Raw genomic sequence first — 57,671 nt, 5'->3', positions numbered from 1 at the left:
ACCGACGTGCTGCGCGGCACCGCGTCGGCTGCGGCCACCGTCGTCCTGCCGACCGTCTCGGTGACGAAGTCGCCGCTCAACGGCTCGGGTGCGCCCGTCGACCCGCTTCCCGTGGGCACCGGGCAGACCATCACCTACCGCCTCACCGCCGCGCAGACCGCGACCAACCGGCCCCCGGCGCACGACACGGTCGTCGTCGACTGCCTGCCCGTGGGGATGACCCCTGTGACGCCGCTGCCCGCTGGCCTGACGTCGGCGGCGGGCACGGGCTCGCCGTGCGCGACCAACCGCACGCAGATCACCTGGGCGGTCGGTGACGTGCTCTCGTCGGGCTCGACCTCGATCGAGTACCAGGCCGTCATCCCGATCGACGCGGGCGGCAGCGCGTCGCTCGTGAACACCGCCACCGTGACCGCCTCGACTCTCGCCGACGGCGCGAACGACGCCACCGCCGAGCGCGTCCTGTCCGCGACGGACACCGGCACGGTGCAGCTCGCGAGCCCCACGGGCACCAAGACGAGCGACGTCAGCTGGGCCGTTCCCGGCCAGGACGTCACGTGGACCCTCGTGGCGAGACTCCCCGCGAACGCGAACTACTACGACGCCGCCGTCATCGACGTCCTGCCGGCGGGGCTCACTCCCGACCTGGCGAGCGCGACGATCACGTGCACCGGGGGTGACACCACCTGGCAGACCACGTGTGCGGGGACGCCGATCACGGGGTCCTCCGGGAGCAGCACACGCCTCGTGTGGCCGTTGGGGGACCTCGCCGCGATCGCCACCGAGCGCACCATCACGATCGAGCTCGCCTCGACGGTGGACCCGGCGGGCGCGCTGGCGGCTGGGAGCAGCGCGCCGAACGCGTTCGGCGTCGGCTGGTTCCAGACCGACGCGACGCGCACGGTGACCAGCACGACGAGCTTCGACCGAGCCCCGACGCTGGGCACCGCCTCCGTCGCCATCCGTGAGCCGCTCGTGACGGTCGCGAAGTCCGTCGACGACGCGACGGTCGAGCCGGGCCAGACCTTCACCTACACGGTCACGGCCTCGGGCTCCACCGCGACGAGCCGCGCGGTCACCGCGCACGCGGTCACGGTCGTCGACACGGTCCCGCAGGGGGTCGTCCCGCTCACCGCCTCGAACGTGCCCGCGGTCGACGGCGACACCGTCGGCGGGGGGACGTGGGACGCGAGCGCCCGGACCGTCACGTGGACCGCCCCGACGCTCGCGAGCGGCGCGTCGGTGACCTACACCTTCCCGGCGCGGCTCGCGCCCGCTGACTCGCTGACCGGTGCGGCGCTGACGAACTCGGCGCGCGCCACGTCGTGGTCGTCGCTCGCGACGGACGGACGCACGTACGGGCCGACCGTCGCCGCGACCGCCGGCGTCACGCCGCAGTTCCCGCGCGTCAACGCGACCAAGTCGCAGACGACCGCGAACCCGGTGGTCGTCGACCAGGAGGTCTCCTACGCCGTCACCCTGACGAACGCCGGGACCGCGCCCGCGGAGTCGGTCGAGGTGACCGACACCCTGCCCACCGGCTGGCAGTACGTCGCGGACAGCGCGACGATCCAGGTCGGCGCGGGCACCGCGGTCGACCTGGACGACCCGACGGGCACGAGCACGCTCGTCTGGTCGAACGTGCTGCCGACCGGCACGCGCCTCGCGGCGAGCGGCACGGCCACGCTGCGCTACCGGGCGACCCCGACGTCGGCCGCGGCCTCGTCGTCGGGCTCGGCCGTGGCGCACACCAACACCGTCGCGGTCACGCACGTGACCGATGCCGTGGGTGGCGACTCGTACGACGACGGTGACGGCACGTACCTCGGCACCGGCGGCTCGGCGACGGCGCGCCTGCACGCCGCGGACCTGTCCGTCACGAAGACCGCCTCGACGTGGGTCGCGGGCACCTCGACGAACACGTGGACCGTCACCGTCAGGAACAACGGGCCCGACCCGGCGGTCGGCGTCGTCGTGCACGACGCGATGGGGCCCCTGCCGACGGGCGTCACGTTCGTCTCGATCGCGGGCACCGGCGCGACGTGCGTCGCAGCGCCCGGGTCGACCGCCACGTCCCCGGCGCAGGACTGCACGCTCAGCGCGCCCCTGGCCTCGGGCGCGTCGGTGACCCTGACGGTGACGACGAGCGTCACGTCCGGCGTCGCGTCCGGCACCACCGCGTCGAACACGGCGACCGTGACCGCGGCGACCTACGACCCCGACCCGAGCAACGACTCCGCCACCAGCACGGCCACCGTCACGACGGTCGCCGACCTCGAGCTGGTCAAGACCGGTCCGTCGTCCGTCGACGCGGGCGCACTCGCCACGTGGGTCGTCACCGTGACCAACCGCGGCCCGTCGGTCTCGCGCGCCTCGCTCGCGACGCCCATCGTGGTGAGTGACGCCCTGCCCGCGGGCGTGAGCGTCACGAGCGTCGTCCCGAGCGGCGCGAGCTGCACCGCGCCGAGCGGCGGGACGCTGACCTGCACGCGCACGAGCGACCTCGCGAGCGGGGCGTCGTTCTCCGTCGAGGTCACGGGCCGCGTCTCGGCGTCGCTGGTGGCCGCCGACGGTCCGCTCGTCAACCAGGCCGAGGTCACCCCCGTGACCGGCCAGGGCGCGGACACGTACGACGACGAGGACTCGACGAGCACCGCGATCACGCACGCCGAGAGCCTCACGATCACCAAGACGATCGTCGGCGACCTGGTCGCCGGGTCGACCGGGACGTACGCGATCACGGTGAGCAACGCGGGACCGTCCGTCGCGCGTGGCGTCGTCGTGACCGACGACCTGCCCACCGGCCTGACCTACGCCGGGGGTGTCGACTCCGACGACGACTGGACCTGCACCGGGACCACGTCGGTGACGTGCGAGCTCGGCGACGTGCTCGGCGTGGGCGCCGCGGCGGCCTCGACCTTCACGTTCGACGTGTCGATCGCCTCGGGTCGCACCGGCGCGATCCTCAACGAGGCCGTCGTCGGTTCCGACTGGCTGGACGACCAGGACACCGACGACGTGTCCACGGGCGCCACGGTGCACGCCGACCTGGGCCTGGCCAAGACGCACCCGGACCCGACGGTCAGCGCGGGGACCGGCACGACGTTCACGCTCACCGTGACCAACCACGGCCCGTCGGACGCACCGGGCCCGATCGTCGTGACCGACGACGTCCCGGCCGGGCTGCCGCTGGACGGCGCCCCGACGCCCGACGGCGGCACGTGCACCGTCGGGACGACGAAGCCGTCGGGCGCCCAGCCGGTGACGTGCACCCTGACCGGCGGGCTGGCGAAGAACGGCACGTGGGAGATCGAGATCCCCGTGCTCGTGCCGGCGACCGCCGCTGCCGCGACGATCACCAACACCGCCACGGTCGCGGGACCCCCGACGCTCGACGAGGGCGCGGACACGCACAGCAACACCGCGAGCGACGACGTCGTGATCGTGCGCGAGGCCGACCTGTCGATCACGAAGACGGCCTCGGCCGCCACCGTCGTCGCGGGTGACGCGACGGGCGTGACGTACACGCTCGTCGTCGAGAACGCGGGACCCTCGGTCGCCGCCGCGACGACCGTGGTCGACACGCTCCCTGCGGGACTCGCGCCCGTCTCGGGGTCGTGGGCCGACGGCACCTGCACGATCACCGGGCAGGAGGTCCGCTGCGTGCTGGGTGACCTGCTCGAGTCCGACGGTCCGGTGACGATCTCGGTCGTCGCCCGGGTGCGCTCGGGCGTCGCGGACGGCGTGACGATCACCAACACCGCGACCGCGTCCTCCACGACGCCCGACGTCGACGGCTCCGGCCCGACGACGGACTCGGACGACGCCACGATCACGGTGGACACCGAGGCGACGCTGTCGATCGTCAAGACCGCCGAGGCCGCGACCGTCCGGGCCGGCGAGACCGCCGCGTTCGGGCTCGTCGTGACGAACGACGGCCCGTCCGACGTGCTCGGCCCGGTGACGGTCACGGACACGCTGCCCGCCGGCCTGACGTTCGACTCGTCGTCGACCACCGGGTCTCCCGCGTGGGTCTGCGACGACGACGACCAGGAGGTCACCTGCACGCTCGGCGACGGGACCGTCGGCCTCGCGGCGCACGCCGACGCCCCGACGCTGCGGATCGTGGCGGTCGTGTCCGCGGCGGCCGACCCGGGCACGGTGACGAACTCGGCGATCGCGTCCTCGCCGCTGTCGGGCGACTCCGACCCGGACACGGCCGACGTCGAGATCACGACGTCCGCCGACCTGGGCCTGACCAAGACGCACACGGGCACGGCCGTCGCCGGTGAGCCGTTCGCGTGGACCCTGACCGTGACCAACGGCGGCCCGTCGGACTCGCGGGCCACCGCGGCCGACCCGATCGTCGTGCGGGACACGCTGCCCGTGGGCGTCGTGCTCGACGACTCCGACCCGATCACCGGGGGCGGCTTCACGTGCGTCGCCGGCACGCCGGTGGCCGTGGGGACGGCGACGCACGAGGTGGTCGAGTGCACGCGTCCGACGACGCTGGCCGCGCTCGCGACGGCCTCGGTCACCGTCCCCGTGCTCCTCGACGCCGACCTCGACGGCACCGTGACGAACCGCGCCGTCGTGACCCCCGGCCTGACGGGCCAGCCCGCCGACGCCACGCTCGACGACGTCGCGACGGACGACGTGACCGTGACCGGCGTCGCCGACCTCGGCCTCGTCAAGGAGCTCGTCACGGACCCGGCGGACGTCGTCGCGGGCCAGACGATCACCTGGCGCGTGGCCGTCACCAACCACGGGCCGTCCACGTCCCGTGCGGACGCCACCGCACCGATCGTCGTGGTCGACGAGCTCCCGGCTGACGTGCGGGACGCCACCGCGTCCGGCCCCGGCTGGGCGTGCACGACCGACGACGGCACCGTGACGTGCGAGCGCGACAGCGACCTCCCGGTCGGCCCGGCGCCGGACCTCACGGTCACGGCGACCGTCCGCAGCAGCGCGACCGGTGACCTGGTCAACGTCGCGACCGTCCAGCCCGGCCGCACGCCGCAGGCCGCGCCGGGCGGGGGAGGCGGCGGGGCCGGGGGCACGGGCTCCGAGCCGGACACCGATGACGCGACGGTGACGCCCGGCGCGTCCGCCGACCTCGCGCTCGTCAAGAGCGTCGTGACCGCACCGGTCGCGGGCGCCACGGGCGTCTACCGCCTGCAGGTGACGAACCTCGGCCCGTCGGACGCGCGGGACGTCGTGGTGACCGACACGCTGCCGACCGGCCTGACGTTCGGGCGGTTGCTCGACTCGTCGTCGGGCGCGTGGCAGTGCTCGGGCACGACGCTCGTCGAGTGCGAGCTCGACGGTCCCCTGCCGTCCGGCGCGCTCGTGCACCTCGACCTCGAGGTCGTCGCCGACGCGTCGCTCACCGGGGACGTGGTCAACACCGCGACCGTGACGTCCTCGACGCCCGACCCGAGTCCTGCGGACAACACCGACTCGGTCTCGGCCGAGCTGGGGACGCACGCCGACCTGTCCGTCGTGAAGACGCACAGCGGTGAGGGACGCGTGGGCGGCACCCTGACGTACCACCTCGCGGTGTCGAACGCGGGTCCGTCGGCCGCGGCCGACGTGACCGTGCTCGACCAGGTGCCCGCGTCACTGCGGGTCACGGGCGTGCGGGCGGACGACTCCGTGTGGCGCTGCGTGGTGGGTGACCTCGCCGCGGACGGCACCCCCGTGCTGTGCACGACCGACTCGCTCGCGCCGGGCGTCACGGCACCTACGATCGACATCGACGTGCTGGTCGGGGCGGCTGCGTTCCCGGGCGTCGTCAACGTGGTCGAGGTGCACTCCTCGACGCCGGGTGCCGACGGGATCTCGCTGGCGACCGACGACGACGCGCTCGAGCTCGCCGCGCTCGTCGACCTGCGACTGACCAAGACGTTCGACGGGGACGTGCTGCAGGTCGGCTCGTCGGGCACCTACGTGCTCACCGTGACGAACGCCGGCCCGACCCCGGACCCCGGCCCGGTCACGGTCACGGACGTCCTGCCCGCGGGTCTGACGTTCGACACCGCGCGTGGCGCGGCGTGCGCTGCCGACGGTCAGAAGGTCACCTGCACGCTCGACGGCCTCGACGTGGGTGAGTCGCTCGACATCCGGCTGAGCGTGCTGGTGTCCTCGGCCGCCGTCGGCACCGTCACCAACACCGCGTCGGTCACGAGCGCGGCGGACGACTCCGACCCGGAGAACAACACCGGTTCGGTGACGGTGCCGGTCCACGCGAAGCCGCTCGCGGTGACCGGGACCGAGGCCGGGCTGCTCGCGCTGCTCGCCGTGCTCCTGCTGCTGGGCGGCGGCGCCGCGGTGGTGCTCGCACGACGACGCTGACCTCCGGGCCGGAGGCAGGCCGCCCCGCCTGCCTCCGGCCCGGGGCACCGCCGCGCGCGGGTACGATCGACGACGAACGACAGGGGAGCGTCAGGCCGAGGTCCCCGCGCCGAGCCCAGGGCTCGACGAGGATCCGCGGCCGGGACGCTGAGAGTGCGGGACCAACCGCAGACCCTCGAACCTGATCCGGGTGATACCGGCGTAGGGAGTCGGGAATCTCAGCTCCGTGGTCGTCGTCGACCGCGGGTCGGCGTCGCCCCGGGGCACCCCTCCTGCAGACCAAGGAGGAGCATCACCCATGGCGGGACCCACCTCGCACCGGCGCCGCACGCGCGCCCTGACCCTCAGCACCGCCCTCGGCACGGCCCTCGCGCTCGCCCTCACGGGCTGCTCCCTGACGAGCAGCGACGAGCCGAAGCCCGCGACCGACGCCACGGCCTCGCCCGACGCGGGCGCGACCACCGGCGGCACCGTCACCCTCGTCACGCACGCCTCGTTCGTGCTGTCCGACGGCCTGCTCGAGTCGTTCACCGACGAGACGGGGATCGACGTCGAGGTCGTGCAGCCCGGGGACGCGGGCGCGCTGGTCAACCAGCTCGTGCTGACCAAGGACGCGCCGCTCGGCGACGCCGTGTTCGGCATCGACAACTCGTTCGCGTCGCGCGCGATCACCGAGGGCGTCCTCGCGCCGTACACCGCGCGCGGCGACGCGGCGGCCGACGCCGCGGGCTTCGCGGTCGAGGGGGACGACGACGGCGCGCTCACGGCGATCGACTTCGGCGACGTGTGCCTCAACGTCGACACGTCGTGGTTCGCCGAGCACGAGCTCGCCGCCCCGACCTCGCTCGACGACCTGACGAAGCCGGAGTACAAGGACCTGCTCGTCGTGCCCAACGCGGTCACGTCGTCGCCCGGGTTCGCGTTCCTGCTCGCCACGGTCGGCGCGAAGGGCGCCGCGTGGCCCGAGTACTGGACCGCGCTGAAGGCCAACGGGCTCAAGGTCGCCGACGGTTGGTCGGACGCGTACTTCACCGACTTCTCCGGCGGTGGCGGCCAGGGCCCGCGCCCGGTCGTGCTCTCGTACGCGAGCTCGCCGCCCTCGACCGTGCCGGAGGGCGGCACCGAGCCGACCACCGCGGCGCTCCTCGACACGTGCTTCCGTCAGGTCGAGTACGCCGGCGTGCTCGCGGGCGCGCAGAACCCGACCGGTGCCCAGGCCCTGATCGACTTTCTGCTGTCCGACGAGGTCCAGGCCGACATCCCGGGTTCGATGTACATGTACCCGGTGAGCTCGGCGGTCGAGCTGCCCGACGAGTGGACGCGCTTCGCGCCGCTCGCCGAGAACCCGTTCGAGGTCGCGCCCGCCGAGATCGCGGCCAACCGCGACCTGTGGCTCACGACGTGGTCGGACACCGTGATCGGCTGACCGGGCTGACATGACCTCGACCCGCGCGACCTCCGTCGCCTCGACCCGACGCGTACCCCGCGGGGGCGCGCCGCTCGGCGTGCCCGGGGGCCCGTCGGGTCACAGCCCGTCGGGTCATGGCTCGTCGAGTCGTGGCGCCGGGCGCGGCGGTCGGCTGGGGCGGGGCGCGGCGTGGACGGTCGCGGTCGTCGTGCCGCTCGCGTTCCTCGTCGCGTTCTTCGCCTACCCGGTCGCGGTCATGGTGGGTCGGGGGTTCGTCGTCGACGGGCATCTCGACCTGTCGGGGTTCGCCGACGTGTTCTCGCGACCCCGCACGTGGCGGATCGTCGGGCAGACGCTCGCGCAGGCCGGGGTCGCGACCGTCCTGGCGGTGCTGCTCGGCGTGCCCGGCGCGTACGTGCTGTACCGGCACCGGTTCGCGGGGCGCGGCGTGGTTCGGGCGCTCGTGACGGTGCCGTTCGTGCTGCCCACGGTCGTGGTCGGCGTCGCGTTCCGGTCGCTGCTCGTCGAGGGCGGCCCGCTCGGCTTCCTGCACCTCGACGGGACGTTCGCGGCGATCGTCGCCGCGCTCGTGTTCTTCAACTACTCGGTCGTGGTGCGCAGCGTCGGCGGGCTGTGGGAGCGGCTCGACCCGCGCGCCGAGCAGGCGGCCCGCGCGCTCGGCGCGACCCCCTGGCGCGCGCTGCGCACCGTCACGCTCCCGGCGCTCGCGCCCGCGATCGTCTCCGCCGCGTCGCTGGTCTTCCTGTTCAGCGCGACCGCGTTCGGCACGGTGCTGGTGCTCGGTGGCCTGCGGTTCGGCACGATCGAGACCGAGATCTGGGTGCAGACCACGCAGTTCCTCGACCTGCGGGCCGCGTCGGTGCTGTCGGTCGTCCAGCTCGTCGTCGTCGCCGGTGCGCTGCTGGTCGCGGGCCGCGCGCGCGGGCGTCGTGAGCAGGCGCTGACCCTGGCCGAGCCCGACCTCGTGGTGCGCCCGCTGCGGCTGCGGCGCCGCGCCGGTGAGCCGCGCGACGACGGCCTCGCGCTGGTCCGCGGCGCGACGGCGGTCACCGCGCTCGTCGTCGTGCTGCTCGCGCTCCCGCTCGTCAACCTCGTCGTGCGCTCGCTGCGCGTGGGGGACGGCTGGGGGCTCGACCACTACGTCGCCCTGTCCACCGTGAGCGGCGGCGTGACCGTGTCGGTGTGGCAGGCCGCGGCGACCTCGCTGCGGACGGCCGTCGACGCGACGGTCCTCGCGCTCGTCGTCGGCGGGCTCGTCGCGCTCGTGGTGTCCCGGCGGCCGCGTCGGCCGGTCGCGCGGCGCGCGATCTCCGGCCTCGACGCGCTGTTCATGCTCCCGCTCGGCGTGTCCGCCGTGACCGTCGGGTTCGGGTTCCTGCTGTCCATGCACGAGCCGTTCGGCCTCGACCTCGACCTGCGCCGCTCGCCGCTCCTCGTGCCCGTCGCGCAGGCGGTCGTCGCCGTGCCGCTCGTGGTGCGTACCGTGCTGCCGGTGCTGCGCGCGATCGACCCGCGCCTGCGCGAGGCCGCCGCGACGCTCGGTGCCGCACCGGGGCGCGTGCTGCGCACCGTCGACGGTGCGCTCGCGCTGCGCGCCGGCGGGCTCGCGGTGGGGTTCGCGTTCGCGGCGTCGCTGGGCGAGTTCGGCGCGACGTCGTTCCTCGCGCGGCCCGACTCGCCCACGCTGCCCGTGGTGATCTTCCGGCTCATCGGACGCCCGGGAGCGGACTCGTACGGCCGGGCGCTCGCGGCGTCCGTGGTGCTCGCGGTGCTGACCGCGACCGTGGTGGCGCTGTGCGAGCGGCTGCGTCGCACGGGCGAAGGAGGCGAGTGGTGACGACGAGCGGGACGACACCGGGCACGACGACACCGGGCACGACGACACCGAGCACGACGACATCGGGCACGACGACATCGGGCACGACGAGCACGCGCGCAGGAGCGCCGGCGCCCCCGACGACGAGCGAGCCCGGCGGTGACGCGGCGCACGCGGCGGGCGAGGTCGGTCGGGCGGGTCTCGGAGTGCGGGACGTCGTGGTCCGGTACCCCGCGTCGCGTCGCGGTGCCGCCCCGACGACCGCCGTGGACGGGGTCAGCCTGGACGTGGCGCGCGGCGAGGTGCTCGCGCTGCTCGGGCCGTCGGGCTGCGGCAAGTCGTCGCTGCTGCGCGCGGTCGCGGGCCTGGAGCCGTTGGCCGGCGGCGACCTCACGTGGGACGGCGGATCGGTCGTCGACGTGCCGGTGCACCGCCGCGACTTCGGCCTGATGTTCCAGGACGGCCAGCTGTTCACGCACCGCGACGTCGCGGGCAACATCGCCTACGGCCTGGCCGGCCGGCCGCGCGGTCAGGTCGCCGCGCGCGTCGAGCACCTGCTCGAGCTCGTCGGGCTGCCCGGCGCCGGGGGCCGAGCCGTCGCGACGCTGTCCGGCGGTGAGCGGCAGCGCGTCGCGCTCGCGCGGGCACTGGCCCCCGCGCCCCGCCTGCTGCTGCTCGACGAGCCGCTCTCGGCCCTCGACCGCTCGCTGCGCGAGCGCCTCGCGCTGGACCTGCGCACCGCGCTGCTGGCCACGGGCACGACCGCGCTGTTCGTCACGCACGACCAGGACGAGGCGTTCGTCGTCGCCGACCGCGTCGCCGTCATGGCCTCCGGGCGGCTGCTGCAGCTCGGGACGCCCGCGGACCTGTGGCGCGCGCCGGCCGACGAGCAGGTCGCGCGGTTCCTCGGGTACGAGGCGTTCGTCGTCGCGCGCGAGGCTCCTGCGGCCCTGCGCGACGCCGTGCGCGCCCCCGCGGACGCGACGCTCGCCCTCCCGCCGGGCGCGCTCGTCGGGCCCGGCGCGTCCGCCGGGGACGCGACGCTGACGGGCATGGTGCTCGCCGTGCGCACGCGCCGGGGCAGCCCGACGCTGCACGTCGCGGTCCCCGGGATCGGCGAGGTCACCGTCGCGACGCCCGCCGTCGGCGTGCTCGACCTGCCCGCCGCGGGGGACGAGGTGCGGCTGCGCGTCGTGCGGGAGGCGGTCGTCGTCCTCGGCCGCTGACCGACCCGACGCCGGAGGTGCGCCCGACCTTGTCGCGGGCTAGCGTCCAAGCAAGGAGCACGTCGCCGAGGTCGTCAGGCAGGTGAGGCTCGTGTTGGCCCTCGATCGTCGCGAGATCGTGTCGCTCGAGATCCCGGTGGGACTCGCAAGCGTCTGGGAGCACCTGCGTGAGCCCACGCTCGTGCGTCGCTGGTACGGCTGGGACCGGCCCGGCATCGACGACGAGACGCACGCGTTCACCGACATCCCGACCGAGCGCCGCGAGGTCGACCACGACGCGACGACCCACACGCTCACCTGGCCGAACCACGACGTCCTGGCGGTGACCGCCGCCGCGCACCAGCCGCACCTCACGCGGCTGCGCATCACCCGGCGCAGCCACGAGGCGTTGCCCGTGCGGTTCGACGGCAACATGGACGAGGTCGACGAGGACTGGATCGCGAACGCGCACCAGCTGCAGTTCGCGCTCGCCAAGCAGCTCGGGCGGGACCGGCGGACGCTGAGCGTCGTCGACCTCGACGCGGGCACGCGCCGGGACCGCCTGCTCGACCGCGTCGGGATGCACGGCGTGCACGGGGTGCCCGTGGGCGGGCACCTGGAGGCGCGTCGCCCGGACGGCTCGATGCTCGGCGGCAAGGTGATCTACAAGTCCGACCACCAGTTCGGCATCGACCTGCACGCGGTCACCGACGCGCTGCTGGTGGTGCGCGAGGCGCCGATCGGGTCCCACCCGCCGCACGGCACCGTGACCGCGGTCCTGTCGGTGTACGGCGTCGACTCCGCGACGTTCGACGACGTCGCGGCGCGCTGGTCGATGTGGTGGCAGGCCGCCGGAGTCCCCGCCGCCGCCTTCCGCTGACGCACCCACGCAGCCCGCGAGCCGCGGACCGCCCGCGAGCCGCGGACCGCCCGCGAACCGCGGACCGCCCGCGAGACAGGGTTTGCTCCGGGGATGGCGCCGGATGGCCGGAGTGGGCGCTGGGTCGCGGGTGGGTGTCGCGGGGTGGGGTGTCCGGTCACCTGTCGGTGGGCGCGCGGGTGGGGATGAGCAGGTACGTCAGGACGTAGCCGACGACGAGAGCGACGTGGGCCACCCGCCCCGCGTGCGACTGCCAGGCGACGACGCCCAGACCGATGAACGCGACCACGACGCCCGCGGTCATGAGCAGGAGGCGGCGGTCGTCGCGCCGACGCATCCGGCCGACCTGCCACGCGGCGAGCGCGCCGACGACCGCTGCGACGAGCGCGAGCAGGAGCACGGGTCCACCTCCGGCGCGGGACTCTACCGGCCCCGCCCCCCGCAAACCCGAGCCGGTGCGCTGCGCTCCCGCCCCCGCTCCCTCTCCGCCCCGCTCCCTCTCCGCCCCTCCCCGCTCCCCGCCCCCTCCCCGCCCCCGCCCCCTCCCCCTCCCCGCTCCCCTCCCCGCGAGCCAGGGGTTGCTCAGGGAAAGGGGGCGGATAGCCGGAGCAGACGCTGGGTCGCGGGTTGATGGGTGTGGGTGTGGGGCGCGGCGCAGTCCGGCAGGGCGTGGCAGAGGGGTTGTCTGCGATGTATCAACGATATATCGTTACGTCGTCGTCGATGTCCGACGACCCAGATGCCAGGAGGCACCCCATGCGAGAGCACGACGACTCCGGGTGCGGGAGGCGCGACCAGCGCCCCGACCCGATCGAGAACCTCACCGGCCGCGAGCGCGGCCAACGCCGTCGGCGTCCCGAGCGCGGCCCCTGGGCGGCCGGCTGGGACGGGCCCGAGCGTGCCCGACGTGGCCCCGGCGGACCCGGTGGACCTGGTGGCCCGGGCTTCGGGCCGCGTGGCCCGTGGGGCGACGGTCCTCGCGGACCGCGCGGGTTCGGCCCGCCCTGGGGCTTCGGTGGCCCCGAGGGTCACCGCGGCCGTGGCCGCCGGGCCGGGCGCGGGGACACCCGCGCCGCGATCCTGCTGCTGCTCGCCGAGCAGCCGATGCACGGCTATCAGCTCATCCAGGAGATCGACGAGCGCACGCAGGGGCGGTGGCGGCCGAGCCCGGGCGCGATCTACCCCGCGCTCTCGGCGCTCGAGGACGAGGGCCTCGTCGCGATCGTGAGCGAGTCGGGCCGCAAGCTCGCGACGCTCACCGAGGCCGGCGGCACCTACGTCACCGAGCACGTCGGCGACCTGGGCGACCCGTGGCAGGCCTCGTCGGACGACGATGCCGAGCACCCCGGCCGTGCGCTGCACCACGCGGTCGGCGCGCTCGCGGGCGCGGCCGAGCAGGTCGCCCGGACCGGGACGGCCGCCCAGGTCGCGCGGGCCGTCGCCGCGATCGACGCGGCCCGCCGCGACCTGTACCGCCTGCTGGCCGACGAGCCGACGGACCCCCCGACCTCGGCGGACCAGCCCGCCACCGACCCGCAGCCCTGACCGGCGCGCGCGACGACGAGCGTCCGCCGACCGTGAGACCCGCTGGCTCGCGCCGACGCAGAGCGCTGACGCGCGCCGTCAGGGTGTCGTCTGTCCGTGGGCCGTGCCGAGCTTGAGCTGCCACTCGCCGGAGCACCCGGCGGGTCGGAAGCCCAGGTCGACGTTGATCGCGAGCATGTGCCCGTTCTCCTCGGCGTTCCACGTGTCGATGCGCCGGGCGTCGGGCCGCGCGGCGGCCAGGCGCTGCAGGTTCGTCGCCTTGAGCAGCATGCCGAGCCGGTGCCCGCGGTGCGCCGCGGCCACGAGCGTGTCCTCCTGGTGCACGAGGTCGCGCACCGGGGGGACCTCCATGAGCGTCGTGTACCCGACGAGCGCGCCGGACGGGACGTGCTGCGCGACGGTCGTCCAGCTCTGGATGCCGCGCTTGACGTGCTCGTCGTCGTGGTGGCGCACGCGCGCGGCGTCCCACTGGTCCTGCTCGTACTCGAGCCCGCCCATCGGCGGTGCGTCGCTCATCTCGGTGTAGAGCGCGGCCATCGCCTCGACCCACTCGTCAGGGACCGGGCCGTCCCAGCTGACCGTGCGGTAGTCGTCGCCCGCGGCCAGGGCGGCGCGCGCCCGCTGCTCCTCGACGACGGCGGGGTCGAGCGGCAGCGGCAGCACCGAACGCCGCGCGACCTGCTCGAGGTCCCAGCCGCGCTGGGTCAGGAACCGTACGCCGGCCTCGTCGAGCGGGACCCGCCCCGAACCCGTGGGTGCGGTGAGGGACTCCGGGCCCTCGGGCGGCTCGGCGCGGTGGTCGGTCTCCGCCATGAGCGTGGTGCGGCCGTTCTCGCGCGCGAGGGCGAGGCACGCGTCGAGGATCGTCGAGCCGACGCCGCGTCCGCGGTGGGCGGGCCGGACCGTGGCGCCGACGTACGCCCAGGTCAGGTTGTCCTGCTGCGGGAGCACCACGACGCCCGTGCCGAGCACGGCCTCCAGCGGGATCTCGTCGTCGGGGACGTCGGCGTGCTCGTCGTCGAGCGCGACCAGGCGGACGAACGTCTCGTACGGCTTCTCGCGCATCGCCTCGAGCATCTCGGCGGGCTCGCGCCGGTAGTCGTCGGTGCCCCAGACGGAGCGCGACACGTCGTTGCACGCGTCGACGTACGCGCGCAGCAGTGCGGCCGCCGGCTCCGTCGCCGTGGCCGTCACGGGTACCTCTCGGACGGTGGTCATGGACGTCAGCGTGCGCCCGGGTGGGTCCTGCGCGCCACGCAATTGCGGACGCCTACGCTCGGGGCATGAACTGGCTCGAGGTCATCGGCTGGACCGGCTCCGTGCTGGTCGTCGTCTCGCTCATGCAGGCCCGCGTGCTGCGCTTCCGGGTGATGAACCTGGCGGGTGCGGCGATCGCCACCGCGTACAACATCGCGATCGACGTGTGGCCGTTCGCCGCCATGAACGCGGCGATCACGATCATCGACGTCTACTGGCTCGTGCGCCTGCTGCGCGAGCGGCACGACGAGGCCGCGTACGAGGTCGTCGAGGTCGCCCCCGACGATGCCTACCTGGGCCGGGTCCTGGCGGTGCACGCGTCCGACATGGCGAAGTTCGAGCCCGGGCGTGGCGCCGTGGCCGCGGGTCCCGGCGGGGTCGCGGGCGGGGCGCCCGACGAGGCGTCGGCCGCCTTCCTCGTCGTGCGGGGCGACGAGACCGTCGGCGTGGTGCAGGTGCGCGACGAGGGCGCCGGCACGGCGCGCGTGCTCATGGACTACGTGACGCCGCGGTTCCGGGACTTCACGCCCGGGGAGTTCGTGTACCGCCGCTCCGGGGTGTTCCGCGAGCGCGGGTTCGAGCGTCTGGTCGTCGACCCCGTCCCGGCGAACCGGGACTACTTCCGGAGCGTGGGCTTCGCGCCCACCACCGACGGCACCTGGGTCCGCGAGGTCGCCGCGGCCTGACGCGGTCGGGCCGGCGGCACGCCACGACGAGAGGGCGCCGAGTCGCAGGAAGACCCTCCCTCCGTCGTCGTCCCGGCGTAGAGTTCGGATCACCGAACTTCTGATGGAGGATGACCGAATGACGCAGGCTCCCGCGGCGGCGCGCACCACGCTGCGGCGACCGGCCCGCCGCCCCCGCGGCCCGCTGCTGCTCGGGCCGGCGTTCGTCGCCGCGATCGCCTACGTCGACCCGGGGAACGTCGCCGCGAACCTCACCGCCGGGGCGCGCTACGGGTACCTGCTGCTCTGGGTGCTCGTCGCCGCCAACGCCATGGCCGTGCTGGTGCAGTACCAGTCGGCCAAGCTCGGGCTGGTCACCGGCCGGTCGCTGCCCGACGTCCTGGGGGACCGCCTGCGCCGCGGGCCGCGGCTCGCGTTCTGGGCGCAGGCCGAGCTCGTCGCCGCCGCGACCGACATCGCCGAGGTCGTCGGCGGGGCCATCGCGCTGCACCTGCTGTTCGGCGTGCCGCTGTGGCTCGGCGGCGTGATCGTCGGGCTGGTCTCGCTCGCGCTGCTCGGCACGCAGGACCGGTTCGGCCAGCGCCGGTTCGAGCACGTGATCGTCGCGCTGCTGGCCGTCATCACCGTCGGGTTCCTCGCGGGGCTCGTCGTGAGCCCGCCCGATGCGCGCGGCGTGCTGTCCGGGCTGGTCCCGCGGTTCGAGGGCAGCGACTCCGTGCTGCTCGCCGCATCGATGCTCGGCGCGACCGTCATGCCGCACGCGATCTACGTGCACTCCGCGCTCGCGCGCGACCGCCACGGGTACGCCGAAGCCGGGCCGTGGCGCGACCGCCTGCTGCGCGCGACACGCTGGGACGTGGGGCTCGCGCTCGTCGTCGCCGGCCTGGTCAACATCGGCCTGCTGCTGCTCGCGGCCTCGGGCCTGCGCGGGGTGCCGGGCACGGACTCGATCGAGGGCGCGCACGCCGCGATCACCGACGCGCTGGGCCCGGTCGTCGGCGTCGCGTTCGCGATCGGGCTGCTCGCCTCGGGGCTCGCGTCGACGTCGGTCGGCTCGTACGCCGGCGCGACGATCATGGCCGGGCTGCTGCACAAGCGGATCCCGATCCTGGCGCGCCGCTCCGCGACCATCGTCCCCGCGGTGCTGCTGCTCGCGTGGGGCGCGGACCCGACGTGGACGCTCGTCGTGTCGCAGGTCGTGCTGAGCTTCGGCATCCCGTTCGCGATGATCCCGCTGGTCAGGCTCACGCGCTCGCGCGAGGTCATGGGCGAGGCGCGGACGCGCACGCGCCTGCACGTCGTGCTCGTCGCGGTCGTCGCGCTGGTCGTCGCGCTCAACGGCGCGCTGCTCTACCTGCTGCTCGCCGGCTGACCCGAGCCTGCGTCCGGTGTGCTGTCGGCGCGGGGAGTGCCGTTCTCGGCGTCGGCGCCGACGAGTGCGGCGCGGCGCGAGCGCAGGTGCCGGAGCTCGGCGGGGCTCGTCGCCATCGCGATCGCGCGGTCGTACGCGCGGACCGCGTCGTCGACCTCGCCCGCGCGCGCCAGCAGCTCGGCGCGCACCGACGGCACGCGGTGGTGGTGCGGCAGCGCGTCGTCCAGACCCTCGAGCAGGGCGAGGCCCGCGCTCGGCCGCTCGGCCTCGGCGAGCGCGACCGCGCGCGCGAGGCGCACGACCGGCGAACCCGTCACCAGCTCGAGCTGCAGGTACAGGTCCGCGATCACCGGCCAGCGCGTCGCATCCGGCGTCGGGGCGGTCGCGTGCTCGGCGGCGACCATCGCCTGCAGCCGGTACTCGGTCGTGAGCCGGGAGTCCGTGCGCTCCGGGAGCGACTCGAGCAGCGCGACACCCTGGGCGATCTCGTCGTGGTGCCAGCGGGCCCGGTCCTGGTCCGGCAGCAGGACGAGGTCGCCCGCGTCGTCGAGGCGCGCGTCGCGGCGCGAGTGCTGCAGCAGCATGAGCGCGAGCAGCGCACGGACCACGGCTTGGCCCGGGAGCAGCTCGTCGAGCGTGCGGGCGAGCCGGATCGCCTCGTTCCCCAGGTCGACGCGCAGCCCGTCCGCGCCGGGCTGGTAGGCGGAGGTGAACATCAGGTACACGACCGTGGCCACCACGTCGAGGCGGTCCGCGAGTGCCTCCGGAGCGGGCGTCTCGAACGGGATGTCGGACGACGCGAGCCGCTTCTTCGCGCGCGTGATCCGCGCCGCCATCGTCGTCTCCTGCACGAGCTGCAGCCGCGCGATCTCGCTCGTCGGCAGGCCGACGACGAACCGCAACGTCAGCGCGACGCGGTCGTCGGCCGCGATCGCGGGGTGACAGCACGCGAACACGAGACGCAGCTGCTCGTCCGCGACGTGCCCGCCCGGGTCGACGGCGACCGCTGCGGCGGCCAGCGCGCGCATCTCGTCGTCGACGGCCATCAGGGGCTCCTTGCGTCGGTGCACGGCCTCGCTGCGGAGGCGGTCGAGCACGCGTCGGCGCGCGGCGGTGAGCAGCCACGCGCCCGGGTTGGTGGGCACGCCCGACGAGCGCCACGTGCGGGCTGCGGCCTCGAACGCGTCGGCGGCGGCGTCCTCCGCGAGGTCGGGGCGGCGGTACTGCGCGACGAGCAGCGCGACCACGCGCGACCAGCTCGACCGCCACGCCTCGTCGAGCGCCGCGCGGACCGGGTCGTCGTGCTCGTCGGTCATGCCGGGCTCGTCGTCGGGCCGTCCATCCCACGTCCTTCCCTCGTCGGTCTCACTCTGCCCGCACCGGTGGCGGCCGTCGAGGGGATGACGCGCGCGGCCGACGCCACTCGACAGGTCGACGCCCGACAGGTCGACACCCGACAGGTCGGCGCGCCGAGGCGCGGCGCCCTCTCAGGACGCCGCGCCTCAGTGCCGGGCAGTGCTGCCCGGTCGGCTGCTCGGTCGGCTGCTCAGTCGCCGGAGCCTGGAGTCCCCTCGCCGACCGACTCCTCGGGCGACTCGTCGGAGGTCGGGGCGCCCTCGGCTGCCTCGTCGAGCGTGAGCTCGAGCGTCCCGGTGTCGATCTCGGGGGACTGCCCGACCGTGCCGTCGGCGAGCGTCGGCACGACCTGCGCGACGAGCTCCTGCGTCGGCCACCACGCGGCCCACACCCCGCCCGCGACGCTCGCCTGCACGACGCTGCCGTCGCTGAGGTGCACGTCGACGGACGTCACATCCGCCCCGACGCGCCCGATGCCGTACCCCCACGGCTCGTCGGAGCCGACCCCCTCGATCCCACCCGTGGCGTAGGTCGCCCCGTCGGCCGTGGGCGTCGCGTCCGGCCCCACGACACCGACGCTCAGCTGGGTGTCGGGCGCCGTCTCGGCGGTGCCGGGGTTCTGGGCACCGACGTCCCACGACGTGACCGCGTCGCCTCCGGCCCCGGACAGCACCATCGACACCCGCGTGCGCGGTCCGATCAGGCACGACTGCAGCCCGGCCCCGGAGCTGAGCACGGTGAACGTCGTCTCGCCGCGGCGGTCGGCGAGGACCGCCTTCGCGTCGGCGAGGTTCGTCGGAGCGTCCGGCCCGGTGCCCGCGACACCGGTGCGCAGCGCCAGGCACTGCTCACCGGCGGCCGCGGTGTCGGCCGCGTCGAGCTGCGCGGGCACCGCCGTCCAGCCCGCGAACGCGGCCGTGTCCGTCGGGTTGGGGAGCACGAGCGTGACGACCGCAGCGGCCGCAGCGGCAGCGCCGACGAGGCCGAGCCGCGCCGCGCCCCTGCGGCGGCGCGGCGCGAGGTCGACGACGGTCGTCGGGGCGGTGCCCGCGTCGATGCGGGCGTGCAGCAGGTCGTGAGCGGCGGCGAGGCCGTCGGGGTCGATCGTGCGGTCGGGCCGCAGGTCCGTGAGGTTCAGCGGGGCCATCGGTCAGCCTTCCTGGGAGACGAGGGTCAGGGCGGCGCGCGCCTCGGGTGCGCCGGGCTCGGCGGCGACCGCCGCGTCGAGCCGTCGGCGCGCACGGTGCAGACGCACCTTGAACGCGGTGGTCGAGCAGCCGGCCACGGCGGCCGCCTGCGCGGGCAGCAACCCGTCCCACGCGACGAGCAGGAGGGCCTCCCGCTCGATCGGGGTCAGGGCCGCCAGGGCTCGCAGCAACGCGTCGCGTTCGAGGACGACCTCGTCCGGTGCGGACGAGTCAGGGGCCACGACGGCGTGCAGGCGAGCGAGCTCGTCTGACAGCACGCGAGCGCGGTGGCGCGAACGGTGGTGGGACGCGACGGTGTTGCGGGCGACGACGAGCAGCCAGGGCAGCGGCTCGCCGGGGACGTCGACCAGCCGACGCCACGCGACCAGGAACGTCTCGGCGACGATCTCGGGCGCCTCGTCGCGGGCGACGTGACGCAGCGCGTAGGCCTGGATCCGCGGCGCGTACCGGTCCCACAGCTCGGAGAACCGCTGCGCGTCGCTCGGCTGGTCTGTGCTCACACCCAGAAGTGTCCGCGGCGACCCGGGGGTTACGTCAGGCGCTCGTCGACCTCGTCGCGCCCCTGGGCGGTGCCCTCGCCCAGGCCCTCGCCCGGGCCCCCGTCCGGGCCCCCGTGCAGGTCGCCCCCGTCCGCGTCGCCCCCGTCCGCGTCGCCCACGTCCAGGGGCTGCTCCTGCTCGTCGGTGTGCGCGACGTGCCGCAGCTGACGCCAGATCACGACGACGAACACGGCCGAGCCGGCGAACGCGAACCAGAACGGCGCCGTCACGCCGTAGTGCTGCGCGAGGGCGCCGCCGACCGCCGACCCGATCACCAGCCCGCCGAAGACCCCGACGAGGTTCACCGACCCGACCCGGCCCTGCAAGGCGGTCGGCACGGCGCGCTGACGCACCGTCACGCTCGTCGTGCCCCACACGAACGCGTGCGCGCCGAAGACGAAGAACACGCCCATCGCGACCCACGCGGTCGTCGTCAGCGCGAGCGCCAGGTGCGTGAGGGTCTCGATGATGAGGCCGATCCGCATGAGGTTCGCGAGCGTGACCCGCCGCGTGAGCCACCCGTACGTCGCGGTCCCGACGAGCCCGCCGACCGCCTGGACGGTGGTGATGACGCCGAACCCGACCGCGCCCAGCCCGAGGCGTTGCTGCGCGTAGAGCACGAGCACCGACCACGCGGCGCCGAACGTCACGTTGAAGATGAAGATCGTCAGCACGAGCGTGCGCACGGCGGGGTGCCGCCAGGTCCAGCGCACGCCCTCGGCGATGTCCGCGCGGATGTGGCTGCGCTCGTGCCGCTGCAGCCCGTGCGGGGGCAGGCGCAGCCGCGAGACCAGCACCGCACCCGCCAGGACGAGCACACCGTACGTCGCGAACGGAGTCGCCTGACCCACCGCGAACATCGCCGCGCCGATCGGTGGGGCGATCATCTGGTTGATCGTGAGGAAGCCCGCCTGGATCCGCTGGTTGGCGGCGGCGAGGTCGTCGCGTGCGACGAGCATCGGCACGAGCGTGCTCGACGCGTTGTCCGCGAACGTCTCGGCGGTCCCGAGCAGGAACAGCGCCGCGAGCACCAGGGCGATGGGCGCGGCGTCGAGCACCACCGCGGTCGCCAGCATCCCGACGACGAGCGCGCGCACCACGTCGACCGTGATGACGAGCCGGCGGCGGTCGAGCCGGTCCGTCAGCGCGCCGGCCCACAGCCCGAACACCAGCGGCGGCAACCACTGCACGGTCGCCGCGAGCGCGACGAGGAACGCGTCGTGGGTGCGGGAGGCCACGAGCAGGGGGCCGGCCGCGAGCACCAGCCCGTCGGCGAGGTTCGTCGTCCAGGAGGACGCGAGCACCCACCGGAAGCCGGTGCCGAGCCGGCGCGGCGCGAGCAGCTCGATCGGGTGAAGCACCGGGTGACGATACCCGGACGGGGGACCGAGGGCCCTGGTCAATTGTCCAGAGTGTGGGACGATGAGGGGTGCCGGCGACCCCGGCGCCACTCCAGCTGAGTCCCACGAGGAGCACGTCGTGTCCGCCGTCACCCTGTCCCCCGCCCGCCCCGCCTCCCCCGCTCTCGGCATGCGACTGCGCCGGTTCGTGGAGAGGGTCCGCTGGACCCCCGCGCCGCGCTTCGAGGGGTCGCCCGCGCGCCGCCTGGCGTACGTCGGGTACCTGGTCGGCAGCATGGTGGCGTGGGTCCTGGTCGGCCTGGGCGTCTCCGCCCTCCTGGGCGCTCTCCTCTCCTGACCCTCGGAGCACTGCTCCTGAGCTCCGCGCGCGCACTGCACGCGGGTGCATGCGCGCCGCCCCCGGTTCGCGGGTTCGGCGTAGCGGTTCGTCGTGCCCGCGCCGGGTCGTCGCTTCGGGCCGACGAACCGGTGTCCGAGCAACGAACAGCCGCTCCCTAGTGCCGTGGGTGGCTCAGCGCGTGCGCGTGACCAGGGCGCGCCGAGTGCGCACGGTGGGCCGTGCCGGGTCGGTGTTGTCGACGACGAACGTGGCTCGACTCGCCGGCTCGCATCGCGCGAGGTAGATCCGCTGGCCCTCGACGTAGCGACGGTTGGCCTCGTCGCCCGGATCGGCCGGGCAGCCGTCGCGGACCGCCATCCGCGCGAACGTCTCAGCGAAGGGCACGTCAAGGAACACCGAGACGTCCCAGACGCCGGCGAGCTCGTCGCGGTGCAGGAAGATCCCGTCGACGACGAGGACGGCGTCCGCCGGCGCGACGCGCTGCGGCTCGTCGACGACCTCGTCGGACGCGACGTCCCGGATCGCCGCGCGGTACCGCCGCTCCCCGCCCGGAGCGAGCGGCCGCAGCACCTCACGGCGGAACGCGTCGTAGTCGTAGGAGTCGAGGAAGAATCCCTCGGGCGAGCGCGCCCCGCGCCGGTACCGCTCCACGCGCGGCCGGTGGAACCCGTCCACGGACACCCGCACCACCGGGTGCCCGTCCTCGCGGAGCGCGTCCCCGAGCGCGTCGGCGAACACCGTCTTCCCGGCGCCGTCCACTCCGTCCACGCCGACGAACGTGACGTGCCCGGCCCGCCGAGCACCACTGATCGCCGTGCCCACCGCCGCCAAGACATCGTGCCTGCTCATGACGGGCACGCTAGCGGCCGGCCCCCGCCGTCTCGGGCTTCGCGCTCCGCTGTTCGTTGCTCGCGCACCGCTTCGTCGGTCCGAGGCGACGAAGTGATGCGCGGGCGACGAAGCGCCGGGTGGTCGGGGAGGGGCAGCGCGATCACCGCGGCGCCGGCAGGAGGTCCTGGCGGAGCCGCGCGTGTGCGAGCTCGCCGGCAGGGACGTAGGGCTGGGCACGCGCGACGACCGAGCGCAGCGAGTCTGCCTTCGTCACGTGGACGCTGTGCCACCCCGCCTCCGCGATCGCGTCCCGGCGGACCTTCTCCTCGAGCAGGCGCGCGCGCTCGTCGCCCGCGTACTTGCCCAGCCCGTCGTACTCGACGAGCAGCCTCCACCGCGGCCACCCGAGGTCGGCCCAGAACGTGCCGCGCGCGGTCTCGACCCGCACCTGGGTCTCGGGCGGCGGCCAGCCGGCGACGGCGAACGCGAACCGCGCCCACGTCTCTCGTGCCGACTCCGCGCCCTCGTCGGCGAGCTCGAGCAGGGCGCGTGCGCGAGCCGTGCCGTTGCCGCGAGCCTGCTCGGCGATCGCGACGACCGAGTCACGTGGCAGCCCTGCATGCAGAGCGCTGTCCGCGACGACCAACGCGGCGAGCGGCGTCGCCGTCCTGAGGCAGTCCCACGTGGTCGACGCGAGGTCGGTGACCGGCAGGCCGGCCAGCACGACGACGCGCGCGTGCGCGGGAATGCCGAGGTGGCGGGCGACCAGCGGGTCGTTGCTCCCGCCGCCGCGATGCTCGTGACGCACGTGCGTGACCTGAGGGACGTCCCAGAGCGCGAGCCCGTGGAGCAGCGCGGCGGTCTCGTGGCTGAACGCGTGCGCCGAGCTGATCCTTGCGTGCACACCGACTGCTCTGGCGATGGCCATGGCCCGGGCGGAGGTCCCGTTCCGCACGTAGGCGCCTCGGGTCGCGGGGATCCATGCGCCGGTCCGCACGCGTGCGGCGGCGAGCTCGCGGGGGACGTCGCGCGCGAGGTGCACGGCGGGGAGCTCGAGCGTGCGGGGGGCCGGTCCAGAGCCGGGACGACGAGGCATGGGGCCGGACGCTGCCACCGTCGGACCGCCGTCGTTGCGCACCCGGGCCCGGGCTGTGCACGAGCTCCGCGACAGCAGGGGCTGGGGTCGGCTCGTCGTCGCCCCGCCTCGCACCACAGCTGGGCGGAGTCGACGGCGAGCCCCAGCCCTGGAGCTCAGGGCCATGCGATCCACCCGGCTTGCCTGTGCCGGTTCGTTGGTCGGATGTCGGTTCGTTGGTGGGGAGCGACGAACCGGTGCGGAGTCGACGAAGCGAGGTGGCGGGTCGACGAAGCGACTGGTGGAGCCGACGAACCGGGGTGGTGGAGGGGTCAGGGGGCGGTGGGGGCTGTCGTGAGCCAGGTGTCGAAGGCCTCGTACGTGCGGGGGCGGCCCAGGAACGACTCGACCAGGTCCGCCGCGTCGCGGCTGCCGCCGGGGGCGAGGATCTGGTCGCGGTAGCGGCGCCCGACCTGCTCGTTCATCAGGTCGTCGCCGAAGGCCGTCAGCAGGTCCTTCGCGATGACCAGGCTCCAGAGGTAGGTGTAGTACGCCGGGCCGTAGCCCTCGAGGTGCCCGAAGCCGGTCACCTGGTGGGTGTCGGGCAGCGGGGCGAACGGGCCGAAGTGCTCGTCGACCTGCGCGGTGAACGCGTCGAGGTCCTCGGGCGGTGTGGCGTGCAGGCCGTAGGACAGCGCGGTGAAGTTGAGCTGGCGCCGGGTCCATGAGCCGCGGCCGAACTCGTCGGCCCGGCGCATCTTGGCGACGAGCGACGCGGGGATCGCCTCGCCCGCGTCGTCGGTCGCGAACGAGCCCAGCACGCCCGCGTCCCACGCCCACTCCTCGAGGAGCTGCGACGGGGCCTCGACGAAGTCCCACTCGGTCGCGACGCCCGAGAACTCGGCGTACCGCTGGTGCCCCCCGACGATCTCGTGGACCAGGTGGCCGAACTCGTGGAAGAAGGTGCACACGTCGTCGTGCTCCATGCTCCCGGTGGGGAAGTTGCACACGAGCACGCCCTCGGGCAGCCGGACGCCGGCGATGCCCGGCACGAGCGAGAACTGCGCGGCGTGGTTGAACTTGCCCGCGCGCGGGTGCATGTCCAGGTAGAACCGGCCGATCCGCTCGCCGTCGGACGCGACGTCGTAGACCTCGACGGACGGGTCCCAGACCGGCGCGGTCACCGACGTGAACGTGAGGCCGAGCAGGCGCCCGATCGTCGACATCACGCCGTCGCGGACCTTGTCGTAGCGGAAGTAGCGGCGGACCTCCTGCGCGTCGACGTCGTACTGCTCGAGGCGGACCACCTGGTCGTAGTACAGGCTGTCGGCGGGGGTGACCGCGGTGGCCGAGGGGTCGTCGCGCCGGAAGCGCTCGAGGAGCACGGCGACGTCGCGCGCGGCGGGCTCGGCGGTGAGCGCGTCGAGCCGCTCGATGAGCTCGCCGATCGCCGCGCCCGAGCCGATCATCTTGACCTCGGCGTCGTAGGACGGCCAGTCCGGGTAGCCGAGCAGGTGCGCGCGCTCCTCGCGCAGCGCCAGCAGCTCGGCCAGCACCGCGCTGTTCTGCGGGTACGCGATGCGCAGGTACTCGCTCGTGAGGGCGCGGCGCACGGTCGCGTCGTGCGCGTAGGTGCGCACGGGGATCAGGTCGGGGTACTCGGTGGTCAGGGTGACGAGGCCCTCGTCGTCGGCGGGGTGCGACGCGAGGAAGTCCTCGGGGAGGCCGGCGAGCTGCTCGGGGCGCACGCGGATCGACCGCGCGCCCTCACGGATGTTGCGGGAGAACTCGAGCCCGAGCTCGGTGCAGCGCTGGGCCAGCGCGCGCAGGCGGTCGCGCTCGGCGGCGGTCCGGTCGACCCCCGCGCGGCGGAAGTCGCGCAGCACGTGCTCGTGCAGGCGCTGGGCGTCCGCGTCGAGACCCGCGGGGTCGGTCGCGCTGAACGCCTCCCAGAGCTCGCGGTCGAGCCCGCGCTCGGTCGCGAGGTCCTCGGCGGCCTGGGCGCGCTCCTCGGCGCCCTCGCGGAGCGTCGCCGACGGGTGGACCTCGGCGAGCAGGTGCGCCGCGGCGGACGCCTGGCCGAGCGCGACGTCGGACGCGTTCCACAGCTCGAGGACCTCGGCGGCGCTGCGCGTGGTGCCGTCCTTGAGCGTCGCGAGGTGCGTGCGCGCCTCGTCGAGCGCGGCGTCGATCGTCGTGGTCAGGAAGTCCGTCCACCCGGCGTCGTCTGCGGGCAGCGTGAGGGGCTCGAGCGTCATGCGCCGCAACCTACCCGCGCGCACCCACGCGTGGCCCGCGCATTCGCGCCGGCGGAGCCCGCGATTTTCCACGGCCCGTTCCGGGTGGCGCGCGTCACACCCGTCGCTACTGTCGTGCCATGGCGGACACCCAGCAGCCCGGCTTGGACGGACCCGCGTCTGACGTGCTCTTACGCGCCGGAAGGTTCTTCACGCGCTGGGACGAGACCGACGACGGTCGCGCCGTCTTCCGCGAGGGCGGACGACGCGGCGACGTGTTCTACCGCGACCGCTGGCGGCACGACAAGGTGGTCAGGTCCACGCACGGCGTGAACTGCACCGGCTCGTGCTCGTGGAAGGTCTACGTCAAGGACGGGATCATCACGTGGGAGGCGCAGCAGACGGACTACCCGTCGGCGGGCCCCGACCGTCCCGAGTACGAACCCCGAGGCTGCCCGCGCGGCGCCGCGTTCTCCTGGTACACGTACTCGCCGACGAGGGTGCGCTACCCGTACGCGCGCGGCGTGCTCGTCGAGATGTACCGCGAGGCGAAGGCGCGCCTGAAGGACCCCGTGCTCGCATGGGCCGACATCACCGGCGACCCGGTCCGCCGGCGGCGCTACCAGCAGGCGCGCGGCAAGGGCGGCCTGGTCCGCGTCACGTGGGACGAGGCCGTCGAGATGGTCGCGGCCGCGCACGTGCACACGATCAAGACGTACGGCCCGGACCGGTGCGCGGGCTTCTCGCCCATCCCGGCGATGTCGATGGTGTCGCACGCGGTGGGCACGCGGTTCATCCAGCTCATCGGCGGCGTCATGACCAGCTTCTACGACTGGTACGCCGACCTGCCGGTCGCGTCCCCGCAGATGTTCGGGGACCAGACGGACGTCCCGGAGTCGGGCGACTGGTGGGACGCGACCTACCTGATGATGTGGGGCTCGAACGTCCCCGTGACCCGCACGCCCGACGCGCACTGGATGGCGGAGGTCCGCTACCGCGGCACCAAGGTCGTCACGGTCTCGCCGGACTACGCGGACAACACGAAGTTCGCCGACGAGTGGCTGCCCGCGGCGGCCGGGACCGACGGTGCGCTCGCGATGGGCATGGGCCACGTGGTGCTCAAGGAGTACCTGGTCGAGCGTGAGGTCCCGTTCTTCCGCGACTACGTGCGCCAGTACACCGACCTGCCGTTCCTGGTGACGCTCGAGGAGCGCGACGGCGCGTACGTCCCGGGCCGGTTCCTGCGGGCGGAGGACCTCTCGGACCAGGACCTGTCCGACGAGGGTGCGGCGGCCGACCCGGTGACAGCTCCCGACGGTGAGGCCGCCGCGTGGAAGACCGTGCTCCTGGACTCCGCGACCGGCCGGCCGGTCGTGCCGAACGGGTCGTTGGGCTTCCGCTACACCGACTCGGGCGAGGGCCGGTGGAACCTGGACCTCGAGGGCGTCGTCCCTGCGCTGAGCATCCGCGACGCGCGCTCGTCGTCGGCCGCGGCGTCGTCGGACGCAGGCTCGACGGACCCGACGACCGAGGCCGTCGAGGTGCTGCTGCCGCGGTTCGACGACCCCGGCGGCACGGGCGCGGTGCAGCGCCGCGGCGTGCCGGTCACGCGCGTCAACGGGCACCTGGTGACGACGGTCTTCGACCTGACGCTCGCGCACTACGGCGTGGGCCGCGACGGCCTGCCGGGCCAGTGGCCGACGGGCTACGACGACGCGACGCAGGGCTGCACGCCCGCGTGGCAGGAGCAGCACACGTCGGTCCCGGCGGACGCGTGCACGCGCATCGCGCGCGAGTTCGCGACCAACGCGGAGAAGTCCGAGGGTCGCTCGATGATCATCATGGGCGCGGGCATCTGCCAGTGGTTCCACGGCGACGCGACGTACCGCGCGATCCTCGCGCTGCTCGCGTTCACCGGGTGCTTCGGGCGCAACGGCGGCGGCTGGGCGCACTACGTCGGTCAGGAGAAGTGCCGTCCGCTGACGGGCTGGATCTCGCTCGCGAACGCGCTCGACTGGTCGCGGCCGCCGCGCACGATGACGGGCACGTCGTACTGGTACATGCACACGGACCAGTGGCGGTTCGACGGCTACCAGGCCGACGAGCTCGCGTGGCCCCTGGCCGACGGGCACCTCAAGGACCTGCACACCGCCGACACGATCGCGACGTCCGCGCGCCGCGGCTGGATGCCGTTCTACCCGCAGTTCGACGCGAACCCCCTGGACCTCGCCGACGAGGCGAAGGCCGCGGCGCAGGACGGCTCCGCGCCGGACCCGGCGTCGCACGTCGCGGGCCGGCTCAAGGACGGCAGCCTGCGGTTCGCGGTCGAGGACGTCGACGCGCCCGAGAACTGGCCGCGGACGCTCGTGCTGTGGCGCTCGAACCTGCTGGGCTCGAGCGCGAAGGGCGACGAGTACTTCCTGAAGTACCTGCTCGGGACGCACTCGAACGTGCAGGCGCCCGAGCCGACGGCCCGGCCCAGCGACGTGACGTGGCGTGACGACATCCCCGAGGGCAAGCTCGACCTGCTGGTCAGCGCGGACTTCCGGATGACGTCGACGACGATGCTGTCCGACGTCGTGCTGCCGGCCGCCACCTGGTACGAGAAGCACGACCTGTCCTCGACGGACATGCACCCGTTCGTGCACGCGTTCTCCCCCGCGATCGACCCGCCGTGGGAGGCGCGCAGCGACTTCGACGCGTTCCACCTGGTCGCGCAGCGGTTCTCGGAGCTGGCGCGCACGCACCTGGGGGTGCGCAACGACCTGGTGAGCGTGCCGATGCAGCACGACACCCCGGGCGAGATGCCGCGCGACGGCGGGGCGGGCGGCGACTGGCGGCACGGCGACGCACCGGCGGTGCCGGGCGTGACGATGCCGCTGCTGCAGGTCGTGGAGCGCGACTACACCGCGATCGCCGACAAGCTCGGCTCGCTGGGCCCCCTCGCGTCGACGCTGGGCTTCACGGTGAAGAACGTGACGTACCGGCTGGAGCACGAGGTCGAGCGGCTCGGCAAGCTCAACGGCGTGATGCTGGGCGGCGCCGGTGACGGCCGTCCCGCGCTGGACACCGACGTGAAGATGGCCGAGGCGATCCTGGCCCTGTCCGGCACGACGAACGGCGAGCTCGCGACGCAGGGCTTCCGCACGCTCGAGCGCCGCGTCGGCAAGGAGCTGCACGACCTCGCGGAGGGCTCGGAGGAGAAGCGGATCACCTTCCCGGACACGCAGGCGCGGCCGGTGCCGGTGATCACGTCCCCCGAGTGGTCCGGCTCGGAGACGGGCGGGCGGCGGTACGCGCCGTTCACGGTCAACGTCGAGCGGCTCAAGCCGTGGCACACGCTGACCGGGCGCATGCACCTGTTCCTCGACCACGGCTGGATGAAGGACCTGGGCGAGGCGCTGCCGATCTACCGCCCGCCGCTGGACCTGCACCGTCTGCTGGGTGAGCCCGAGCTGGGCCCGGACGGCGCCAAGCAGGTCACGGTCCGCTACCTGACGCCGCACAACAAGTGGTCGATCCACTCGGAGTACCAGGACAACCTCCTGATGCTGTCGCTGTCGCGCGGCGGCCCGACGTGCTGGATGTCGCCCGCGGACGCCGCGGCGATCGGGGCCAAGGACAACGAGTGGATCGAGTGCTCCAACGCGAACGGGATCTTCGTCGCGCGGGCCGTGGTCTCGCACCGCATGCCCGAGGGCGTCGTGTTCGTGCACCACGCGCAGGAGCGCACGATCGACGTCCCGAAGACGGAGAAGACCCGCCGACGAGGCGGCATCCACAACTCGGTGACGCGTCTGCTGGTCAAGCCGACGCACCTGATCGGCGGGTACGCGCAGCTGTCGTACGCGTTCAACTACCTCGGCCCGACGGGCAACCAGCGCGACATCGTCGCGACGATCCGCCGTCGGTCGCAGGACGTCGAGTACTGAGGCGGGGGACGACATGCGTGTGATGGCCCAGGTCGCCATGGTGATGAACCTCGACAAGTGCATCGGGTGCCACACCTGCTCGGTGACGTGCAAGCAGGCGTGGACGAACCGCGCGGGCGTCGAGTACGTGTGGTTCAACAACGTCGAGACGCGCCCCGGGCAGGGGTACCCGCGGCGGTACGAGGACCAGGAGCAGTGGCACGGCGGGTGGACGCTGAACCGCAAGGGGCGCCTGACGCTGCGCACGGGCAGCCGGGCCAAGCGGCTCCTGTCGATCTTCGCGAGCCCGGTCCAGCCCGAGCTCGAGGACTACTACGAGCCATGGACGTACGACTACGAGACGCTCGTCGAGGCACCCCTGGGTGACGACTTCCCGGTGGCCCGCCCGAAGTCGCTCATCACGGGTGAGGACACGAAGGTCACGTGGTCGGCCAACTGGGACGACAACCTGGGCGGCACGTCCGAGCTGGGGCACCTGGACCCGATCGTCGAGAAGGTCCGCCGCGAGTCCGAGGACAAGATCCGCTTCGAGCTCGAGAAGACCTTCATGTTCTACCTGCCGCGGATCTGCGAGCACTGCCTGAACCCGTCGTGCATGGCGTCGTGCCCGTCGGGCGCGATCTACAAGCGCGCCGAGGACGGGATCGTCCTGGTGGACCAGGACCGGTGCCGCGGCTGGCGGCAGTGCATCACCGGCTGCCCGTACAAGAAGATCTACTTCAACCACAAGACCGGCAAGGCCGAGAAGTGCACGTTCTGCTACCCGCGCCTCGAGGTCGGCCTGCCGACCGTGTGCGCCGAGACGTGCGTGGGTCGCCTGCGGTACATCGGGGTGTTCCTCTACGACGCCGACCGTGTCACCGAGGCTGCGTCCGTGCCCGACGAGAAGGACCTCTACGAGGCCCAGCTCGACCTCATGCTCGACCCGCAGGACCCGGCGGTGCTCGCCGCGGCACGCGAGCAGGGCATCCCGGCGGACTGGATCGACGCGGCCCGGCGCAGCCCGGTGTACGCGCTGGCCAAGACCTACCGCGTCGCGCTCCCGCTGCACCCCGAGTACCGCACGATGCCGATGGTCTGGTACGTCCCGCCGCTGTCCCCGGTGGTCGACCTGCTGCGTGACCAGGGGCACGACGCCGAGGACCACGGCAACCTGTTCGGCGCGATCGACGCGCTGCGCATCCCCGTCGAGTACCTCGCGGAGCTGTTCACCGCGGGCGACACCGAGATCGTCACGGGCGTGCTCAAGCGCCTGGCCGCCATGCGCACGTACCTGCGCGGCATCACGATGGGCGACGGCGCCGACGAGGCCGTGGCGCAGTCCGTGGGCATGACCGGTCAGGCCATGTACGCGATGTACCGGCTGCTCGCGATCGCCAAGTACGCGGACCGCTACGTCATCCCCAAGGCCCACGAGGAGCGCGGGCACGAGCTCGAGGAGCTCGGCTGCTCGCTCGACTACGACGAGGGCCCGGGCATGTACGAGTCCGCGGCGTTCGGCGAGGCGTCCGGCCGGCCCGTCCCCGTGGCCGTCGAGACGTTCCACGCGCTGCGCCAGCGGCAGACGTCGGAGGGGATCTCGCCGTCCGAGGAGATGCGCGGGCGGGTGAACCTCCTGAACTGGGACGGCGTCGGGACGCCGCCCGGGCTGTTCCCGGCGCACGACGCACCGGACGCCCGGACGTCCGCGCAGCAGGACGAGGGGGAGAAGTGAGGCGGCTGCGTCCGGACCGTCGTCGGACGAGCACGTCGTCGGACGCCCGCACGACGAGCCCGTCGTCGCGGCCGGCGAGCCCGTCCTCGTCGCGCCCGCCGAGCGCGACGGCGACGACGCGCGTCGTGCACCAGGCGGCGTCGTGGTGCCTGGGCTACCCCGACGAGGCGCTCGTCGAACGGCTCCCGCTGCTCGCGGCCGCGGTCGACGAGCTGCCTGCGGGCCGCGCGCGGGAGGGCCTGCGCACGTTCCTCGACCACGCCGCGGCGACGCCGCTCGACGTCCTGCAGACCGACTACGTGCACCTGTTCGACCTGTCGCGCAAGCAGGCGCTGTACCTGTCGTACTGGACCGACGGCGACACCCGCCGGCGCGGGGAGGTGCTCGCGGCGTTCAAGGAGCGGTACCGCGCGAGCGGGTTCCTGGTGGACACCCACGGCGAGCTGCCGGACCACCTGCCGCTCGTGCTGGAGTACTCGGCGCTCGCGGACCCCGACGACGGCGCGGCGCTGCTGCAGGAGTACCGCGCGAGCCTCGAGCTCACGCGGTTCGCCCTGATCGAGTCGTCGCCGCCGTACGCGGGCGTGCTCGAGGCGGTCTGCGCGACGCTGCCCGGCGAGTCGCCCAAGGACAAGGCTGCCGTGCACGCCATGGCCGCCGCGGGCCCGCCGAGCGAGTCCGTCGGCCTCGACTCGGCCGACCCACGCCTGCTGCCGCTCGCCGGCTACGGAACCGCCGGCTACGGAACCTTCGACGGGAGTGCCTGATGGACGTCGTGCTGTGGGGGGTGCTGCCGTACCTCGTCGTCGTGACGTTCGTCGGCGGCCTCGTCTGGCGGTACCGCTACGACCAGTTCGGCTGGACCACGCGCTCGTCGCAGCTGTACGAGTCGAAGCTGCTGCGGATCGGGTCGCCGCTGTTCCACTTCGGGCTGCTGTTCGTGATCGTCGGGCACGTCGTCGGGCTGCTGATCCCGGAGTCCTGGACGGACGCCGTGGGCATCACCGAGGGGATGTACCACGCGGGCGCGCTCGGCATCGGCACGATCGCGGGCATCGGCACGCTCGCCGGGATCGTCATCCTCATCGTGCGCCGCCGCCGCACGGGACCGGTCTTCATGGCGACGACGAAGAACGACAAGCTCATGTACGCCGTGCTGACCACAGCGATCGTCACCGGGCTCGCGACGACCGTGATCGCGTTCAGCCAGGGCCACGACTCGCACAACTACCGCGAGTCCGTCTCGCCATGGTTCCGGTCGCTGTTCACGCTGCGGCCCGACGTGGACGCCATGGCCGCGGCGCCGCTCCAGTTCCACCTGCACGTGCTGCTCGGGCTGGGCCTGATCACGCTGTTCCCGTTCAGCCGGCTCGTGCACGCGTTCACCGCACCCCTGCACTACCTGTTCCGCCCGTACGTCGTCTACCGCAGCCGCGACCGCCGGCCGACCCCGGGAGCCTCCGCGCCGCGGCGCGGCTGGGACCCCGTCGGCACGCGCGACCGCGACCGCTGACGGCCTTCATCCACCGTTCCTGCAGGGGAGAACCATGAGCGCCTCGACGACGAGCGCACCGGCCACGACGGGGCGCGCCCTGAACCTGGCCCTGGCCACCTGGACGTTCGCCATCACGTTCTGGGCCTGGAACCTGATCGGGCCGCTGGCCGTGCGCTACACGGACGAGCTGTCCCTGTCCGCGCCCCAGAAGTCGCTGCTCATCGCGACGCCCGTGCTGGTCGGGGCCGTGGGCCGGGTCCCGGTCGGAGCACTGACCGACCGGTTCGGCGGTCGGCGCATGCTCGCGGTCCTGAACGTCCTCTCGGTGGTGCCGGTGCTGCTCGTCGCCTGGGCCGGGACCCAGGCGTCGTACCCGCTGCTCCTGGTGTTCGCGTTCTTCCTCGGCATCGCCGGCACGTCCTTCGCGGCGGGCATCCCGTTCGTCAACGCCTGGTACGAGCCGGCCCGACGAGGGTTCGCGACCGGCATGTTCGGCATCGGCATGGGTGGCACCGCGCTGTCGTCGTTCTTCACCCCCCGGTTCGTCAGCTGGTTCGGGTACGTCCCCGCACACCTGATCATCGCGGCGGCTCTCGCGGTCACCGGTGTCGTCGTCTGGCTGCTGGCCCGCGACGCGTCGGCCTGGAAGCCGAGCACGCAGGCGGTCCTGCCGAAGCTCAAGGCCGCCGCCAAGCTCACGGTCACCTGGCAGATGTCGTTCCTGTACGCGGTGACGTTCGGCGGCTTCGTCGCCTTCTCGACCTACCTGCCCACGTACCTCAAGGACGTGTACGACTTCGACCTGGCCGGTGCCGGCACGCGCACCGCGGGCTTCGCGATCGCCGCGGTGATCGCCCGCCCCATCGGTGGCGTGCTGTCCGACCGGACCCACCCCAAGGTCGTCGTGCTGGTCTCGCTCGCGGGGGCCGCGGTCGCGGCGGTCCTCATGGCGCTCAAGCCCCAGCCCGAGATCCCCGCGGGCATCGTGTTCGTCGCGATGGCGTTCTTCCTGGGCCTCGGGGCCGGTGGCGTGTTCGCGTGGGTGGCCCGGCGGGCACCCGCCGATCGCGTCGGCGCGGTGTCGGGCGTCGTCGGGGCGGCGGGCGGCCTCGGCGGCTACTTCCCGGCGCTCGTCCTGGGTGCGACGTACAACGAGGTCACGCACTCGTACACGGTCGGCCTGGCCCTGCTGGTGGTCACGGCGACGATCGCGCTGCTCTACACGCTGTGGCGCCTCCCGCGCGAGGACAGCACCCGCTCCACGCACGCCTGAGGGGCTCCCGCGTCACGTCGTCGGATCAGTGCCAGATCGTGAGCTCTCGCTGACGACCTTGCGGCTTGACGACCTTGCGCCGGAGCTGGGTCAGGGGTGGCTCGGGGACTCGTGGGCGGCGTGGGCGGCCGGCTCGATCTGGAACGTCGAGTGCTCGACGGAGACGTCGAAGTGGTGCGCGACGCACTCCTGCAGCGTGTCGAGGATGCGCGGCACGTGACCCGTCTGGAAGCAGCCCTGGTCGACCACCACGTGCGCGGACAGCACGGGCAGGCCGGTCGCGATCAGCGACGCGTGCAGGTCGTGCACGTCGACGACGTGCTCCACGCCGAGCAGGTGCTCGCGCACGTCGTCCAGGTCGAGGCCCGGGGGCGTGGTCTCCAGGAGCACCGACGTGGCCTCGCGCAGGATCTTCAGCGCCCGGGGCAGGATCAGCGCGCCGATCAGCAGACCCGCGACCGCGTCGGCCTGCTGCCACCCTGTCGTCTCGATGACGACGGCCGCGACGATCACGCCCACCGAGCCCAGCGCGTCGTTGACCACCTCGAGGAACGCCGCGCGCAGGTTCATGCTCGAGGAGCGCCCGCCGGCGAGCACCGCGAGCGCGACGACGTTCCCCACGAGGCCGATCAGGCCGAACACGACGAGCTCGCGCGCGGGGACGTCCGGTGGCTCGAACAGCCGCTGCACGCCCTCGACCAGCACGTACACGCCCACGGCGAGCAGCACCGCCGACTGCGCGAGCGCCGCGAGCACCTCCGCACGCCGGAACCCCCACGTGCGCCGCGCGGTCGGGGGGCGACTCGCGAGCGTCGCGGCGACGAGCGCGATCGCGAGGCCGGCCGCGTCGGTGAGCATGTGCGCGGTGTCGACGAGCAGCGCGAGCGAACCCGTCAGCAGCGCCCCGACGGCCTGCGCGACCAGGATCGTGGCGGTGATCCCGAACGCGACCGCCAGCCGCGTGCGGTTCGCCGAGTCCGGCCCGTGGCCGTGGTGGTGGTCGTGGCTCATCGCGGTCCGTCCGTCGCGCCGGTCGCGCCCGGCACGCCCGTCGGGCCCGTCACGCCTGCACCACGCGCGCGAGCTGGTCGAGCGCGGCGACCGGGTCAGGGCCCACCGGCGTCAGGCCCACCGACGTGGCACCGACCGTCCCGAGCGCGGCCAGCCGCGCACGGACCTGCTCCGGTGTGCCCGCGAGCGCGAGCTCGGCGACCCACTCGTCGGGCAGCGCCGCCGCGAACGCGTGCGCGTCGGCGCTCGACGCCCGCAGGCGCGCGAGGTCGTCGGCGAACGGCAGCCCGACGAGGTGCGGCGCCCAGTCCGGTTCGCCGATCCACATCAGCCCGGGGCGCGCGGCGGCCAGCGCGGCCGACTCGTCGTCGTCGACCGCCGCGACGCCGTACGCCACCACGCGGTGCGGCCCGGGCGCCGCGATCTGCGCGAGCGCACCGCTCACGTACTGCGGTGTCGTCGGCTCGGCGAGGATCGTGCCGTCCGCGACCCGGCCCGCGACCGCGAGCGACCGCGGCCCGCGCACGCCCAGCAGCACCTCCGGGACCACGTCGGGCACGGACGACTTCTCGAGGGCGACGCCGGTCACGCCGAGCTCGTCGTCGTGCACCGTGCCGCCCCGCAGGAGCGTGCGCAGCGCCTGCGTGTACGCGCCGAGGAACGTCAGCGGGCGGTCCGGCCAGGCGCCCACCGCTCGCATCCAGCCCGGCATGCCGTGGCCGATCCCGAACGTCACGCGCCCCGGGAACAGCTGCGCGAGCGTCGCCGCCTCCATCGCCGCGAACGCCACGTTGCGCACCGCCGCCGGCAGGATCCCGATGCCGACGTGCACCCGGTCGGTCGCCGCGAGCACCGCCGCCGCCTGCGCCACACCGCCGCGGAAGCCCAGGTCCTCCACGACCCACAGCTCGTCGAACCCGAGCGCGTCCGCGCGGCGGGCGAACGGCAGCACCTGGTCCGCGGGCAGGTCACGGGGCAGCAGGACACCGACGGCAGGCGTGGTCATGGCGCCAGTCTGCCTCCTCTCGGGAGGACCACATCACCCACGTCGTGGCGCGAGAGCCCACCCGCCGACCCCACCGAGCAGCACGAGACCCAGCCCGCCGAGCAGCATCCCCGCGACGCGCTCGTCGGGCGCCGCGGCTTGCTCGCCGCCGGCCATCGCACCTGTGTCGACCGACTCGAACCGCGCGGTCGCCAGCCCGTCCCCGACCTGTTCGACCGGCTGCTGCGCGCCCTGGTCGTACCAGCCGTCGTCGTACAGGTACCCGTCGTCGTACCCGTACCCGTCGTCGTACCCGTACACGTCGTCGTACCCGTACCCGTCGTCGTACCCGTCGTCTTCGTCGGACCAGGAGGCCGGACCCATCGGGGAGGTGGTGACGACGAGTCGGCTCGTGCTGGCCGTGCTGGTCGTGCTGGCGGCGCCGGAGAGCAGCAGCGCGCCCAGCGCGGCCAGCAGCGCGCCGACCACCGCGACGATGACGAGCACGCGGTGCCTGCGCCACAGCGCCGATGTCGCTCGACCGACCTGCACCACCGCACGACGGGCGCCCGGGTGCCGGCCCAGCGCCCAGCCGGCGACCGCGCCGATCGTCCCGGTGCCCAGCGCGACGAGCACGATCCCGATCACGAACCCGGCGGACGGGCCCTCCACGGCGATCCCGACCATGGATCCGGTCCCGTAGGCGAACCACTCGCCCTGCCGGTAGCCGACCCGCGATGGCCAGCCCGCAGCGACGAGGTACGCCCCGAGCAGGACGAGCACCGCACCGACGACTGCCACGACCAGGGGCGCTCGGCGGTCGCGCGGCGAGGCCGGGAGCTCTGAGGGCACCCGCGCATCATGGCATCCGACGGTGCCCGGTGTGGCCGGAATCGCGCGCATCGTCCGGCTCGCGGCGGTGCGTCGTCGTCGGCGCACCGTGGCACGATCGGCGGGTGCCGGAGCCTGTGCTGATCGAGGGGGGTGACCTCGGGTGCGCGCGGCTGCTCGTGCTGCTGCGCGCGCGGGTCGCCGAGCTCGAGGTGGGGACTGTCGTGCACCTGTCCACGTCCGACCCGATCGCGCCGATCGACCTGCCGGTGTGGTGCCGCATGACCGGCCACGAGTACCTGGGCACCGTCGCCGGGACCGAGGTGCCGACCTACGCGGTGCGCGTCGTCGCGGCGCCCACGGCGACCGACCCGGCCAACCCCTGGCGCCGCGCCGCGCCGCAGGACTAGGCGACGACGAGCTCGGTCCCGTCGGGCGCGTTGTCGGCCATCGCGACGCTGCGGATCGCCGGGTCGTCGTAGGTGTTCCAGTAGTACGTCGTCGTCCTCGACGAGAACAGCCCGGTGTAGATGGTCGTCTCGAACTCGCCCGAGCCCATGGCCGCGCAGCCGTCCACCATCGCGACCTGCTGCAACGTGTGGAAGGCGCGGCTGACGTTCTCCTCCTCGCTCGTCTTGTCCGGGTAGTGCGCATTCACGTAGGCGGCACGCACGAACCGGGACGTCGAGTAGTAGTCGCCGGGGATCCCTCGCATGTGGGATCCCGAGCCGAACGGGCTCAGGTGCGCCCGGCCGAGCACGCTCGGCTCGGGGAAGTCGGGTGAGACGTTGAGGTAGTTGCGCAGGTTCTCGTGGTGCCACGCGAAGCCGGGCTGGTTCGCGAGGACGTCGACGTCGTCGTCGAACAGCTGCACGCCCTCGCTCGTGCTCTCCACGACGATCGCGCGCGTCGCGTCGCCGACGATCCAGTGCAGCAGCGAGCTCGGGTACTTCTCGTTGATCGGACGGTCGACCACGACGACGTGCTCGAGCGCGGCCTCGACCTCGTCGACGGAGGTGAACTGCGAGGCGACCCAGAGCGGGAGCTCGAACGCGGCGACGTTGGTCGCACCCTCCACGGGTCCGTCCGCGTACGTCGCGTACCCCGGGAAGTTGAGACCGGCCACGGCCAGGCCTGCGTCGTTCCCGCAGTCGAAGTACAGCGGAGTGTCGTCCTCGACGATGCCCATCCCGATCACGGCGTGCTGGATGCCGGGCACGGCGCCGAACGGCGACCGCGTCGCGTAGCCCGTCGGTGTCACCACCACCCGCTCGCCGTACCCGGTGGTCCAGTCCAGGTTGCGCGCCAGGTAGAGGTGGGTGCCGTCCGAGAACCTGATGCTCGTGCACATGCCGATGCCTCCGATGCCGTGGAGCTGGCCCCTTCGTCGAGCATGCCCCCTGGCGCCACGAGGGGCACGTCGTGGCGGGACCGCCGGCGGTCGCCGACGTCACGGTCGAGTGGTTCTACGCTGAGCCAGCAGACGGCTACCGCAGGGCGCGCCCGGGTCGCCGCGAGGTGTGCGCACCCGGCCGATGCGTCCTGCCCGACCGTGACGACCGTGGGCAGGCGGCCGTCCACGACGAAGGAGGCTCCCGTGACCAGATCGGCGCCGCAGCCGGCCGTCGAGCGCATCGTCGAACCCGTCGCGCACGCACTGGTCGTCGGCGTCGTGCCCGGGCAGCCCGAGCTCGTCGTCCGTACCGCCGCGCGCTGGGCGCTCGCCGTGGGCGGGACGCTGCACCTCGCGTACGTCGACACGGGGCGGTACGTCGTCGAGGAGCACCCGGACGGGACCGTCCGGCACGCGCCGGTCGACCCGGACGGGGTCGACGACACGTGGGACACGGTCGAGGCCGACCTGCGCGCGTGGGTCGAGGAGCTCCTGGGCCCGACGAGCGCGCCGACGCGCATCCCGACGAGCTCCCCGACGAGCGCGGCGTCTGCGGCAGTGCCGTGGGTGCTGCACTACCTCGCGGGCCGGCCCGACCGTGCGCTGACCCACCTGGCGCGCGCGGTGGACGCCGCCGCGATCGTCGTCGGCACGCGCGCACCCGGGCCGGGGTCGAAGCTGCGCGAGCTCGTCGACGGCTCGGTCGCGGTCCACCTCGCGCACCACCAGCACCGCCCGGTGCTGACCGTCCCGCTCGACGTCGTCGACTGGACCGCCACGAGGTCGCCGTGGTGAGTCGGCGCGAGCACCTGAGGCTCGTCGGGCTCGTGTTCGTCGGCGGGGCCCTCGGGACGGCGCTGCGGGCGGGGCTCGAGGGCGCGTTCGCGCAGCCGACGGGCTGGCCGTGGGCGACGTTCGGGATCAACCTCGTCGGCTCGTTCGTGCTCGGTCTCCTGCTCGAGCGCCTCGTGCGCGGCGGTCCCGACGAGGGCTGGCGGCGGTCCGTGCGCCTCGGCTGCGGCACCGGGGTGCTCGGCGGGTTCACGACGTACAGCACGTTCGTGCTCGAGGTCGAGCGCCTCGTCTCCGACGGTGAGACGACGATCGCGGTGGCGTACCCGCTGGTCAGCGTGGTGCTCGGGCTCGTGCTCGCGGTCGCCGGGATGGTCGTCGCGGCGCGGTTCACGGGTCCCCGGCGGCGACCGACGACGCACGAGCGGCCCGCCGCGTGATCGCGCTGCTCGTCGCGCTCGCGGGCGGACTCGGTGCGGTCGCGCGGTTCGAGGTCGACACGCTCGTCGCGCGGCACAACCGCTGGACCGTGCCCGCGGGGACGCTCGTCATCAACGTGACGTCGTGCGTGCTGCTCGGGATGGTCGTCGGGTGGGTCGCGGGGCACCCGGCGGCGGGCGACCTCAAGGACGTGCTCGGCGTCGGGTTCCTCGGGGGGTACTCGACGTTCTCGACAGCGAGCGTCGAGGGCGCGCGGCTGCTGCGCGCCGGTCGCACGCGCGCCGCGGTGGTGCACGCGGGCGGCATGCTCGTCGCGAGCCTCGCGGCGGCCTGGCTGGGCCTGGCGATCACGTCCTGACGCCGCACCGCCGGGCACGGCAACCGGCGTGCGTGTCGTCGGTAGGCCGGGCGGGTGGCTGCCGCGCGGCGCCGCGCGGACGTGGCGGACCCTGCGGCTAGGTTGTGCGCGTGGTTCCCGACGGCTCGCGCGACGACGTCGCGGCCCTCATCGCCGCCAGGACTCCGATCGTCGTGCTGGAGACGGCCGACGAGGCCGCGGCGCTCGACCTCGTCGTGCGGTCCGCGCTGCGCGTCGCGGGCGGGGGCGGCGGGCGGCCCGTGCTGCGGTGGAGCGTCACCGACGGCCTGCGCAGGCTCGACGTCGACCTCGGCGGCGCGCAGCGGCACAACACGGACGCGTCGACGGTGCTGCGCACGATCGTCGAGAGCGCTGTCCCCGCCGTCTACATCCTGCTCGACCTGCACCCGTGGTTCGAGGACCCCGTCGTCGTGCGGCTCCTCAAGGACGCCGCGCAGGCCCCGCACGCCAACCGGAGCACGGTCGTCCTGGTGTCGCGCTCCGTCGAGCTGCCGCACGAGCTCGAGCACCTCGCGGTGCACGTCCCGGTGGCGTTCCCGTCGGTCGCCGAGCGCGCCGCGATCGTCGACGACACCATCGCGCAGTTTGCCGCGACGTCCGGGCAGCTCCCGCACGTCGACCCCCAGGCCCGGGACCTGCTGGTCCGACGGCTCGCTGGGCTGTCCCGCAGCGACGTCGCGCGGCTCGCGCGCGGGGCGGTCGTCGACGACGGCGCGATCACCGTGCGCGACGTGCCCGTGGTCGAGCGGGCGCGGTTCGACGCGCTCGCGGCCGACGGCGTGCTGTCCTACGAGTACGCGACGGTCGGGCCGGGCGACGTGGTCGGGCTCGACCGCATGATGCAGTGGATCGCGCTGCGGCGGCCCGCGCTCGACGGCAGCGCACCGCACCTCGAGGCGCCGCGCGGCGTGCTCCTGCTCGGCGTGCAGGGCTGCGGCAAGTCGCTCGCCGCCCGCGCCGCCGCGTCCGTCCTGGGCGTCCCGCTGCTGCGGCTCGACCTCGCGGGCGTGCACGACAAGTACGTGGGCGAGTCCGAGCGGCGCCTGCGCGACGCGCTGGCCGCGGCCGACGCGCTCGCGCCCTGCGTTCTGTGGATCGACGAGATCGAGAAGGCCGTCGCCTCGTCCGACGGTGACGGCGGCTCCGCGCGGCGCGTGCTCGGCACGTTCCTCACCTGGCTCGCCGACCGACGTTCGTCGGTGTTCGTCGCGGCCACCGCGAACGAGATCGCGGCCCTGCCGCCCGAGCTCGTGCGCAAGGGACGGTTCGACGAGATTTTCTTCGTCGACCTGCCCGACGAGGCCGCGCGCGCCGCGCTCCTGCGCCTGCACGCCGCGCGCCGTGGTCTGGTGCTGCGCGACGACGAGCTCGCACCGCTCGTCGCCGCGTCCGCCGCGTTCTCCGGCGCCGAGATCGAGCAGGGCGTCGTGTCCGCGACCTACGCCGCGCACGCGAAGGCCGTGCCGCTCGACGCGTCCGCGGTGCTGGCCGAGCTGCGCACCACCCGGCCGCTCGCCGTCGTCATGGCCGAGCGCGTCGCGCAGCTGCGCGCGTGGGCGTCGGCGCGGGCCGTCCCCGCGCGCTGACCGCCACGGGCAGTACCCTCGGGCACCTACTGGACAAGGGGGGGCAGACGTGAGGACCGACGTGTGGCTGGCGGACCTGCAGGAACAGGCTCGACGACGGCTCGAGGACGCCGCGGAGCTGCAGAGCAGGGTCGCGCAGGTGCGGGCGACCGCCTCCGACCGTTCGGGCACCGTGACGGTCACCGTCGACGCGACCGGTCACCTGCTCGACGTGCAGTACGCGAGCGTCGGGGACCTCACGCCCGAGCGGCTGCGGACCGCGACGCTCGAGGCCGTCGCCGCCGCGCGCGCAGCCGGTGACGCGCAGCTCGTGCGCGCCACCGAGGGTCTGGTCGGAGCGGAGTCGCTGCAGGACATGGTCCGCGGCCGGGTCCCGGAGGAGACCCGCACGGCGCTCGAGAGCGAGCTCGCCAGGTACCGCGACGACGCCGGTCGGGACGCCGTCCGATGAACGGGTTCGAGGTCGCCTACGACGCGCTCGCGCACGGTGCGCGCGGTCACGACGCGCTCGCCGCCGAGACCCGGTCCGCGCAGCGTGCGCTCGCCGGTGCCCGACTGCCCGAGGGTGCGCTCGGCAAGCTGCCGCAGTCGCAGGAGATCGCCGCGACTTTCGCCGGGCAGTACACGGCCGTCGAGACCGGGCTCGACGGGCTGGTGCGGGCGTTCGAGCAGATCGGCACGGGCCTGGGCCTGACGATCGAGACGTACCGCGACGGCGACACCGCCGTGGCGGACGCCTTCCGGGTGGGTGAGCGCTGATGTCGGCGGGTGCCGCGGTCTCGGCGTGGGACAAGGTGTCCGGGTGGATGGGCGGGCTCTCGGGCGCGATCGACGCGATCATGAAGCCGCTCGTCGACCCGCTGACCGAGATGTTCGACTCGGTGACGGGCGACTCGCAGGAGGTCCGGTCCGTCGCCGAGCGGTGGCGCTCGCTGTCGCGGACGGTCGAGGCGCTCGAGCGGCACCACCGCGAGGTCATCGCGCCGGTCGCCGCGTCCTGGGACGGCGAGGCCGCGGACGCGTTCTCGGCGCTGATGCGGGAGCTGGACGAGGAGATCCGGCAGCTCGCCGACGGCGCAGGCCAGACGGCGGACTTCCTCGACGACGCGGCCATGGAGGTCGAGCTCGCCGAGGAGCTGGTCGCGGGGATCATCCGCGAGCTCATCGAGTGGGCTCTGCTGACGCTCGCGGTGAACGCCGCGCTGGCGATCGTCACGGTCGGCGCGTCGGCGGTCGCGGGCGCGGTCGCGGCGGCAGCGGAGGCAGCCGTCGCCTACTCGCGGATCGCTGCGGTGCTCACCAAGGTCGCGTTGGCGTTGCAGCGCATCGCGACGCTGCTCAAGGCCGTCAAGGCGATGCGGTTCTTCTCCATGGAGGGTCTGCTCTTCAAGACCATCCTGGTCAAGGGCATGCTGCTCAAGCCGGTGGTCCGCGCGGGCACGGGCCTGACCGGCAACCCGCTCCAGGTCACGGGTGACACCCTGCGGGACCTGGCTGCGATCGCCGCGGACGAGGTCGACGACGTGCTCGACGGGAACACCGACGTGCAGACGCCCTGGCGCGAGGCGATCAACCCCGGTGCGCGCGGGGTCGCCCCGATCGTCGGCTCGCCCGTCGGGCGGGGCGTGTCGGACGTCGCCGACCGCCTGGACGACCTGATCCCGGCTCCGCCCGGCGGCTGAGCGTCAGCGGCGACCGCGCAGCTGACGCATGCCCTTGATGCCACCCTTGACGAGCACGACGACGGCGAGCACCCCGAAGAGCACCGCGCCGATCAGCGCGCCGACGAGCCACCCCACGCCCGAGGCCGACCCGAGTGCGGCGCCACCGCCGACGAGCGCCACGAGGACGACGAGCGTGACCACGCCGTACAGCAGGTCCTCGAGGAACCCCACCGCGGTGTCCTTGGTGCCCTGGCGCAGCTCGGCTGCCAACGACTCACGGGAGGGGGCGGGGGTGATGCGCGGCTCCTGCGGCTCGGTCATGCGCCGAGCATGTCACGAACATCCGGTGCCGGGGGCGCTGCGTGGTCGTCGCGCTGCCTGCGCAGGAGCACACCCTCGCCGCCGAGGAACGTGATGCCCGCGAACGACGAGCCGCGGGCCTCCTCGACGAACGCGTGCGCTGCGTGCAGGTCGAGCGAGGGCAGGTTGGTCGCGTTGACGATCGAGCGCAGCACCGGGCTGCGGACCGAGGTCGCCGCGACCACGGCCGCAAGCAGGCGGTCGCCCGCGCCTCGTCTGCGCCATGCGGGGTCGACGGTCAACGACGACACGTACCAGCCGTCCGGGGCGTCGTCGTGGCCACTCATGCGGGACGCCGACGACCAGCCGACGACCTCGTCGCCTACGCCACGGTCCGTCTCGGCGGCGCGGCACGCGACGACCACCACGCGCTCGTCGTCGCGCACCCAGGCGCTCAGCCGGTCCTCGAGCCCGACGAGCCGATCCCCGCGGGTCCGTGCGACGCGAGCGATCCCGTCCACGTCACCCGGCAGGGCGGCACGCAGGACGAGCGTCGCGTCGCGCATGCCGTGGCGGCCCGGTAGGTATTCGGCGAAGTGGCTCACCCGAGCACGCTAGGCCCCACGAGACAGGACGCGGCGCCCGACGAGGCAGGACGCGGCGCCCGACGAGGCGGGACGGCCGCTGCCGACGAAGCAGGACCCCCGCAGGACCCGCCGCAGGACGGCGCCTGGACCAGCCGCGACCAGGTCTGCCTCGCGGCAGCGAGCGCCCGTACGGACGCACAATGGACGCTGCTGCGGACGCGTGCGTCGAGCGGGCAGGCTGGAGCCCCGCCCGGCGCGATCCGGCCACCTGACCCGGCCGACACCCACCGCGACCCGGCACCGTGCACGACCTGGACGACCGACACACGAGGCCCGCCATGACCACGACCGCAGGACAGCTCACGCAGCTCACCGCCGGCACGCTCGTGCCGTTCGGCGGGGACCGGTTCACGACCGTCGACGCCGCGCTCGCGGCCGCGTTCCAGCCGGGTGACCGGTTGTACGTCGTGCACGACGACGGTGCGCTCCTGCACGTCCCCGCCGCGGTCTCGGACGCCGTCACGACGAGCGTGAGCGCGGCGGTCGAGGCGGCGCAGGCGATGCGCAGCGTCCCGGCCGCGCAGGTCGCCGCGTTCTACCGCGCGTTCGCCGACGGGCTCGTCGCCGCGTGGGACGCGATCGCGCAGGCCAACGCCGAGGACGTGACGCGCGCCGAGGCGCTCGGCCGCTCGACCACGCGCCTGCGCATCGACGCCGACGTGCGCGACCAGATGGCCGACGGCCTGCGCGGCTGGGCGGACCTCGTCGAGAAGGCCGCGAGCGACGACGCCCCCGCGCCGCGCGTGACGCACGCCGACTGGCACGTGGACGTGGTCACGGCACCGCTGGGCGTCATCGGGTTCGTCTTCGAGGGCCGGCCCAACGTGCTCGCCGACGCCGCGGGCGTGCTCGCGACCGGCAACACCGCCGTGCTGCGGATCGGCGGCGACGCGCTCGGCACCGCCACCGCGATCGTCGAGCACGCGCTGGCGCCCGCGCTGCGGGGGGCCGGGCTGCCCGACGGCGCGATCAGCCTGGTGACGAGCCGTGAGCGCTCGGCAGGTTGGGCGCTCTTCTCCGACCGTCGCCTGTCGCTCGCGGTCGTGCGCGGCTCGGGCGCCGCGGTCGCGCAGCTCGCGGCGGTCGCGCGCCAGGCGGGCACGCCGGTGAGCGCGCACGGCACGGGCGGCGCCTGGCTCGTCGCCGACGAGTCCGCGGACACCGCGCGCTTCGCCTCCGTGGTGCGGCACTCGCTGGACCGCAAGGTCTGCAACACGCTCAACGTCGCGGCGATCCCGCGCTCGCGGGCCGCCGAGCTGGTCCCCGTGCTGCTGGCCGCCGCCGACGAGGCCGCCGCCGCACGCGGGACGGTCGCGCGCGTGCACGTCGTCGCGGGCAGCGAGCAGTGGCTGCCCGCGGGTGAGCTCGAGCGCACGATCGACGTGCACCGGGCCGAGGGTGTCGTCGCGGAGCCGCGGGCGAGCGTGCTCGCGTCCGACGAGCTGGGCCGCGAGTGGGAGTGGGAGAACACCCCTGAGCTCAGCGTGGTCGTCGTCGAGGACGTCGCGGAGGCCGTCGCGCTGTTCAACGCGTACTCGCCGCGGTTCGTCGCGTCGCTCGTCGGGACCGACGCCGCCGCGTGGGACGCGTTCCTCGGCGCGGTCGACGCACCGTTCGTCGGCGACGGGTTCACGCGGTGGGTCGACGGGCAGTACGCGCTCGACCAGCCCGAGCTGGGCCTGTCGAACTGGGAGCACGGCCGCCTGCTCGGCCGCGCGGGCGTGCTGACGGGCGCCGACCTGACGACCCGTCGCCTCGTCGCGCGCACGGCCACCGACCAGCACCGCTGACCACGAGCCCGGCGAGGGCGCTATTCGCGTTGACCGCGGCGCGGTCGCGTGACGATCGTCGGGCGCATGACCACTGCGCAGGACGCGACGTCAGACCCTGGGCCGGGCTCTGCGCCGGACCGTGCACCGGACCGCGCACCTGACCACGCACCGGACCCCGTCGCCGACGGCTGGGACGACGAGGCGGCGGCCTCCTACGACACTCCCGGCCAGGGCATGTTCGCGCCCGAGCTGCTCGACGCGACGGTCGATCGTCTCGCGCAGCTCGCCGACGGCGGCCGCGCGCTCGAGCTCGCGATCGGGACCGGGCGGGTCGCCGTGCCACTCGCGCGGCGCGGCGTGCCCGTGGCGGGCATCGACTACTCCCCGGCGATGGTCGCCAGGCTGCGCGCCAAGCTCGACCACGGCGCGCTGCCGGTCGTCGTCGGGGACATGACGAGCGTGCGGGTCCCGGGTCCGTTCTCGCTGGTCTACGTCGTCTACAACTCCCTGTCGAACCTGCTCACGCAGGACGCGCAGGTCGCGTGCTTCCGCAACGCGGCGGCGCACCTCGCGCCGGGTGGGCGGTTCGTCGTGGAGCTGTGGGTGCCCGAGCTGCGCGCGCTCCCGCCGGGGAAGGGCGCCACGGTGTTCGGGACCGCGCCGGGCTATCTCGGCGTCGACACGTACGACTGCCTCGACCAGCAGGTCGTCTCGCACCACGTGTGGTTCGGCGACGAGCACGCCCAGCCCGCCAGGCAGGCGCGGATCGGCACGAGCCGCCACCGGTACGTGTGGCCGGCGGAGCTCGACCTCATGGGCCAGCTCGCGGGGTTCACGCTGGAGAGCCGGCACGCGGACTGGTCGGGCGCGCCGTTCACCGCCGAGTCGCCCTCGCACGTCTCGGTGTACCGCCTCGTCCGCTGACCGGCTCGTGCCCGGTGCCCCGCCGCGCGTCGGCCGGCGGGCGGCCCTCACTCGCCCGTGAGGCCGTCGATCGACTCGCGGATGAGGTCGGCGTGACCGTTGTGGCGCGCGTACTCCTCGACCAGGTGCACGAGGATCCAGCGCAGGGAGATCTCCGCGTCGGTCTGCCGGTCGCGGCGGGCTGCGACCGCGTCGAGCCCGCGCGTGCGCAGCACCGGTCCGACGAGCTCGTCGGACCGGTCCACCGCCGCCAGGTACCGCCGCCGCAGCTCGTCGGGCGCCAGCGTCGCCGCGACCGTCCACTCCCAGTCCTGGTCGGCGGCCCAGTCGACCGACGCCCAGGGCTCCGCCGGCGGGTTGCCGTGCAGCACCACGCTGCACCAGATGTCCTCGACGTAGGCGAGGTGGTGGAGCAGCCCGCCGAGCGTCATGGTCGACGGCTCGAGCCTCGTGGCGAGCTGGGCCGCGTCCAGGCCGTCCGCCTTGGTCAGCAGCGTGCGGCGGTGGAAGTCGACGAAGCCCAGCAGGATCGCGGCTTCGTCGCCCGTTGTCGGCGGGTCGGTGCGCTCGGTCGTGATCATCCGCCGAGGGTAGGGCTCCGCGCCGACATCGGGAGGTCGCTGGACGACCTGGCGGGCACGGCCAAGGCCAGGAGGGCCGACCGGGCGCGGCTGAGTGGCGGGGACCGACCGGGCACGGCCTACCGCCACAGCGCGGGCTGCGGTCGCGATGTGGAATTGGGGTAGCGGCACGATCGCCCGATGCGGGAGCGTTCCCATCAACGGTCGACGACGACGCACGGGGAGCCATGGGACAGGTCGGGACGGGTCCAGGATCAGCAGCGGGTACGAGCTCCGGCTCGGACGGTGGAGCGGCGCGCACGCCGTGGCGGTTCGCGCGGGAGCGCTGGTCGCAGCGCCGGTTCGCCGCGCGTCAGCTGGGCGAGCTGCGGCCGTACGCCGGCCGCGGGCTCGTCGCGGGGACCGTCGCGGTGCACCTGGTCGCGGGGCTGGCACCCGTCGCGTTCATGCTGGGCACGGGGCTCGCGCTGCGCGACCTCGGCAGCGACGCGGCCGTCGGGTGGCTCGCGCTCGCCGCGGGCGCGTTCCTCGTCCAGCAGCTCGTCGCGCCCGTGCAGCTCGTGCTCTCGCGCCGGGTGCAGCGTCGTGTCGACGCGGCGTGCATCGAGCGGCTCGCGTCGTTCTCGCTGCGGGGCGCGTCACTCGCCGGGCTCGAGCGGCCTGAGGTCGCGGACCGGCTGAGCCAGGCTGACGAGGCGTTCGAGCAGTGGACCCTCACGCCCGGGGCTGCGGTCGAGGGCGCGCTCGCGCTCACCGCGCGCTACACGCAGCTCGTCGGCTCGCTCGTCGTCCTGACGTGGGCCGCCGGACCGTGGGCGGCGCTCGCGGGTGCGCTCGTCGCGCTCGTCGCGCGTCTCGGCCAGACCGAGGCGTTCCACCGGTGGGGCGACGTGGTGCGCTCGCTCGCGCCCCTGCGGCGCCGCGCGAACTACGTGCGTGAGCTCGCGACCGGCACACGCGCCGCGAAGGAGATCCGCACGCTCGGGCTCGTCGACTGGCTCGACGAGCGGTACGTCGCCGAGAACCGCGCGGTCCTCGACACGCTGTGGACGCGCCGCCGGGCCGTGTACGGCGCGCCGTTCCTCGTCTACACGCTGGCCGCGCTCGCCGGGTCGGTGGTCGCCCTGCTCGTCGTGGCGCGCGCGGACGTGGACGTCGCGGCGGTCAGCGTCGCGGTCCAGGCCCTCATCCTGTGCGGGCGGTTCGGGGTGATCTTCCCCGAGTCGGACGTGAAGCTGGTCTACGGCCGCAGCGCGTGGCAGGCGCTGCTCGAGCTCGAGGACATCGCGCGCCGCACCGGGCCCGCACCGGCCGCCGCCCGGCCGGGCACCACGCTCGCGCCGCAGCGCACGGTCGCGCTCGACGACGTGCGGTTCGGGTACACCCCGGACCGAGCCGTGCTCGACGGCCTCGACCTCGAGCTGCCCGTCGGCACGTCGACCGCCCTGATCGGCGTCAACGGCGCGGGCAAGACGACCCTCGTCAAGCTGCTCACCGGCATGTACACCCCGATCGCGGGTGCGGTACGGGTCGACGGCACGGACCTGCGCACGCTCGACGTCGACGCCTGGCAGGCCGCGTTCGCCATCACGTTCCAGGACTACCTGCGCTACGAGCTGCCGCTGCGCGAGAACGTCGCGATGGCCGCGATCGCGCACCGCGACGACGACGAGGGCATCCGCGCCGAGCTCGAACGCGTCGGGCTCGGGTCGTTGCTCGCCGAGCTGCCCGACGGTCTGGACACGCCGCTCACGCGCGCGCTGCCCGGCGGTCGGGACCTGTCCGGCGGGCAGTGGCAGCGCCTCGCGCTGGCCCGGTCCTTGTTCGCGGTGCGGCACGGTGCGTCCGTGCTCGTCCTCGACGAGCCGACCGCGCAGCTCGACGCGCGCGGCGAGGCCGAGTTCTACGACACGTTCCTCGAGCTCACGCGCGGTGTCACGAGCCTGGTCATCTCCCACCGGTTCTCCACGGTCCGGCGGGCCGACCGGATCGTCGTCCTCGACGGCGGTCGCGTCACGGAGGCGGGGACGCACGACGAGCTCGTCGCGGCTGGTGGGCAGTATGCGCGCATGTTCGACGTGCAGGCGCGACGCTTCGCCGACGAACGCGCCACCGACGAACGCGTCACCGACGAACGCGTCACCGACGAACGCGTCACCGACGAACGCGTCACCGACGAACAACTCGCCGCCGGGGACCCGGGCGACGACGAGGGTGCGACCGCCGGCGCGGGCGCCACGGGAGGTGTGCGATGAGGGACGTGGCGTTCTGCCTGCGCAGGCTGCTGGGCATCGCGTGGCGCCTGGACCGTCGCCGCTTCGTCGTCGGCGCGGGCCTGCTGCTGCTCGGTGCGATCGCGACGCCCGTCGTCGCGATCGGCGCCGGGCGGCTCGTCGACCAGGTGGTCGCCGGGGACGTCTCCGGGGCGAGCGCGTGGGCGCTCGTCGTGGCCGTCGCGCTCACCGGTGACCTGATGCTCGGCCACTTCGCGCACCTCTACTACTTCGAGCTCGCGGAGCAGACCGAGGAGCACTTCAACCGCGAGCTGCTGCGGCTCGTCAACGGCGGCGACCACCTGGACCGCACCGACGACCCCGCGTTCGCGGACCGCGCCGACCTGCTCCGCCAGGACGTCATGCAGATGCGCGCGACGGTCCAGACGGGCCTGCAGCTCGGCGCGACCGCCGTGCAGGTGCTGCTCACGGCCGTGGTGCTCGCGACGGTCTCGCCGTGGCTGCTCGTCCTCGCGGCGTTCGCGGTGGCGCCCGTGGTGCTCGGCCGCCGCGCGGAGTCCGGGCTGCAGCAGGTCCGCGAGGAGCAGGCGGCGACGACCCGCTCGATCCGCTCGCTGCGCCGGCTCGCCACGAGCCCCGCGTCCCAGAAGGAGATCCGGCTCGGCGGCGGCACCGACTTCCTCCTCGCACGGCAGCGTGCGCTGCTCGACACCTACGACGACGCGATGGGTCGCGCCGACACGCGCTACGCCCTCCTGCGGGCGGCTGGGCAGCTCGTGTTCGGCGTCGCGTACGTCGCCGCGGTGCTCGGGGCGTTCTGGCTCGCCCGCGAGGGGCGCGCGAGCGTCGGCCAGGTGGTCCTGACGATCACGCTCGCCACCCAGCTCTCGGTGCAGATGTCCGCGGGGATCGAGATGCTCGGGTCGGTGCACCGCGCCGCCGCGGGGCTGCGTCGGTTCCTCGCGCTCGAGTTCGAGGTCGCCGCCGAGCGGCACGTCCCTGCGGCCGCCGTGCCGTCCACCAGCACGCTCGGAGGAACGGCCGCCGGCGCGCCCGCGGACCACGCGGCGGACTCGCGCACCGACCTCCCCGCTGATCTGTCCGACGGCATCCGCCTGGAGGGCGTCACCTTCCGCTACCCGGGCACGGACGCCACCGTGCTCGACGCGGTCGACCTGCACCTGCCCGCCGGGACGTCGGTCGCGCTCGTCGGTGAGAACGGCGCCGGCAAGTCGACGCTGCTCAAGCTGCTGGCCGGCCTCTACCGGCCCACGGCGGGCCGGGTGCTCGTCGGCGGCGCGGACCTGGCGACAGTCGTGCCGTCGCGGTGGCGCGAACGCACAGCGGCGCTCTACCAGGACTTCGCGCGCGTCGAGCTCACGTTGCAGCACAGCGTGGGGATCGGCCGGCTCGCGGACGTGGACGACGAGGCCGCGGTGGCCCGTGCCGTGGGCCGAGCGGACGTCGGCGAGCTCGCGGACGCGCTCGCACCGCAGGACGTCGTCGGGACCGGGTACGCGCCCGGGCGCGACCTGTCCGGCGGTCAGTGGCAGAGCCTGGGCTTCGCGCGCACGCTCATGCGCGAGGACCCCGAGCTGCTGGTCCTCGACGAGCCTGCGTCCGCGCTGGACGCGCTCGCCGAGCAGCGCCTCGTCGACGCGTACCAGGCCACGGCGGCGCAGGTCGCCGCGACCGTCGGCGGGGTCACGGTGTTCGTCACGCACCGGCTGTCGACGGTCCGGCTCGCCGACCGGATCGTCGTGCTGGATGCCGGGCGCGTGGTCGAGCACGGCACGCACGCCGAGCTCGTCGCGGCCGACGGTCCTTACGCGGGCCTGTGGGCGCTGCAGTCCCGCGCGTACGCGAGCTCGTGACCGTCAGGCAGGACGATGACCGTCAAGCAGGACGAGCTCGTCAGTGGTGGCGCAGGGCGTCGACGAGCTGGGACTTGGTCATGCTCGAGCGGCCGTCGATCTCGAGCTCGGACGCACGCTTGCGCAGGTCCTTGACCGTCCAGTCGTCGTACGAGCCCGACTCGCCGCCCTTCTTGCCGACCGCCGAGCGGCCACGCGCGGCGGCCGCGTTCGCGATGCGCGCCGACTTCTCCTTGCTGTTGCCCTCGTCGCGGAGCGTCTCGTAGAGCTCCTTGTCCTTCACGCTCGGACCGGGATCGCGTCGTTCAGGCACGGTGCGCCTCCTCGTCGTCGGGCCTGCCCTGGGCCTCCTGCCGAGGCTAGGCACGGATCCGACGAGGGTGCATCCCGAACGGCGCGCGGGTCAGGGGCGCAGGAGGACCTTCGTGGCGCGGCGCTCGTCCATCGCGGCGTACGCCTCGGCGACCTCGGCCAGCGGGAGCTCCAGGTCGAACACGACGCCCGGCTGCAGGCGGCCGTCGAGCACCTCCGGCAGCAGCTCCTCGATGTAGTTGCGCACGGACGCCACGCCGCCGCGCACCCCGACGTTCGTGTCGAACATCGTCCGCACCGGCAGCTCCGGACCGCCCGCGGGTACGCCGACGAACCCGACCTGCCCGCCCGGCCGCGCCGAGCGCAGCGCCTGGTCCATCGACTCCTTGGTGCCGACGCACTCGAGCACCACGTCCGGGCCGATCCCGCCGAACATCTCCTTGAGCCGCGCGACGCCCTCGTCGCCGCGCTCCGGCACGACGTCCGTCGCGCCGAGCCTGCGCGCGAGCTCCTGACGGGTCTCGTGCCGGGACATCGCGACGACCCGCGAGGCCCCCAGACGCTTCGCGGCGAGCACCGCGCACAGACCCACGGCGCCGTCACCGACGACCGCGACGGTCGAGCCCTCACGCACACCGCCCTGCAGCGCCGCGTGGTGGCCCGTGCCCATCACGTCGGACAGCGTCAGCAGGTGGGGGATCAGCTCGTCGGACGGCTGCCCGGGGACGACGACGAGCGTGCCGTCGGCCAGCGGTGCGCGCACACGCTCGCCCTGCCCGCCGTCGGCCGAGCTCCCGGTCCCGTCGTGGCTGCCCCACCAGCCGCCGTGCAGGCACGACGTGCTCACGCCGTTGCGGCAGTTCTCGCACGTGCTGTCGCACACGTAGAACGGGGCGATGACGAAGTCGCCGACCTGCAGCGTCGTGACCTGCGCGCCGATCTCCTCGACGACGCCGACGTACTCGTGACCCATGCGCACCGGCTCGGGGACGTCCTCGATGCCCCGGTAGCGCCACAGGTCCGAGCCGCACACGCACGCGGCGACGACGCGCACGACCGCGTCCGTCGGGTGCTGGATCACCGGGTCGGGAACCTCCTCGATCCGGACGTCCCGGGCCCCGTGGATCACCGTCGCGCGCATGGTCGTTCTCTCCTGTCGTCGTGCTCGGTCTGTTCCGTGAGCTCGGCCTGTTCCCTGAGCTCGGCCTGTTCCGTGAGCTCGGCCTGTTCCGTGAGCTTGGTCTGCTCCCGTGAGCTCCATCAGCTCCGTCACCGTGTCCAATCTACGAGACCAGACCCGGGACCCCGGGCACCGGGCGGTCGCTGCGTCGCGCGCGTGGGCCTCGCCCGCAGGACGGGGCGCGGCCGTCGTGCCGGGCAAGGGGCCGATGTCGGCCACGCACGACGAGGGCCGCGGTGCCTGGTGGCTGCCGCGGCCCTCGTCGTTCTGTCGTGCCTCGTCGTCCCGTGGTGCGATCAGGACCCCTGCTCGATCAGGTCGTCCGGTTGATCATCTCGGGGTGCAGGACGCACCGGGTGTCGACGAGTTACCTCCTGAGTAGAACGTGACCCCGAAGCTCGAGCTGCCGCTCGACGTGAAGGTGTTGCCGCTGCGCGTCGCGTTCCAGGAGTTCTGGATCGACTGACCCGAGCCCGGGTTCACGGTCACGGACCAGTTCGACGCACCGGAGACCGTGTACGTCACGTTGAACCGGTCGGACCACGACTCGGCCCGCGTCGCGGTGACGGTGCAGCTGCCACCGGTGTTCCCGCCGGTGTTGCCACCCGTGTTGCCGCCCGTGTTCCCACCGGTGTTACCGCCCGTGTTCCCACCCGTGGACGGTGCGACGGCACGTCCGGTGCTCGGCGAGATCGTGCCGGTGCACAGGTTGCGCGACTTGAGGTCCTGCAGGATGCCCGGCAGGGCCTGGACGGTCGCCGCCGGCCAGTCGTGCATGAGGATGATCTGGCCGTTCTGCAGCTGGCTGGCGGCCTGACGGATCTGCGACGAGCTCGCGTTGTTCCAGTCCTGCGAGTCGACGTCCCAGATGATCTCCCGCAGCCCGAGCGCGCTCTCGACCGACTTCAGCGTCGAGTTCGTCTCGCCGTACGGCGGCCGGAAGAGCTGGGGCGTGACGCCCGCCGTCTGCTGGATCGCCTGCTGGGTGCGGCTGAGCTGCGACTGGACGTCGTTGTAGCTCATGTTGATCAGGTGCGGGTGGTCCCAGGAGTGGTTCCCGATCGTCAGGCCCGCGTTCTTGTACGCCTGCATGAGCGAGGCGTTGTTCTGCGCGTTCTGGCCGGTCGGGAAGACCGTCGCGGTGGCGCCGTTGCCCGTGAGGGTGTTGATGAGCTGGGTCGAGGTGCCGGAGTTCGGGCCGTCGTCGAACGTCAGCCCGACGTAGCCCGCGGTGCAGGTCCACCCGTTGCCGCCACCGGTGTTCCCACCGGTGTTCCCACCCGTGTTACCGCCGGTGTTCCCTCCCGTGTTGCCGCCCGTGTTGCCTCCGGTCGAGCCGGACGCCGTGCAGCTCGCTGACGGGATCGACGTGTTCCCGCCCGAGTAGTACGTGACGCCGAAGCTCTGGTTGCCGTTCGAGGTGAACGTGTTCCCGTTGCGGGTGGCGTTCCAGGAGTTCTGGATCGACTGACCCGAGCCCGGGTTGACGGTCACGGACCAGCTCGACGCGCCCGAGACCGTGTACGTGACGTTGAACCGGTCGGACCACGACTCGGCGGCGGTCGCGGTCACCGTGCAGCCGTTCGAGCCGGTGTTCCCACCGGTGTTGCCACCCGTGTTCCCGCCGGTGTTGCCGCCCGTGTTCCCACCCGACGAGCCCTCGGACACGGTGACGTTCGACGAGCCCGAGGACTGGTACCCCTCGGTCGCGAGGATCTGGTAGTCGTGCGAGCCCAGGTTCATGCCCTTGGACGCCCACGCGTCGAAGTGGTTGCCGGCCGTGATGGTGCCGCCCGTGCGCTTCTGCTGCCGCACCGACCAGTACTGGTAGAACGTCGACGTGCCCTCGATCGACGGCTGGTTGACGCGCTGCGTCCGGTAGATGTCATAGGTGCCGCCGTCCGAGTTGACGGTCCCCATGAACGTCCCGGTGGGGCGGTACGTGCCCCAGTTGTCGACGATGTAGTACTCGATCAGCGGACCCCGGGTCCACCCGTACAACGTGAGGTACGCGTTGCCCGACGGGTTGAACTGGCCCGAGTAGGACACCGCGCGTCGGGTGCCGGTCTGCCAGCCCTTGCCGGCGACGAAGTTGCCGGTGTTGGACCACTGGGTCGAGTAGTTGCCGCCCGAGCCGAGGTCCATCGAGACGGTGCCCTGCGAGTCGGTCCAGAACGAGTAGTAGTACCCGTTGTTCGTGCCGGTCGAGTTCGACGAGATCGCCGAGGCGGGCGTCGCCATCGCCACACCGGTGGCGGCGAAGACAGCGGCTGTCCCCATGGCCAGCCAGGCGCGCAGCGTTCGACGACCATGTCGCCGCCCGCGCAGAGAGAAACTTTCGGACACTGGTGCACTCCTTGGTGCGGGTTCGGCCGCGCTCCGCCACCCCGCACGGGGACGAAGCACGGGCCCGGCGGATCGCCGGGCTGCCACGGTCTTCGCCCAGGTCCACACGTGGGGACGGGGTGTAAACCGTTATCGAGAGAGTCTGCGCGCGGGGCGGGTGCCTCCGGAACGGCGACCGACGAGTGCGAACCGATTAGCGGGGCATGGAACCGGTTGCGCGTCCACTCTGTCGAAAGTTGCGGCCCGTCCAGGTGGCGCGGCGGTGGCCGAAGACGGCGACGGCTCGCAGTCGCGGTGGCGCTCGACGTGGCTCGCCGTGGCGGTCTGCTGTGAGCGGAACGGCGGTGCGCGCGGTGGTGGCGCGGTTAGCGTCGGCTCATGGGAGCGGAGACGACGCGAGTGCTGCACGGTGTGCCATCGCCGCGGGCGAACGCCTGGCGACGCCCGCTGCGGTGGCGGGACGCACTCGGCGCAGTGCTGCGTGAGCGGCGCCTGGACGCCGGGCTCCGGCTCTCCGACGTGTCCGCGCGGGCCGGTGTCTCCACCCAGTACCTGTCCGAGATCGAGCGCGGCCGCAAGGAGCCCTCGTCGGAGGTGCTCGCCGCGGTGACCACCGCGCTCGACCTGTCGCTGGCCGACCTGGCACTGCGCGTCGCCGACCTGCTGGCACCCCGCGCGGGCACGACGACCGCGCCCCGACCCGTGGTCGTCCTGGACCTCACGTCGTCGCGAGGCGCGACCAGCGCCGCCGCGACCGTGCGCTCGGCTCCCGCGGCGTCGCGGGCCGTCACGCTGCTCGCCGCCTGAGCGCCCGGCCGACTGCCCTGAGCCGGCGTGGCCCGAGTCGGGCTGGCAGGAGCCGGGCTGGCCGGAGTCGGGCTGGGAGGAGCCGGACTGGCGGGAGTCGGTCGGCCTGCGTCGGGTTGGTGGGAGGCGGTCGGTCGGGTCGGGCTGGTGGGGTCGGGTGGTCAGCGCGGGTGCGGGCGCTCAGGCGGCGGTGCGGCGCAGGGCGTCGCGGTCGATGACCTGGTCGGCCAGGCCGTACTCGACCGCCTGGTGCGCGGTGAGGACGAGCGCGCGATCCGTGTCCCGGCGCAACGTCTCGACCGACCGGCCCGTGTGCCGCGCGAGCACCTCCTCGAGCTCCGACCGCACGCGGACGATCTCGTCGGCCGCGAGGATCAGGTCCGGCACGTCGCCGCGGGCCTGCGTCCCGGGCTGGTGGAGCACGACGCGCGCGTGCGCCAGCATCGACCGCTGCCCGGCGGCGCCGCCTGCGAACAGCACCGCGGCGTCCGCGGCGGCCCGGCCCACGCACGTCGTCGTGACCACGGGCCGCACGTACTGCATCGCGTCGTAGATCGCGAGCATCGCGGACGGCGACCCGCCCGGCGAGTTCACGTACAGGTCGATCCGGCCGTCGGGGTCTGCCGACTCCAGGTGCAGGAGCTGCGCGACGACGACGTTCGCGACCTCGTCGTCGATCGGCGAACCGAGGTACACGATGCGGTCCGCCAGCAGCCACGAGTACACGTCGAGCGAGCGCTCGCCGCCGGGGACCTTCTGCGTGACGTAGGGGATGATCACCGCGCACCCCCGGGTACCGCGCCGAAGCCCGTGGGGGTGCCGAACCACGGCAGCACCTGCGCCACGTCGTCGACCACGCGGTCCACGAACCCGTACGCGAGCGCCTCGCCGGCCGTGAACCAGCGGTCGCGCTGCGAGTCCTCGGTCACGCGCTCGATGGGCTGGCCCGTGTCGGCGGCGATGAGCCCCAGGACCGTGTCGCGCGTGTGGCGCAGGTCGTCGGCCTGCAGCTCGACGTCCACGGCGCTCCCGCCGATCCCCGCCGACCCCTGGTGCAGCAGCACCCGTGCGTGCGGCAGTGCGGCCCGCTTGCCGCGAGCGCCCGACGACAGCAGGAACTGGCCCGCGCTCGCGGCCCACCCGATCGCGACCGTCGCCACGTCGCACGGCACCAGGTCCATGACGTCGCGGATCGCGAGCATCGCGGGGACCGAGCCGCCGGGAGAGTTGATCAGCAGCGTGATGTCGCGGTGCGGGTCCTCGGCCGCGAGCACCAGGAGCGCTGAGCACAGGCGGTTGCCCAGCGGCTCGTCGAGCGCGGTGCCCATGAGCAGCACCCGCTGGTGCAGGAGGCGTTGCGCCAGCACCTCGTCGTACTCGGTCTTCGTCGTCATCTCGCTCATGCCGCCACGGTGGCAGCCGGACGGGCGACCGCGGCACTCGTCCTGCTCGCGGCAGATCTGCCCACGGCGGCACGCCTCGGCGCCGGCTACGGTGTCCGGCCCCGACGACCATCCCCGGCGGCCGCCCCGACGACGGGCCGCGGCGACCAGCCCGACGACGGGCGGCGACAACCAGCCCGACGACGGGCGGCGTCGACGGGCCGCGGTGACCGACTCCTGCGACCGATCTCTGCGACCGACCTCTGCGACCGGCCCGGCGTCGACGGGCCGCGGTGACCGACTCCTGCGACCGATCTCTGCGACC

At 73.9% G+C, this 57,671-nt stretch carries 48 protein-coding genes and 1 riboswitch (1 of these 49 running past the window's edge); of the genes, 27 read left to right on the top strand and 21 right to left on the bottom strand.

The window, feature by feature from the left end:
• The 5 genes from CGE01nite_RS09430 to CGE01nite_RS09405 all read left to right on the top strand — a co-directional run.
• Positions 1-6,354: the 3' portion of a DUF7933 domain-containing protein gene (locus CGE01nite_RS09430; protein ID WP_141370509.1), read on the top strand. It extends 3,063 nt beyond the left edge of the window; 6,354 of the gene's 9,417 nt are visible here — the last part of the coding sequence; its start codon lies off the left edge, out of view; its stop codon occupies positions 6,352-6,354.
• A 71-nt stretch (positions 6,355-6,425) separates the two neighbouring features.
• A riboswitch (TPP riboswitch) is annotated at positions 6,426-6,579 on the top strand.
• 73 nt (positions 6,580-6,652) lie between these two features.
• Positions 6,653-7,780, top strand: a complete 1,128-nt coding sequence (locus tag CGE01nite_RS09425) for a thiamine ABC transporter substrate-binding protein (protein WP_141370507.1) — start codon at positions 6,653-6,655, stop codon at positions 7,778-7,780.
• 10 nt (positions 7,781-7,790) lie between these two features.
• Entirely contained in the window at positions 7,791-9,620 is a 1,830-nt protein-coding gene (locus CGE01nite_RS09420) for an ABC transporter permease (RefSeq protein ID WP_141370505.1), read from the top strand.
• 185 nt (positions 9,621-9,805) lie between these two features.
• Complete coding sequence (locus CGE01nite_RS09410; protein ID WP_141370527.1) at positions 9,806-10,825, top strand: ABC transporter ATP-binding protein; 1,020 nt, start codon at positions 9,806-9,808, stop codon at positions 10,823-10,825.
• An 82-nt stretch (positions 10,826-10,907) separates the two neighbouring features.
• On the top strand, positions 10,908-11,684 hold the full coding sequence (locus CGE01nite_RS09405) for a hypothetical protein (protein ID WP_255318489.1): 777 nt from the start codon (positions 10,908-10,910) through the stop codon (positions 11,682-11,684).
• Between the two features lie 157 nt (positions 11,685-11,841).
• On the opposite strand, the gene CGE01nite_RS09400 is transcribed toward CGE01nite_RS09405, so the two are convergent.
• Complete coding sequence (locus CGE01nite_RS09400; RefSeq protein WP_141370504.1) at positions 11,842-12,084, bottom strand: hypothetical protein; 243 nt, start codon at positions 12,082-12,084, stop codon at positions 11,842-11,844.
• Between the two features lie 356 nt (positions 12,085-12,440).
• On the opposite strand from CGE01nite_RS09400, the gene CGE01nite_RS09390 reads away from it, so the two are divergent.
• Positions 12,441-13,229 (top strand): PadR family transcriptional regulator, encoded by a 789-nt coding sequence (locus CGE01nite_RS09390; RefSeq protein ID WP_048344456.1) that lies wholly within the window; start codon positions 12,441-12,443, stop codon positions 13,227-13,229.
• Between the two features lie 78 nt (positions 13,230-13,307).
• On the opposite strand, the gene CGE01nite_RS09385 is transcribed toward CGE01nite_RS09390, so the two are convergent.
• Positions 13,308-14,447 (bottom strand): GNAT family N-acetyltransferase, encoded by a 1,140-nt coding sequence (locus tag CGE01nite_RS09385; RefSeq protein ID WP_141370501.1) that lies wholly within the window; start codon positions 14,445-14,447, stop codon positions 13,308-13,310.
• Between the two features lie 65 nt (positions 14,448-14,512).
• Here CGE01nite_RS09385 and CGE01nite_RS09380 point away from each other — a divergent pair, with 65 nt between their 5' ends.
• Positions 14,513-15,172 carry a hypothetical protein gene (locus CGE01nite_RS09380; RefSeq protein WP_048344458.1) on the top strand — a complete coding sequence of 220 codons (660 nt, stop codon included), beginning with the start codon at positions 14,513-14,515 and terminating at the stop codon, positions 15,170-15,172.
• Between the two features lie 118 nt (positions 15,173-15,290).
• On the top strand, positions 15,291-16,544 hold the full coding sequence (locus tag CGE01nite_RS09375; protein ID WP_048344459.1) for an Nramp family divalent metal transporter: 1,254 nt from the start codon (positions 15,291-15,293) through the stop codon (positions 16,542-16,544).
• Here the strand turns inward: CGE01nite_RS09375 and CGE01nite_RS09370 are convergent.
• From CGE01nite_RS09370 to CGE01nite_RS09355, 4 genes are all read right to left on the bottom strand, one after another.
• Entirely contained in the window at positions 16,523-17,860 is a 1,338-nt protein-coding gene (locus CGE01nite_RS09370) for an RNA polymerase sigma factor (RefSeq protein WP_141370500.1), read from the bottom strand. The two genes, CGE01nite_RS09375 and CGE01nite_RS09370, sit on opposite strands and share 22 nt — an antisense overlap.
• 230 nt (positions 17,861-18,090) lie before the next feature.
• Entirely contained in the window at positions 18,091-19,047 is a 957-nt protein-coding gene (locus tag CGE01nite_RS09365; RefSeq protein ID WP_141370498.1) for a hypothetical protein, read from the bottom strand.
• A 3-nt stretch (positions 19,048-19,050) separates the two neighbouring features.
• Positions 19,051-19,608: an RNA polymerase sigma factor gene (locus tag CGE01nite_RS09360; RefSeq protein ID WP_141370496.1), complete on the bottom strand. Its 558-nt coding sequence runs from the start codon at positions 19,606-19,608 to the stop codon at positions 19,051-19,053.
• A 29-nt stretch (positions 19,609-19,637) separates the two neighbouring features.
• Positions 19,638-21,008, bottom strand: coding sequence for an MFS transporter (locus CGE01nite_RS09355; protein ID WP_141370494.1), 1,371 nt, complete (start codon positions 21,006-21,008; stop codon positions 19,638-19,640).
• Positions 21,009-21,126: 118 nt separating this feature from the next.
• Between CGE01nite_RS09355 and CGE01nite_RS09350 the strand changes: the two genes are divergently transcribed.
• Positions 21,127-21,345 carry a hypothetical protein gene (locus CGE01nite_RS09350; RefSeq protein ID WP_048344503.1) on the top strand — a complete coding sequence of 73 codons (219 nt, stop codon included), beginning with the start codon at positions 21,127-21,129 and terminating at the stop codon, positions 21,343-21,345.
• Positions 21,346-21,519: 174 nt separating this feature from the next.
• Here the strand turns inward: CGE01nite_RS09350 and CGE01nite_RS09345 are convergent, their stop codons facing one another.
• From CGE01nite_RS09345 to CGE01nite_RS09335, 3 genes are all read right to left on the bottom strand, one after another.
• Positions 21,520-22,197, bottom strand: a complete 678-nt coding sequence (locus CGE01nite_RS09345; protein ID WP_229747599.1) for a nucleoside/nucleotide kinase family protein — start codon at positions 22,195-22,197, stop codon at positions 21,520-21,522.
• 142 nt (positions 22,198-22,339) lie between these two features.
• Positions 22,340-23,275, bottom strand: a complete 936-nt coding sequence (locus CGE01nite_RS09340; protein ID WP_141370492.1) for a hypothetical protein — start codon at positions 23,273-23,275, stop codon at positions 22,340-22,342.
• Positions 23,276-23,586: 311 nt separating this feature from the next.
• Complete coding sequence (locus tag CGE01nite_RS09335) at positions 23,587-25,512, bottom strand: M3 family metallopeptidase (protein WP_141370490.1); 1,926 nt, start codon at positions 25,510-25,512, stop codon at positions 23,587-23,589.
• Positions 25,513-25,631: 119 nt separating this feature from the next.
• Between CGE01nite_RS09335 and CGE01nite_RS09330 the strand changes: the two genes are divergently transcribed.
• Genes CGE01nite_RS09330 through CGE01nite_RS09310 form a run of 5 tightly spaced genes read left to right on the top strand, consistent with a single transcriptional unit; the run spans position 25,632 to position 33,905 of the window.
• The gene (locus tag CGE01nite_RS09330; protein ID WP_048344464.1) at positions 25,632-29,423 is read left to right on the top strand and encodes a nitrate reductase subunit alpha; all 3,792 of its coding nucleotides are present in this window, start codon (positions 25,632-25,634) and stop codon (positions 29,421-29,423) included.
• Between the two features lie 13 nt (positions 29,424-29,436).
• Positions 29,437-31,137: a nitrate reductase subunit beta gene (narH, locus tag CGE01nite_RS09325; RefSeq protein ID WP_141370488.1), complete on the top strand. Its 1,701-nt coding sequence runs from the start codon at positions 29,437-29,439 to the stop codon at positions 31,135-31,137.
• On the top strand, positions 31,134-31,904 hold the full coding sequence (gene narJ / locus CGE01nite_RS09320) for a nitrate reductase molybdenum cofactor assembly chaperone (protein ID WP_371857580.1): 771 nt from the start codon (positions 31,134-31,136) through the stop codon (positions 31,902-31,904). The genes narH and narJ overlap by 4 nt, the downstream gene beginning before the upstream one ends.
• Positions 31,904-32,650 (top strand): respiratory nitrate reductase subunit gamma, encoded by a 747-nt coding sequence (narI, locus tag CGE01nite_RS09315; RefSeq protein WP_048344465.1) that lies wholly within the window; start codon positions 31,904-31,906, stop codon positions 32,648-32,650. The genes narJ and narI overlap by 1 nt, the downstream gene beginning before the upstream one ends.
• Before the next feature lie 34 nt (positions 32,651-32,684).
• Positions 32,685-33,905 (top strand): MFS transporter, encoded by a 1,221-nt coding sequence (locus CGE01nite_RS09310; RefSeq protein WP_048344466.1) that lies wholly within the window; start codon positions 32,685-32,687, stop codon positions 33,903-33,905.
• Between the two features lie 90 nt (positions 33,906-33,995).
• Here CGE01nite_RS09310 and CGE01nite_RS09305 read toward each other — a convergent pair whose 3' ends face one another.
• From CGE01nite_RS09305 to CGE01nite_RS09295, 3 genes are read right to left on the bottom strand one after another with little or no spacing between them, the layout of a single operon-like run.
• A complete protein-coding gene (locus tag CGE01nite_RS09305; protein ID WP_141370486.1) occupies positions 33,996-34,916 on the bottom strand; it encodes a cation diffusion facilitator family transporter in 921 nt (306 codons plus the stop codon).
• Between the two features lie 49 nt (positions 34,917-34,965).
• A complete protein-coding gene (locus CGE01nite_RS09300) occupies positions 34,966-35,922 on the bottom strand; it encodes an LLM class flavin-dependent oxidoreductase (protein WP_141370484.1) in 957 nt (318 codons plus the stop codon).
• 33 nt (positions 35,923-35,955) lie between these two features.
• Positions 35,956-36,753 carry a hypothetical protein gene (locus CGE01nite_RS09295; RefSeq protein WP_141370482.1) on the bottom strand — a complete coding sequence of 266 codons (798 nt, stop codon included), beginning with the start codon at positions 36,751-36,753 and terminating at the stop codon, positions 35,956-35,958.
• A 104-nt stretch (positions 36,754-36,857) separates the two neighbouring features.
• On the opposite strand from CGE01nite_RS09295, the gene CGE01nite_RS09290 reads away from it, so the two are divergent.
• Positions 36,858-37,142, top strand: a complete 285-nt coding sequence (locus CGE01nite_RS09290) for a sulfurtransferase TusA family protein (RefSeq protein ID WP_141370480.1) — start codon at positions 36,858-36,860, stop codon at positions 37,140-37,142.
• Here CGE01nite_RS09290 and bsh read toward each other — a convergent pair.
• Entirely contained in the window at positions 37,139-38,083 is a 945-nt protein-coding gene (bsh, locus tag CGE01nite_RS09285) for a choloylglycine hydrolase (RefSeq protein ID WP_141370478.1), read from the bottom strand. The two genes, CGE01nite_RS09290 and bsh, sit on opposite strands and share 4 nt — an antisense overlap.
• A gap of 246 nt (positions 38,084-38,329) precedes the next feature.
• On the opposite strand from bsh, the gene CGE01nite_RS09280 reads away from it, so the two are divergent.
• The 7 genes from CGE01nite_RS09280 (at position 38,330) to CGE01nite_RS09250 (ending at position 43,005) form a co-directional block, all read left to right on the top strand.
• Positions 38,330-38,920, top strand: a complete 591-nt coding sequence (locus CGE01nite_RS09280; RefSeq protein WP_229747598.1) for a universal stress protein — start codon at positions 38,330-38,332, stop codon at positions 38,918-38,920.
• Entirely contained in the window at positions 38,917-39,357 is a 441-nt protein-coding gene (locus CGE01nite_RS09275) for a fluoride efflux transporter FluC (protein WP_231583970.1), read from the top strand. The genes CGE01nite_RS09280 and CGE01nite_RS09275 overlap by 4 nt, the downstream gene beginning before the upstream one ends.
• Entirely contained in the window at positions 39,354-39,716 is a 363-nt protein-coding gene (locus CGE01nite_RS09270; protein ID WP_141370474.1) for a fluoride efflux transporter FluC, read from the top strand. Before CGE01nite_RS09275 ends, CGE01nite_RS09270 begins: the two co-directional genes overlap by 4 nt.
• 110 nt (positions 39,717-39,826) lie before the next feature.
• The gene (locus CGE01nite_RS09265) at positions 39,827-41,323 is read left to right on the top strand and encodes an AAA family ATPase (RefSeq protein WP_141370472.1); all 1,497 of its coding nucleotides are present in this window, start codon (positions 39,827-39,829) and stop codon (positions 41,321-41,323) included.
• Positions 41,324-41,372: 49 nt separating this feature from the next.
• Positions 41,373-41,774 carry a YbaB/EbfC family nucleoid-associated protein gene (locus CGE01nite_RS09260; protein WP_141370470.1) on the top strand — a complete coding sequence of 134 codons (402 nt, stop codon included), beginning with the start codon at positions 41,373-41,375 and terminating at the stop codon, positions 41,772-41,774.
• The gene (locus CGE01nite_RS09255) at positions 41,771-42,082 is read left to right on the top strand and encodes a hypothetical protein (RefSeq protein ID WP_141370468.1); all 312 of its coding nucleotides are present in this window, start codon (positions 41,771-41,773) and stop codon (positions 42,080-42,082) included. The genes CGE01nite_RS09260 and CGE01nite_RS09255 overlap by 4 nt, the downstream gene beginning before the upstream one ends.
• The gene (locus tag CGE01nite_RS09250; protein ID WP_141370465.1) at positions 42,082-43,005 is read left to right on the top strand and encodes a WXG100 family type VII secretion target; all 924 of its coding nucleotides are present in this window, start codon (positions 42,082-42,084) and stop codon (positions 43,003-43,005) included. The genes CGE01nite_RS09255 and CGE01nite_RS09250 overlap by 1 nt, the downstream gene beginning before the upstream one ends.
• Before the next feature lie 3 nt (positions 43,006-43,008).
• Here the strand turns inward: CGE01nite_RS09250 and CGE01nite_RS09245 are convergent, their stop codons facing one another.
• On the bottom strand, positions 43,009-43,308 hold the full coding sequence (locus CGE01nite_RS09245; protein WP_141370464.1) for a hypothetical protein: 300 nt from the start codon (positions 43,306-43,308) through the stop codon (positions 43,009-43,011).
• The gene (locus CGE01nite_RS09240) at positions 43,305-43,892 is read right to left on the bottom strand and encodes a GNAT family N-acetyltransferase (protein WP_141370462.1); all 588 of its coding nucleotides are present in this window, start codon (positions 43,890-43,892) and stop codon (positions 43,305-43,307) included. The genes CGE01nite_RS09245 and CGE01nite_RS09240 overlap by 4 nt, the downstream gene beginning before the upstream one ends.
• A gap of 320 nt (positions 43,893-44,212) precedes the next feature.
• Here CGE01nite_RS09240 and CGE01nite_RS09235 point away from each other — a divergent pair, with 320 nt between their 5' ends.
• Entirely contained in the window at positions 44,213-45,724 is a 1,512-nt protein-coding gene (locus tag CGE01nite_RS09235) for an aldehyde dehydrogenase family protein (RefSeq protein WP_141370460.1), read from the top strand.
• A gap of 66 nt (positions 45,725-45,790) precedes the next feature.
• Positions 45,791-46,630, top strand: coding sequence for a class I SAM-dependent DNA methyltransferase (locus tag CGE01nite_RS09230; RefSeq protein ID WP_141370458.1), 840 nt, complete (start codon positions 45,791-45,793; stop codon positions 46,628-46,630).
• 47 nt (positions 46,631-46,677) lie between these two features.
• Here CGE01nite_RS09230 and CGE01nite_RS09225 read toward each other — a convergent pair whose 3' ends face one another.
• Positions 46,678-47,211 carry a DinB family protein gene (locus CGE01nite_RS09225; protein WP_141370456.1) on the bottom strand — a complete coding sequence of 178 codons (534 nt, stop codon included), beginning with the start codon at positions 47,209-47,211 and terminating at the stop codon, positions 46,678-46,680.
• A gap of 227 nt (positions 47,212-47,438) precedes the next feature.
• On the opposite strand from CGE01nite_RS09225, the gene CGE01nite_RS09220 reads away from it, so the two are divergent.
• Both CGE01nite_RS09220 and CGE01nite_RS09215 read left to right on the top strand, forming a co-directional pair.
• Positions 47,439-49,466, top strand: a complete 2,028-nt coding sequence (locus CGE01nite_RS09220; protein WP_141370454.1) for an ABC transporter ATP-binding protein — start codon at positions 47,439-47,441, stop codon at positions 49,464-49,466.
• The gene (locus tag CGE01nite_RS09215; protein ID WP_141370452.1) at positions 49,463-51,319 is read left to right on the top strand and encodes an ABC transporter ATP-binding protein; all 1,857 of its coding nucleotides are present in this window, start codon (positions 49,463-49,465) and stop codon (positions 51,317-51,319) included. Before CGE01nite_RS09220 ends, CGE01nite_RS09215 begins: the two co-directional genes overlap by 4 nt.
• Positions 51,320-51,359: 40 nt before the next feature.
• Here the strand turns inward: CGE01nite_RS09215 and CGE01nite_RS09210 are convergent, their stop codons facing one another.
• The 3 genes from CGE01nite_RS09210 to CGE01nite_RS17465 form a co-directional block, all read right to left on the bottom strand.
• Positions 51,360-51,632 carry a DUF7218 family protein gene (locus tag CGE01nite_RS09210; RefSeq protein ID WP_048344479.1) on the bottom strand — a complete coding sequence of 91 codons (273 nt, stop codon included), beginning with the start codon at positions 51,630-51,632 and terminating at the stop codon, positions 51,360-51,362.
• Positions 51,633-51,722: 90 nt separating this feature from the next.
• Entirely contained in the window at positions 51,723-52,772 is a 1,050-nt protein-coding gene (locus CGE01nite_RS09205; protein WP_048344480.1) for a zinc-dependent alcohol dehydrogenase family protein, read from the bottom strand.
• A 369-nt stretch (positions 52,773-53,141) separates the two neighbouring features.
• The gene (locus tag CGE01nite_RS17465; protein WP_304364756.1) at positions 53,142-55,052 is read right to left on the bottom strand and encodes a glycoside hydrolase family 11 protein; all 1,911 of its coding nucleotides are present in this window, start codon (positions 55,050-55,052) and stop codon (positions 53,142-53,144) included.
• Between the two features lie 483 nt (positions 55,053-55,535).
• Between CGE01nite_RS17465 and CGE01nite_RS09195 the strand changes: the two genes are divergently transcribed.
• The gene (locus tag CGE01nite_RS09195; protein WP_082156565.1) at positions 55,536-55,964 is read left to right on the top strand and encodes a helix-turn-helix domain-containing protein; all 429 of its coding nucleotides are present in this window, start codon (positions 55,536-55,538) and stop codon (positions 55,962-55,964) included.
• A 180-nt stretch (positions 55,965-56,144) separates the two neighbouring features.
• On the opposite strand, the gene CGE01nite_RS09190 is transcribed toward CGE01nite_RS09195, so the two are convergent.
• Together CGE01nite_RS09190 and CGE01nite_RS09185 are read right to left on the bottom strand one after the other, a co-directional pair.
• Positions 56,145-56,744, bottom strand: a complete 600-nt coding sequence (locus CGE01nite_RS09190; protein ID WP_048344482.1) for a ClpP family protease — start codon at positions 56,742-56,744, stop codon at positions 56,145-56,147.
• Complete coding sequence (locus tag CGE01nite_RS09185) at positions 56,741-57,367, bottom strand: ClpP family protease (RefSeq protein ID WP_141370447.1); 627 nt, start codon at positions 57,365-57,367, stop codon at positions 56,741-56,743. Before CGE01nite_RS09185 ends, CGE01nite_RS09190 begins: the two co-directional genes overlap by 4 nt.
• Positions 57,368-57,671: the final 304 nt, after the last annotated feature.

Origin of the sequence: Cellulomonas gelida, assembly GCF_006538725.1 — a bacterium.
GTDB classification, from domain to species: domain Bacteria; phylum Actinomycetota; class Actinomycetes; order Actinomycetales; family Cellulomonadaceae; genus Cellulomonas; species Cellulomonas gelida.
The sequence above is the reverse complement of the archived record's forward strand: the minus strand, read 5'-3'. Positions and strand labels throughout refer to the sequence as shown.

Bases quoted from the DNA above. Each gene is read 5' to 3' on its own strand.
- CGE01nite_RS09255 (WP_141370468.1), top strand. From the start codon at position 41,771: ATGAACGGGTTCGAGGTCGCCTACGACGCGCTCGCGCACGGTGCGCGC.
- narI (WP_048344465.1), top strand. From the start codon at position 31,904: ATGGACGTCGTGCTGTGGGGGGTGCTGCCGTACCTCGTCGTCGTGACG.
- CGE01nite_RS09205 (WP_048344480.1), bottom strand. From the start codon at position 52,772: ATGCGCGCGACGGTGATCCACGGGGCCCGGGACGTCCGGATCGAGGAG.
- CGE01nite_RS09225 (WP_141370456.1), bottom strand. From the start codon at position 47,211: ATGATCACGACCGAGCGCACCGACCCGCCGACAACGGGCGACGAAGCC.
- CGE01nite_RS09390 (WP_048344456.1), top strand. From the start codon at position 12,441: ATGCGAGAGCACGACGACTCCGGGTGCGGGAGGCGCGACCAGCGCCCC.
- CGE01nite_RS09335 (WP_141370490.1), bottom strand. From the start codon at position 25,512: ATGACGCTCGAGCCCCTCACGCTGCCCGCAGACGACGCCGGGTGGACG.
- CGE01nite_RS09370 (WP_141370500.1), bottom strand. From the start codon at position 17,860: ATGACCGACGAGCACGACGACCCGGTCCGCGCGGCGCTCGACGAGGCG.
- CGE01nite_RS09425 (WP_141370507.1), top strand. From the start codon at position 6,653: ATGGCGGGACCCACCTCGCACCGGCGCCGCACGCGCGCCCTGACCCTC.
- CGE01nite_RS09195 (WP_082156565.1), top strand. From the start codon at position 55,536: ATGGGAGCGGAGACGACGCGAGTGCTGCACGGTGTGCCATCGCCGCGG.
- CGE01nite_RS09330 (WP_048344464.1), top strand. From the start codon at position 25,632: ATGGCGGACACCCAGCAGCCCGGCTTGGACGGACCCGCGTCTGACGTG.
- CGE01nite_RS09340 (WP_141370492.1), bottom strand. From the start codon at position 23,275: ATGCCTCGTCGTCCCGGCTCTGGACCGGCCCCCCGCACGCTCGAGCTC.
- CGE01nite_RS09305 (WP_141370486.1), bottom strand. From the start codon at position 34,916: ATGAGCCACGACCACCACCACGGCCACGGGCCGGACTCGGCGAACCGC.
- CGE01nite_RS09300 (WP_141370484.1), bottom strand. From the start codon at position 35,922: ATGACCACGCCTGCCGTCGGTGTCCTGCTGCCCCGTGACCTGCCCGCG.
- bsh (WP_141370478.1), bottom strand. From the start codon at position 38,083: ATGTGCACGAGCATCAGGTTCTCGGACGGCACCCACCTCTACCTGGCG.
- CGE01nite_RS09345 (WP_229747599.1), bottom strand. From the start codon at position 22,197: ATGAGCAGGCACGATGTCTTGGCGGCGGTGGGCACGGCGATCAGTGGT.
- CGE01nite_RS09215 (WP_141370452.1), top strand. From the start codon at position 49,463: ATGAGGGACGTGGCGTTCTGCCTGCGCAGGCTGCTGGGCATCGCGTGG.
- CGE01nite_RS09220 (WP_141370454.1), top strand. From the start codon at position 47,439: ATGGGACAGGTCGGGACGGGTCCAGGATCAGCAGCGGGTACGAGCTCC.
- CGE01nite_RS17465 (WP_304364756.1), bottom strand. From the start codon at position 55,052: ATGGCGACGCCCGCCTCGGCGATCTCGTCGAACTCGACCGGCACGAAC.
- CGE01nite_RS09380 (WP_048344458.1), top strand. From the start codon at position 14,513: ATGAACTGGCTCGAGGTCATCGGCTGGACCGGCTCCGTGCTGGTCGTC.
- CGE01nite_RS09385 (WP_141370501.1), bottom strand. From the start codon at position 14,447: ATGACCACCGTCCGAGAGGTACCCGTGACGGCCACGGCGACGGAGCCG.
- CGE01nite_RS09235 (WP_141370460.1), top strand. From the start codon at position 44,213: ATGACCACGACCGCAGGACAGCTCACGCAGCTCACCGCCGGCACGCTC.
- CGE01nite_RS09250 (WP_141370465.1), top strand. From the start codon at position 42,082: ATGTCGGCGGGTGCCGCGGTCTCGGCGTGGGACAAGGTGTCCGGGTGG.
- narH (WP_141370488.1), top strand. From the start codon at position 29,437: ATGCGTGTGATGGCCCAGGTCGCCATGGTGATGAACCTCGACAAGTGC.
- CGE01nite_RS09420 (WP_141370505.1), top strand. From the start codon at position 7,791: ATGACCTCGACCCGCGCGACCTCCGTCGCCTCGACCCGACGCGTACCC.
- CGE01nite_RS09365 (WP_141370498.1), bottom strand. From the start codon at position 19,047: ATGGCCCCGCTGAACCTCACGGACCTGCGGCCCGACCGCACGATCGAC.
- CGE01nite_RS09185 (WP_141370447.1), bottom strand. From the start codon at position 57,367: ATGAGCGAGATGACGACGAAGACCGAGTACGACGAGGTGCTGGCGCAA.
- CGE01nite_RS09310 (WP_048344466.1), top strand. From the start codon at position 32,685: ATGAGCGCCTCGACGACGAGCGCACCGGCCACGACGGGGCGCGCCCTG.
- CGE01nite_RS09375 (WP_048344459.1), top strand. From the start codon at position 15,291: ATGACGCAGGCTCCCGCGGCGGCGCGCACCACGCTGCGGCGACCGGCC.
- CGE01nite_RS09230 (WP_141370458.1), top strand. From the start codon at position 45,791: ATGACCACTGCGCAGGACGCGACGTCAGACCCTGGGCCGGGCTCTGCG.
- CGE01nite_RS09245 (WP_141370464.1), bottom strand. From the start codon at position 43,308: ATGACCGAGCCGCAGGAGCCGCGCATCACCCCCGCCCCCTCCCGTGAG.